Below are 40,927 nucleotides of genomic sequence, written 5' to 3' on the forward strand. Positions count from 1 at the left end.
GGCTGTAGTATAATATATGACTGATTTTTCTAAGATATAGAAATAATGATATAAGTATCACATTTACAAACATCTACAAAAATAATGCAAATAACGCTAATAATTCATTTTTATCAACTTTTGTCTTGACACAAAAGTTGCAAAAAGTCAAGGGCAGGACAATCGGCCCAACGCACAGTCTGCCTAAGAACTTGATTTTCAAACATCATGTCATAAACGCAGATATATGAAAATCAAGTCCTTAGTCAGCCTTTTGGCGGGCGCTGCCCCGCCGTCCTGCCCGACCAGCCGCACCCACCTCGAACAGGCTTTCAACACTTCAGTCAGGACAATCTTTAGAAAGATGGTGAAAAACACGGCATCAACGAAATCAATAAAAAATCAGTCTTTTATTAAACTAGAACCAAAAGAAAAAACAATGTTGCCAAAATGGCTTTTCGATAGAATCATCAGTCTGCTGGGGCTGCTTTGCCTCGGTTGACTCTACCTTGTCATAGCCATCATGATAAAATTCAAGACGGGTGGACCGGTGTTTTATGCACAGGTGCGTGTGGGGCGCAATGGCCGCCTTTTCCGTTGCCATAAGTTCTGCACCATGGAAGGCGAACAAGAAGAGTCGCCCATTGCTGCCTTGGAACAAAAACGCATCACGCCCATAGGCAGGACCTTAAGGCATCTCCACCTCGACGAATTGCCGCAGCTTTGGGATGTCTTCATCGGCAAGATGAGTTTCGTAGGCCCTCGCCCCGATGTGCCAGGCTATGCTGATAAACTGGAAGGGGAGGACAGGGCGATTCTGAAACTCCGTCCGGGCATCTTGCGGGAGCTTGTTTTGGCATCTACTTGTTTCAGCAGTTTATTTTGCAGATTTTATATTACAAAACTTCATTCCCTGTCTTGGTTGGCCCTTATTGGCTACCTTGGTTGGGATTTGCAATAACATTGCCTTTGTCGTATCTGCTTTCTGTTTTGTTGCTGAATACGAAGTGGGGGAAGTTTTTGATTGGATAATATCATGTCAGATAATCTAAATAAGAAAATAGTATCCGCCACGAAGTGGTCGGCCATAACGGAGATTATGGCAAAACTTGTCACGCCAATTACTTCTATGGTGATGGCAAGGTTGCTCACGCCCGAAGCTTTCGGTGTGGTGGCCACTTTCAGTGTCATTATCTCTTTTGCCGAGATTTTTTCCGATGCTGGTTTCCAACGGTACCTGATCCAGCATGAATTTGCCGATGATGAAGAAAGAGACCGCTCAACGAATGTGGCGTTCTGGTCCAATCTGTTTCTGAGTTTCTTTATTTGGGGACTGATTGCTTTATTCAGAAATCCTTTGGCTGAGTTGGTGGGAAGTCCTGGTTTAGGATTGGTGTTGGTTGTTACATGTGCCGGTATTCCGCTGACGGGCTTCTGTAGCATACAGACCGCTCTGTTTAAGCGCAATTTCGATTTCAAGACGCTGTTTTGGCGACGTTTAGTTTCGATTCTTATCCCAATCTTTGTCACCATCCCTTTGGCGTTTTGGCTGAGAAACTACTGGGCTTTGGTTATTGGTACTTTGGCATCGAATGTGGCAAATGCCATTTTGCTTTCGGTAAAATCCATCTGGAAACCTAGACGTTTCTACAGTTTTTCCTTGCTGAAGGAGATTTTCCCATTCTGTGGATGGAGCCTTCTGGATTCGGTTTTAGTGTGGGCGACATGTTATGCCGATATTTTCATCATTAGTCGTGCTTTGAATGTTTATTATTTGGGATTGTATAGAACATCCGTTTTAATGGTTGGTCAAATAGTCTCTTTAATCACGTCAATAGTTCTGCCTGTCATTATGCCGTCTTTGTCGCGTCTGCAGAACGATTTGCCTGAAATGCGCAGGATGCTGCTGAAATTTCAAAAGACTACGGGACTGGTGTTGCTGCCTTTGGGCGTGGGAATTTTTATGTTTAGGGATTTGCTGACAAATGTCATGTTGGGCAGCCAATGGATGGAAGCTGCCGATTTTCTGGGCTTGTGGGGGCTGATGGAAGCTGTGATGGTGGTTTTTGCCCGTTTCTGTTCGCCGGTTTATCCCGCCATTGGCAAACCGAGAGCCTCTGTCATTGTGCAAATATCGCATTTAGTAGTCCTGATACCTGCCATTATCATCTCAGGGCGATTTGGCTTCAAGGCGTTGTATATCACCCGTTCCTTGGTTCGCTTGGAATTGGCTCTGGTGAATCTAATAGCAGTGTATGTTCTGATAAAGCAATCGCCATGGAAGATGTTGATGAATATTCTGCCAGAGTCAATATGTTCCATCTTAATGGCAATTGTGGCGTATTTGCTGTTGATGCTTAATGGTAGCATTGTTATCTCTTTTGTCTGGGTGGCGGTTTGCGTATGTGTTTATTTCTTGTCGCTATACTTCCTGTTCCCTAAGGAAAGAAATGTTGTCAATTCATTGTTACGAATTGCACTGAATGTCGCAAAACGGAAACGTTGATGTTTATCCCATGAATTTGAATAAGAGAAATGCTAAAAATGAAAATCAATCTCATCCATTATTTCAACATTTTTTTCATCGCATTTTGCATCATTTGGCAGCCATTTCAATTGTATGTGTTGCATGTTGATGCTGCGGGAAGGACAATCATGTTGCTGTCGGTTGTCGCTTTCCTGCTGAATTTCAATCGGATTCTGTTTTTGTTCAGGCATACGAAAAGTGTCAGGATATGGTGTGTGTTGGTGCTGTATGCCTTGGTGAACAGTCTGCTTCAAGGTTATGTGTCCGAGTATGGAGCGTTTGGCTTTTTCCCTGTCAACTTCACGAATCCGTTGGTTTTCTTGTTAATCGTGACTTTGGAAATCCAAGACAATTGCGATTCTTGTGTGGCTGTAATGCTGGTGGCCTATTTGGTGTTTCTTTTTTTTGGTGCTTTCCATTTGTCGGGTTCTCCATTTGATAGAGTCATGTCGGAAATGGGAAATATGTTGCCGCTAACGGCCGTTGCCTGTGTCTTTATGGTTGCTGTTCTTTTTGTCTGGAAAAGGGTAAGGTTGCTTTCGCTTTTGTTAGTGGTGGCCTTCTGCCTGTTTGTTGTCATAATTGCCGCCACCCGAAAGGCAATGGGGGCCATTGTCATCCTGCTGTTTGGCGTTTTGCTGGCAAGAAACAGGGAAGGGCTTTGGGTTTTATTCATTAAAATGCTCTGTGCCTTTGCGTTTTTTTATATAGCCATCAACTACGTTTTGGATAACACCTTGATTGGAGAGCGTATCGTAAGCAATGAAGATTATATACCCGTGCAAATGGTGAAGAACGAAAAACTGAATGATTTTCTGATGATAGCATTGGGCGATAGGGCAATCCAATATGTGGGAGGATTTGAAGTGTTCCGTGAGCATCCGGTTTTCGGCATAGGAATAGGCAATTACATGACATACACAGAAACCGATTATCGGCTTCATACCGAATACATGGTGCAATTGTGTGAAAACGGGCTTGTCGGTTTCATCCTTTTATTGCTGTTCTATATCTCCGTGTTTCGTGGGCGCAAAAGAATCCGTGCCTACGATAGGAATTTTTCCATATTGCTGTGTTTCGGGTTGCTTGCCGTCTTGTTCATCGATTTTACTTCTTGGACGTATGATATGAATTACATCATGTCTATTTATGGCGTGATGATTGGTTGCTCAAATATCAATTATTATGAAAATAGCAATTTGTCCTCGGAAGGACTCGTTCAGCGACCGCTGGATTGAGTATTGTGAGAAAAACGAGATTGATTTCAAATTGGTCAATCCTTATGCCAATGATATTGTTGCGCAAGTGTCGGATTGTAATGCCTTCATGTGGCATTTCCATCATGGAGACTATCGTGACATGCAATTCGCCAAAAGCCTTATCTTGTCGTTGGAGACAAAAGGCATAAGGTGTTTCCCCGATTCTCATACCTGCTGGCATTTTGATGACAAGGTGGCGCAGATGTATTTGTTGGAGTCTGTAGATGCTCCTATGGTGCCTTCGTATGTGTTTTATTCGAAAGAGGAAGCCTTGGAATGGGCAGACACTACCACATTCCCCAAGGTGTTCAAACTGAAAGGAGGTGCCGGATCCAGCAACGTAATGCTGGCCCGGACAAAAGCGGAAGCTATCCGTCTCATAAAAAAATCTTTTGGAAAAGGTTTCCGGCAGTATCGCTGGCAAGAAAAGTTTATAGAAGAATGGCGACGGTACACATTGGGTATGAGCACATTCCATGATGTGTTGCGTACTTTGTATTATGCTTTCAAAAAATTCCCCACAGATTTTGACCATTATCATGGAAAGGAAATCGGATACGCTTATTTTCAGGATTTCATTCCCGACAACCCTTACGACATTCGAGTGTGCGTGGTTGGAGGAAAGGCTTTTGCCGTGAAGCGCATGACAAGAAAGAATGATTTTAGGGCATCGGGAAGTGGAAAATCGGTTTTCGACAAGGGACAAATTGATGAAAGATGCGTGATAATAGCGTTTGATGCAGCTGAAAAACTACAGGCACAGAGTGTCTCATTCGATTTCCTGTTTGATGGAAGCAATAATCCCTTGTTGGTGGAAATCAGTTATGGTTTTCCTGTTACATGGTATGGTAAGTTTGACGGCTACTGGACTTCTGATATGCTATGGCACGCAGGCAGCGATTTTGATTTCTGCGGCTGGGTGGTGGAAAATCTGATAAAGTAATGAGAAAGCAGAATGTTTTCCTGTATTGTACGGGGATTGATGACATCGTGTGCGGCTTGCCGAAAGTTGCTGGCATTCAGGTTCAGATGTGGTTTTGGGCCAAGACGTTCGCAAGTCACGGATGGAAGGTGTATAGCTTTTCGGAAAAAGGCATTCGGCTTTCTGACGATAGTGTCAGATTTGTAAAACTAAGGCAGCCAAGAATTCTGCATACGCTTCATTTGCAATTGGTAACGGAACTTTTGGGCTGTCTTAAACTTGGCTTTATACACCCCAATCTGGTCGTGTTGCGTGGGGCGCGAAGGGAGAATTTCTTTGTGGCGATACTATGCAAACTTTTATCCATAAAAACAGTGTTTTTCGGCGCCAGCGACGTTGGTTTTATCCCAGGGAAAGAACAGATAGCAGGTAGTCGTAAAAACACAATTATTTTCAGAAAATCAATAAGATACATCGACTATTTTGTTACGCAAAACGAAATTCAACACGACAGTCTTTTTTTCAATTATTGCAGGAAAAGCATTGTCGTACCCAACATTTGGCTGCCGACAAGTCGCAGCAAATCGCGTGAAAAAGGATACGACGTGCTGTGGATTGCAAATTTGCGGCCTTTGAAACGTGCAGAATGGCTGCTTGGCTTGGCAAACTCCTTGCCGGCGCGTTCTTTCGCCATGGTTGGCGGCCCCAACGACCCAAAGTATTATGATTATATTGAACAAGAGGCAAATAAAATACCTAATATAGACTTCATTGGCGCAAAGCCTTTTAATTATGTAGATAACTTATTGAGCAACAGTAAATTGTTGGTTTGTACATCGGAATTTGAAGGCTTCCCAAACACATTTTTACAGGCTTGGGCAAATTCAATTCCTGTTGTCTCTACGGTGAATCCAAATAAAATATTGACCGAAAAAGGAATAGGCATTTATGTGGAAACTCTGGAAGATTTAATCCAAAAAGTGGATAACTTGTTGTCCGACAAGCAATTGTACAATCTTATGAAAACTAATATAAAAGCGTATTTTGAAGCCAACCATTCAAATGAAGTAGCATACAATAAGATAATCAAATTATTAGACAGTGAATTGCTATGAGAATAGGCACGTATCTATATAAAGTACAATTCGGTGGAGGCGAAAAGCGACTGATTTTCCTATGCAAAGAACTTGCAGGCAAAGGCCATGAAATCGTGATTTTCACCGCCGACGAGGCAATAAAAAACATAAAGTTGCCTTTTACAATAATATTGTTCAAAAAAGACTCCAATAAAATAACGCGTTACAAAATCATCAGGCAAAACATCAGGAGAAAACGACTTGATTGGTTCCTGATGTTTTATCCACAAGATTTTGTCTTGGCTGCGGCCTTGTTGACAAAAACGCCAATACTGTCGTTCTTATGCGTTGATTGTCAATTTTATGCTAAAAACATACTTAGAAAAATGATTCAGTCGTTTTGGCTTGGCTGTAGTAAAAAAGTTGTCTTTCAAACGGAGCGTGTAAGGGAAACGATGCCAAGATACATCAGGCAAAAAAGCGTCGTGATTCCAAATCCAATAATGATTGAATATTGCAAATCTTCTTATACTATTGAAAAAAGACATGTCGTTTCTTCGGTCGGAAGGCTTGCCGATGGCAAGGGCTTTGATTTTTTGATAGACAGCTTTTCCAAGGCCTGCGAGGGAAACGACTACGTTTTGCATATATATGGAGACGGCCCTTTGAAAGGAAAATTGCAACAGCAAATCAACGATTTACACCTTGATTCAAGAGTTTTTTTAGACGGCTATTCAGATAATGTTCCGCAAGCGATTTGCAGTTCGGAGATTTTTGTGCTGGGCTCAAAATCGGAGGGAATGCCAAACGCCTTGATAGAGGCAATGGCTATGGGATTGGCTTGCATTAGCACAAAATTCAATAGTGGAGCCTCGGAATATCTGATTCAAGACGGCCAGAATGGATTGCTGGTCGATTACGGAGATGTAGGACAAATGGCAAATTGTATTCGTTATCTTATTGAAAACAAGGAACAAAGGCGTGACATGCAACAGGCCGCGCTTGAAATTTGGAATAAACTTGGAAAGGAAAAAATTGTGAAAGAGTGGGAAAATAGTTTAAAGTAAAAGTTTAGTGTTAAATAAACGCATCTTTCTCTAAACTCTAAACACTTAACCCTAAACTATCAATAATCATGGCTTTAAAAATATCAATAGTAACCGTGTGTTTCAACATGGTTTCGTTTATAGAACAGACGATAAAGTCGGTTCTTTCACAGGGTTATTCAAACCTTGAGTATATCATCATTGATGGAGGATCAACAGATGGGACTCAGGAAATCATAGAAAAGTATGAAGACAAACTGGCTTATTATGTCAGTGAGGCGGATGACGGAATGTATGATGCTCTGTCGAAGGGCTTTTCTCTCGCAACGGGAGATGTTTTAGCATGGCTTAATGCAGATGATATATATTTCAATCATACTTTCAGGGTTGTGAACGACATTTTTGAAAACAACAGCGATATTGCGTGGATTGGTGGAAAGTATTGCTTTCTGAGTGAGAACGGAGAGAAAACCAAGGCTTTCCCTAAATGCTCAGGAAGGTCTCGGGAAGACATATCAAACGGCTGGTGCAGGTATGGCTTGTTAGGCTATCTGCAACAGGAGAGCATGTTTTGGAGAAAAGAATTATACGAAAGGTGCGGCGGAATCGATATTTCATATAGGTACGCCGGCGATTTCGAACTATGGACCAGATTCGCAGGCCTTTCATCTCTTGCAAGGGTTGATATCCCATTGGCTGCATTCAGAATGCGCAGCGCAAGCCTCTCAAGAAACGGCGCCATGGAGTATCGCGACGAAATACTGAAGTCGTTTGATGCAAACCATCCGCTTAAAACGCCTTTTCTGTGGAGCTTGCTCGGCAAAAACAAGATAGCCAACCAACTGCTGAGGATGCTGCGTTATAGAAAAATAACCTACTTTTATTATTCTGGAAATGACGGTGTTTTGAAACGTAAGGAAAGATTGATGAATGCCAGCAACCACAATTTGGCTTCGTTGTTTTTCAAGTATCCTGACCATACGTGTCGGTTGAAATCCAAACGTTAAGTGTCCGTTCTCTTTGCGTAAGTAGATGACAAAATTAGTTTACATATTAAACACGAGAACGCGAGGTCGCGGGAATACGGGAATACGATATATCTCGAAGTCTCGCAGCCTCGAAATCCCGTGTCCATTTATCATGTAGTTTAATTTTGAACAAATACTTATCAGAATTACCAAACGTTCCTAATTTGATTTTGAAAAATGGAAAAAGTAAGCGATTTTAAGGGCCGTAATGTCAAATGGATGATGTATGTATGTGACATCATCACGCTTATTGCCGTATTCTCCTTCATTGCCATTTATATTGTTCCTGCTTTCGGATGGCGCAACTATGACAGCGATTTCAGGTTCTATCGTGATAGATTCGGACATTTGTTCGTGCTGATAATGTCATACATTCTCGCCTCATTTATATTCAGAATGAAAACAAAGGAGTTGAAATCCAATATTGATACGGTAATGCGTTCTTTGATCATCATAGTGTTCGCTCATGTCTTTTTCAGCATAAGCATCTATATATTATACAGGACTTTCCCGGGACATCTGATTATGTTGAGTGCCGTTTTCTGCTCTGTTTTGATGCCTTCTTTCCATCTGTCGATTCGCGCGGGATTAATAAGACTGAGACATAAAAAATCAAGAACGATTTCGGTTGTGTTTGTTGGAGCCGACAACTCAAATGTAACACTATATTCCCAGATTATTTCTGAATTCAGCATTTTCAGTTATGCGGTGAAGGGGTTCTTTACAACCACGTTGAAAGAAAACATCCCTAATGGAGTAGCATACCTTGGTTCGCTGTCGGATGTTTGCGATTATCTCAAAAACCATGACGTAACGGAAGTCTATTGTTCGCTGAACCCTGCAATGGAGAAGGAAAGGATTGACCGGATAGCCAAAACTTGCGAAGACGGATTCGTCAGGTTCTATTATGTTCCCAACATGGAAGGCTATCCGAAACGGAAAATGACGTTTTTCCGTTATGGTGATGTGAATCTGGTCAATCTCAGGGACGAGCCGCTTAGTAATCCGTATAACAGGTTCATTAAAAGATGCTTTGACATTATTGTTTCCGCTACGTTCTTGATTACGTTGTTCCCGATTGTATGGCTGATTCTCGCAATCATAATAAAAATAACGTCGCCTGGGCCGGTGCTGTTCAAACAGACACGTACCGGATATAACGGAAAACCGTTTACTTGCTTGAAATTCAGGTCGATGAAGGTGAATCTCGATGCGGACAAGATACAAGCTTCCAAAAATGATCCGAGAAAGACCAAGTTCGGAGATTTCCTTCGAAGGACATCCCTTGATGAACTTCCGCAATTCATCAACGTATTCAAAGGTGAGATGTCGGTTGTAGGGCCTCGCCCCCACATGGAGGTTCAGACAAAAATGTATTCCGAACTTATATCGGAATATATGGTCCGACATCAGTGTGTCCCCGGCATTACCGGCTGGGCTCAGATCAACGGATGCCGAGGTGAGACGAAAACCGTGGAAGAAATGGCGGAAAGAGTGAAACACGATATATGGTACATCGAGAATTGGTCCGTCATTCTCGACATCAGGATTATCATTAAAACCGTACTGCAAATACTTTCTAATGATAAACAGGCATATTGAAAAATGTTACGCATACGAGACTTACATTTGCTCAAAGACAAAAACGGACTGAAGGATATCCCTCAAGGAAAAATCCTTATCAACACGATAAATGCCCATAGTTTCAATACGGCTCAGACGGACGGTGTTTTTGCCGAGGCACTCACCAATGGAGACATCCTTATCCCTGACGGGCAAAGCATAGTTTGGGCTTGCAAATTCTGGAACAAGAAAGAGGCTCCAGCCGAAAGATGCTCGGGATGGGATCTTTTTTCTTACGAAATGGAAAAACTGAATTCAAAAGGTGGCAAATGCCTTTTTGTCGGCTCAACGGAAAACACGCTTTCACTCATCACAAGACAAGCGGAAAAAGACTATCCGAATATTGCAATTGACACGTATTCACCACCTTTCGAAAAATGTATTTCGGAAGAATCAAGTAATAAGATTATATCTTATATCAATCAGTCCAATCCTGATTTGTTATGGATTGGCATGACAGCTCCAAAACAGGAAAAATGGGCATATTCTCATTGGAATAGTTTAAGGATTAATTGCCATTGCGGAACTATCGGTGCCGTTTTTGATTTCTTTGCCGGAACAACTAAACGCGCCCCCGTCTGGATGCAGAGGAGCGGCCTCGAATGGTTTTCCCGCTTATGCAGCGAACCTAAAAGGTTGTGGAAGCGGTATTTAATCGGGAATGTGGTTTTCTGCTGGAATGTCATCACAAAAGGTTAGTAGTGGTCAGGTCGTGAAACACAATAAAGGGAAATAATGTAAATTTTCAACTCCAAACTTCTTATGATTATCAATATGAATGAAAATCAGCCCAACGAAAAGATTCAGGAAATACTGCGGCTGATAGAAAACCTTACGCCTGAAGAAAAGGATGAACTGTATGCTATGATTCTTGAGCCTATATTGAAACAGGCCGTCCATGCAATGCAAACAGGAGAGGACTATGCGGAAAATGATGATTTTGAATCATCCGTAGATAGTGATTTTAATGATCCCTTTCCGAAGACCTTGCCCCGCGACAATGTGAAGAAATACACATTGCGTGTCACGCTGAAAGGCTTGAAACCTGCCATATTCCGCAAGTTCGAGGTGCCTTCAAACATCACCTTGCGTAATCTGGGCGAACTGATTATTGACCTCATGGGATGGTTCGGCTATCATTTGCAGCAGTTTAGGGTCTATGATAGGTATTATTCTCCTGAATGGCAGGGCAAGGATAAAGGATGGGATTATTTTTCAGATAGTGAGAAAAATTTCAAAAGTGAGGAATATACTGTCGGTGATGTGCTGTCTGATAAAGGTAAATCCATCATGTTTGAGTACGATTTCGGCGATGGCTGGCAGCATGAAGTGAAACTATCGTCCATTGCGGATTATCAGCAAAATGAAGCCCATGCCGTGCGGCTCATCGATGGCCGACGGGCTTGCCCTATCGAGGATTGTGGCGGCATTTGGGGTTATGAAGCCCTCTGTGCTCACTTCTATGGCGACAAGTCTTTTGATGAAGAATACGAAAAGGAATTCTTCGATTCTTATATTGACGAGGACTTTGATCCTGAGTATTTTGATTTCCAAGATGCTCATGAAATTTGCAAGGTCTATTCGGAGGAGATTTTGAGAGAAGAACTTTAGAAAAGAGCTGCTCCCTGTTTCGATTTCTGAGTCAAATATTCCAAAAGGTCAAATAGTCTAAAGGTTCAAAAGGTCAAAAGGTCAAAAGTCCAATAGGTCAAAAGGTCAAAGGTCAGAAGGTCAAAGGTCAGAAGGTCAAAAGTCCAATAGTTCAAAAGGCTCAAAAGGTCAAAGGTCCAAAAGTCCAAAGGTCAAATAGTCTAAAAGTCAAAACAGTCAAATAGTCAAAATATGTCTAAACGCATCTATTTATGTCTCGCTCACATGAGTGAAGATGGAATCGAACAGAAGTATATCAAGGAGGCTTTCGACACCAACTGGGTGGTGCCTCTGGGGCCGAATGTCAATGCCTTTGAGCAGGACTTGAAGGTTTTTGTCGGACAAGACAAGGAAGTGGTGGCTTTGTCGGCTGGCACGGCTGCGGTGCATCTGGCTCTCATCGCCTGTGGCGTAGGTCCTGGCGACGAAGTCTGCGTGCAGAGTTTCACTTTCTGTGCTTCATCGCATCCTATCAAATATCTTGGCGCAACTCCAGTCTTTATTGACAGCGAACCTGATTCATGGAACATGGATCCTGTTTTACTGGAAGAAGCCATCAAGGATCGCATTGCCAAGACGGGACGTAAGCCGAAAGCCATTATTCCTGTGGCACTTTATGGAATGCCATACCGCATCGATGAAATCATGGAAATCTCTGAACGCTACGATATTCCTGTCATCGAAGATGCCGCCGAAGGCTTTGGGTCGAAATACAACGGACAAGTGCTGGGCACTTTTGGAAAATATGGTGTTCTCTCTTTCAATGGCAATAAGATGATTACAACATCGGGTGGAGGTGCTCTCATTTGCCCTGATGCCGAGGCTAAGAACAAGATTATGTGGTATGCCACACAAGCCCGTGAAGCCTATCCATATTATCAACATGAGGCCATTGGGTATAATTATCGCATGAGTAACATTTGTGCCGGCATAGGCCGTGGCCAGATGACGGTAGCCGAACAACACATAGACCATCATAGGTGCATTCAGAGATTGTATAGGGAATTACTGAAAGATGTTGAAGGCGTAACAATCCATGAAGAACCGGCTTGGTCACAAGGTGAAGCCAAATCCAATTTTTGGCTCTGCACCATCACTCTTGACCCATCATTGAAGGTGAAGGGGCAGGAGCGTGCTTATCAGGCTGCCATTCAAGGCGCTGTGGGTGGGGCTGCAGGTGTGGTGCATCAAAGCGAGAACTTGCACACGGAATGTGAACCAAACGCTAATGTCGAAGCCATGCGTATGGGGCTTGATGCCCTTGGCGTTGAGGCGCGACCGCTTTGGAAGCCTATGCACAAACAACCTGTCTATCAGGATTGTCCGGCATATCTCAATGGTGTCAGCGAAGGACTTTTCAAAGTTGGTCTTTGCTTGCCGTCGGGTCCTTGCGTTACGGATGATGATGTGCATTATATTGTCGAAAGCATCAAGGACCTGATTGTCGCTGACGAATAGATTTTCTGTTATTTCACAAATGAAAAAAAGCCGCTTGAGAATCCCCAAGCGGCTTTTTCCACATAATATTAACAAAATCTATTTCAAAGCATCATTTTGCAAATGAACTGCCAACCTTGTTCATGGCACAGCGGAAACCGATTGTGGCGGCTGACTGGTTCTGATTGAGGTAGCGGCGTGTGCCTGGGCTTAGGTAGTAAGGACCATCGGCCCATGAACCACCTTTGTAGACGCGTGATTCGTCGCTGATGAGCGTGGTACCAGGAGTGTCGTTGGTAGCGGTTTCGTACATTTCTTTTGTGAACACGCTCTGGTCTTCCTGAGCATCGCTCCACTTGTTGCGGATAGCTGACATGTAGTCACCATCGTCGTAGTTGGAGTTGAAGCTGGTGCGGTAGTTCTGACGTTTTGAAGCTTCTTCCTGTGAGATAGGTTCTCTGCGGATACGGCCGAGGGAGTCTTTCTGAACGAGGAAACCGTTTTCGTCAACAGCTTTCTGTGTGAACACGTTACCACGGAATGGGCTGTAGTCGGCTACATCTTCAAATGACAGTGGACGATAGACGTCTTGGCACCATTCGGAAACGTTACCGGCCATGTTGTACAGGCCGTAATCGTTTGGCCAGTAGGAGCCGACAGGAGCTGGCAGGGCGGCACCATCGTTCAGGTTGCCGGCAACACCCATGTAGTCACCAGGGCCTCTCTTGAAGTTTGCCATGAAGCTGCCATAGTATTTCTTGCTATCGGTGCGGAGACCATCGCCGTTCCAAGGATAAACCTTGCGTTCGGCAACGATTTCGTTAGAGGTATTGCCAACCAGACCTACAGCGGCATATTCCCATTCGGCTTCCGTGGGGAGACGATAGGATGGAAGGAGGATACCGTCTTCCATGCGGACGTTGCGCAAACCGTCGCCATCGCCCTTGGAGAGGTCTTTCTTGCCATTCTTCACCTTGCCGGTGTATTGACCTGCAAGGTAAGCGTCGGTGTTGAAGTTTTCTTCATCCTGCTGTGATGGATCCCAATCGAGGATACCGGCTTCGACGAGCATCAACTCGTTGACGCGGTCGGTACGCCATGAGCAGTAGTCGTTGGCCTGAACCCATGAAACACCTACAACAGGATAGTCGTTGTAGGACGGGTGGCGGAAGTAGACTTCAACCATTGGTTCGTTGTATGACAAACGGTCACGCCAAACCAATGTATCTGGGGCGGCATTGCGCACTACTTGTGGGTAGTTCTGACCGTAAACGCGGTTCAGCCAATAGATATATTCCTGATAGTCAACGTTGCTGACTTCAGTGCGGTCCATGAGGAATGATGGAACTGTGACCTTGCGCGGAACGTTGTCCCATGAGCGGGTCAGATTGTCGGTGGTGCCTCCCATGACGAAGGTGCCGCCTTCAATGGCTATCAAGCCGGGACCGATTTGCTGGTCGTTGATTTCTGCGACTTCAAAACCACCGTTGTTGGCGTCGTTGTAAGCCCAACCTGTGGTTCTGGATGCTTTCTTTGAGCAAGAAGTCATAAGAAGACCTCCTAAAACAATAATTGCTAATGCTTTGAATCCTGATTTTTTATACATCGTTGATAAAATTTGTTCCTTTAATAACTCGTTTTGTCTGTCAATATTGCGCCTGAAATGAAATTTTTTCTAAGCGCATAAAATCGGACGCAATTTTACGACATTTTTATGAATTGACGCACATTTTCTTTGAAAAAAAACTTTTTCTGCCAAAAAATGTCAATTTACAATAAAAAGGTTGTATTTTCGTTCCGTGAAAAATAGGCTTTTATTAATATGAGTAATAGGATTTTTCGGATTATTTTGGGCGTTTTGGCTTTGACAGCATTCTTCTCTTCTGCTGCTTTCGCTCAAGGAAATTATGCTAAACAATCCGTTTTGGCTACAGGAAATTGGCATAAAATGGGCTTGAAAGAAACTGGCATTTACAAACTTACCTATTCCGACCTTGCGGCTTTTGGCATCAATGTCGATGGCATTGATCCGCGCAATATCCGCATCTATCATAACGGCGGCGGCGTGTTGCCTGAACTGAACAGCGAGGCGCGTTACGACGATTTGCAGGAATTGCCGGTTTTCGTTTCTGGCGAATCGGACGGCAAGTTCGATAAAAACGATTTCATTCTTTTTTACGGTCGTGGTCCTGTGCGTTGGCAGTACAATCAGTCGCATGCCTGTTACGATCATGTGCAAAACTATTATGATGATTATGCCTACGCATTCATTACCACTGATTTAGGCGCAGGTAAACGTATCGCCGCCGAAAATGCGCCATCATCGGCAGCTGCTGAAACGGTTGCGGAATTTCTCGATTATAAGGTGCATGAAACTGATGAGGTCAACTTGAACCACATGGGCCGCAGTTATTATGGCGATGCCATGGATGGCAATGTCAGCAAGGATTTCGATTTCAGTTTTCCGAATGTCGTAACTTCGCGTCAGTGTTTGCTTCATGTGGAATTGGTGGGCAGAAACTTTTCTCCGGCGAGTTTCAAGGTATTTGTAGATGGTAACCAACATGCCAGTTACAGCCTTTCTCCCGTTGATCCAACTTCAACGGTTGCTGTTGCTGTTACAGCTAGCGGTTATGTCAATGTCTATCCATCAAAGGATGAAGTGAAGGTGACTTTGCAACATGTCGGCAATGCCAACACCACATCTCGCGGCTATGTCGATTACATTGCGGTCAACGCATGGCGAAACCTGAAGTTTTCTGGTCAGCAGATGCTTTTCCGCAATCCTGAAATGACTAATATTAATAAGGTGTATGAATGCCGTGTCAGCAATGCCTCTCAGCAGATGCAGGTTTGGAATGTGAGCAATCCTGTTGCGCCGACTAAAATCAACGGTCAGCTGAACGGCAATGTCTTCTCCTTCAATGTACACGGCTATGCTGAGAATGAATTTGTCGCTTTCGATGGTTCGTCTTATCTTTCGGTGGTGGATTTCGGACAAATTGAAAATCAGAATCTTCATGGTGTGCGCAATGTCGATTACCTTATCGTCACTTATCCTGATTTCATCAGTCAGGCGGAACGCATCAAGGCTATTCATGAGGTGCAAGACCCTGAATTGGCGACTTATATCACCACGCCTCAGCAGATTTACAACGAGTTCGGTTGTGGCGCGATGGATGTTTCGGCCATTCGCGATTTTTGCCGTATGCTTTATCTTGACAGCGACAGAAAATTGAAATACCTGCTGCTTCTGGGCGATGCTTCCTACGATTTCAAGAACCGCGACGGACTGCATTGTTTCGTTCCGGCCTACGAAACCTTGTCATCGGTGAACGGACAATACTGTTTTGTGACTGATGATTATTTCGGCTGCTTTGATAACACTGAAGGCGACATCGCCCATTCTCTTGCCGACATTGGCGTGGGCCGTTTCCCGGTTTCCACCTTGGAGCAAGCCACCCAGATGGTCGATAAAATCGAGCAATATATTGCCTTGAACGAAAGCACCATGCAGCCTTGGCGCAACGTGGTGACTTTTGTCACCGACGATGAAAGGGAATTCGTGGATCATGCCGAGGGTTTTGAACAACAATTGAAAACTGTTGGTGGCGAGAACTTTGTCATCGACAAGATTTACCTTGGTGCCTACGAGCAGGAAGACACGCCAAATGGCGTTTTGGCGCCATCGGTCAACAAGGCTATCAACAGCCGCATGGAAAAGGGTTCGTTGGTGGTGAATTATACGGGACACGGCGGCGAGGTGCAATTTGCTGAAGAGCGCATCTTGCAGCGCAAGGATGTCGATTCGTGGCACAACGGCCCGATGTATCCGCTGATGATTACCGGCACTTGCGAGGTGAGCCGTTATGACGACCACAATCGCACTGCCATTGGCGAATACGCTTTCCTGAACCAATATGGCGGCATGATTGCCATGTTTACGACATCGAGGGTTACGGGTGGCGGTGATAATGAGGCTTTTAACAAGGGAATCTATAACCATCTGTTTGAACTTAAAGATGGTAAATACCCTTGCTTAGGCGATGTTTACCGCATGGCGAAAACACGAGGCAACATAAATGAAAAAAGATATGTGTTTTTCGGCGATCCGGCCTTGCGTATTGCAGCCCCGAAACTGAAGATTGAGACGGAAAGCATCAACGGAATGCGCCCTGAAACATGGCAGGACTCCATTTGGGTCTCCGATACGGTTTGGCAGCATTTTACCGTTTACAGTGATACGGTTAGGGCTTTGCAACCTGTTGAAATAAAAGGTTTTGTGAAAGATTTTAATGGTCAGGTCGCTACAGGATTCAACGGAACGGTTTACGTTACGGTCTATGATAAAGCGGCTGAGCTTGTGGCGCATTGCGACAATGCACTTGTCAGGAATTTCAAATTGCGCAACAGTGTTCTTTTCAAAGGTCAGACGACGGTTGAGAACGGGCGTTTCCAAATCGTTTTCACGGTGCCGCGCGACATCGCCTATTCTTATGGCCAAGGAATGATTAGTTATTACGCAACTGATAATGAGATTGATGCCAGCGGCAAATGTGAAGACTTCATTGTGGGCGGTTTCTATGAAGATGCCACGATGGACACAACACCGCCTACTATTGAGCTTCATATTGATGACATTTATTTCGTTGACGGCAGTTTAGCCAGCGAGAATCCGATTTTGATTGCCTTTGTCGAAGATGAAAGCGGCATCAATACTACGGGTTCGGGCATCGGCCACGACATTATCGCCACTCTGACGGGTGCGGCTGACCTTTCCTATAACCTCAACGATTGTTTTGTCTCCGAATCGGGCAATCCCGGTAAAGGCGCCATTACCTACAAGATGCTTGATTTGCCTGATGGCGACTACACTTTGACTTTGAAGGTCTGGGACATCTATAACAACAGCAACACGGCTGAAATCCATTTCACCGTGGCAAACAGCCTGACGATGCGGATTGATAATCTTTATAACATTCCCAATCCTTTCTCGGAAACAACGGGTTTCGTGTTCGAACACAACCAGATAGGCAACAATATGGATGTGCATATTTATATTTACGACATGATGGGGCGACTTGTCCGCCAGCTTTCAGGGCAGGTTGCGGGCACTTCAACTCGCGTTGAGCCGATTCGTTGGGATGGTTGCAACTCCAATGGCGAGACTTTGTCAAACGGCATATACATTTATCACATTGTGGCCACTAACGACAATGGAGAATCGGCAACGGCAACTTCTAAACTTTTGATTTGCAGATGAAAATGAATGTATTTATTCGGAATATGTGCCGTAGGCTTCTCATTGCGGCTTTTGTCATTGTTCCTTCTGTGTTATCCGCTCAAGACCATGCCGGTCAATCGGTGTTGAGCCAGCATACTTGGCACAAAATGAGTGTGACTCAGGAAGGCATCTATAAGTTGGATTATGCGGCACTCCAATCCATGAATATCGATGTGGAGCATCTCAATCCCAATGAGATACGTATTTTTGGCAATCCGGCCGGAGCTTTGCCTGAAAAAAACTCTGATGCGCGTTATGACGACTTGACTGAAATGGCCGTCTTTGTCAGCGGAGCGGAAGATGGTCGTTTCGATACTGACGATTATGTGCTTTTCTACGGTCAGGAGCCTACCTGCTGGAAAGTTTCGGACGGCCTGAATATGAAATACGAAAGGTTCATGAATCCGTATTCCGACACCACCTATTATTATATTTGTGCTGACAGTGGCGAGGCGGGGCTTCGTGTCGCCTTGCAGCCGTCGGCTGATGTTGTGGGCGCGACGAATGTCGTCACCGATTTCCCTGATTTGGCATGGCATGAGGCGGAATTGTTTTCACCTTATTCATCGGGCAGAAACTGGTATGGCGAGCAGCTGAACTCAACCGATACGGCATTATTTATCCAATTCGTTTTTCCTAATTTGGTCAAAAACAAACCGATAGAATATAAGACGGTTGTCATGGGGCGCAGTTTGAATGGGTCTATCTATTACGATGTCTGGGCGAATGACAATCATCTGATTGCCGATGGAACCATTGGAGCGATTTCGGAAAATGCAAATTCCTATGGCAGAGATGCGACCCGCACGGGACAGATGCAAAGTGAGAGCGACACCGTGAATTTCAGCATGTTGCTCCAGCCGCGTATGAAGAGCCATTTGCTTTATCTCGATTATGTGGAATTCCGTTGTTGGCGCGAACTGAAACGTGCAGGCAACCTTTTTCCATTCCGTTTGCGTCCCGACCAGCTGAGTCATTCTGTTTCGGCTGTCTGGGTGCGTAACATGTCGCGTGAATTTCAGGTTTGGGATGTCAGCAATCCGATGCGTCCGGCCGTTCAGGACGGCATTCTAAGCTCCGACAATTTCGTGTTCGGCATCGAAAACAAGAATGAGCATCGTTATTTCGTTTTCAATCCGTCGGCGGCTTTGCCGGTGGTTTCGGTTAGCCCCGTGGCAAACCAGAATCTTCATGCCTTATCGCAAGCTGATATGCTGATCATTACACCAAAAGTGTTTTGGGAACAGGCCCAGGCATTGGCCGGTTTTCATGAACAAAACGACAATCTGCATAGTGCGGTGGTTGATTTGGATGAGATTTACAATGAGTTTGGCACCGGAACGCCTGATCCTTCAGGCATCCGCGATTTCATCCGCATGGTGTATCTGCGTAGCGAAAAGCAATTGAAATATGTGCTCCTTTTCGGAAAAGGTTCTCACGATTTTCGCAACATCAAGGGATTTGGCAAAAACTATGTGCCGCCCTATCAAGCCGAGACTTCCTTAGGCCAAACGGCAAGTTTCTGCACCGACGATTTTTATGCCATGATGGATGATAATGAAGGCGTTAATAGTGGCGGCCGTGTCGATTTGGGCATTGGCCGTCTGCCGGTCGCATCGGTTGAGGAAGCCGAAACCGTGTTGCAGAAAATCTATCATTATGCTGATTTGTCGGCAACGCACGGCGTGTGGAAGACCAACCATTTGTTCACTGCCGATGATGACAATAATGAATATGCCGAACATGCAGAACTATGCTACGACATCATTGATGAAGAAAGCCATGCGATGAATGCGCAAAAGGTGTATTTGGATGCTTATCAGCAAATCAGCTCACCTTCGGGTGAGATTTCTCCCGAAGCAACCGCCGATTTGATGCGCCGTTTCGAAAAAGGTGTCTTAGTCATGCAGTATCATGGTCATGGTGGCGTTAGAGGCTTGACTTCGGAAAAGTTTTTTACCAATACCGAGATTTCAGGCATGACCAACTACGATTGTCTGCCTTTTGTGCTGACAGCTACTTGCGAGTTCAGTCAGTTTGACGACCCGTCTTTTGCTTCGGCTGGCGAGCTGATGTTCACTTTGCCTACGGGCGGTTCTATCGCCATGCTGACGACGGTGCGCCCGACTCATGGCATCAACAATATTTGTATTGCCAAGGCCTTGATGAGAAAACTTTATTTGCCTGATGGAAGCCAGGCTTCGCGTTTCGGCGATATTGTGAGGGAAGCCAAGGCCGACAACAGCAATTTCAGTTCGACAAATCCCACAAGTAAAAACATCAGCTATGTGTTTTTCGGCGACCCAGCCTTGCGTTTCGCTGCGCCTGTCGAAAAGGTGGTGACGGTTAAGATGAACGGGGAGGATCTTGACCATGAAATTGCACTTCATGCCATGAGCATGGTCAATGTGGAAGGCGAAGTCAGGAAAGCCGATGGCAGCCTCGATGCCGCTTTCAATGGTGAAGTGGAGCTGCGTTTCTTTGATAAGGAATCGGTCTTTACGACTTTGGGCAACAACCCTGTGACGAATCCGGTGCGTAATTTCACGTTTTTCAATGATGTGTTATATCAGGGAAAGGCAACGGTGAAGCAGGGCAAGTTCAGTTTCAGTTTCCAGGTGCCGCGCGACATCAATTTGCAGGATGGCAAGCCGCGTTTCAGCTATTATGCCTACGACTCAATCCGTAAGGTTGACGCTATGGGCGTTTTCGAGGAATTGACCTTGGGCGGCATCGACCCGTCTGTTGTCATCGACAACGAAGGCCCAAAGATTGATTTCTATTGGAATACGCCAAGTTTCAGAAACGGTGATACGGTGGCGAATCGTGGCGTGCTTTATGCCGATTTGTATGATGCCCAAGGCATTTATCATTACGATTTCAGTTTGGGACGCGATATTATCTTGAATGGCAATATGCAGGGATTCAGCAATATGCGGCTTAATGAAATCTATGAACCGGTTCTCGATGATTTCCGCCGTGGCCGTGTCGCCGTGCCGGTTTCGGATTTGGAACCTGGAACGTATACCTTTACCTTGCGTGCATGGGACACGCAGGATAACTCGTCGGAAGCCGAGCTGTGGCTCACGGTTTGCGAAGATAATATTTTCCTTGCCCAAGTGCGCAACTATCCGAATCCTTTCACCGAAGAGACTTGGATAACTTTGACTCATCATGGTGAAGACGGCCCTTTGAAGGTCGAACTGGAGGTCTTCGATGTCTTGGGACGCATGATTTCAAGCTCTAGCCAGACCGTTGAAGTCATTGATAACCAAGTGGAGCCGATTCGCTGGAATGTGAACGAGAACACATCCGGGCAATTGCGTGCCGGCGTGTATTGCTATCGCCTCACTTTGACCGATGCCAAGGGAAGGCATCGTTCCGTAAACCAGAAAATGCTTGTTACACGATAAAATTTTTCAGTGAATACAATATCCAAATTGAAATATCGTTATTTTTGCACGTTTAATAATAAATCTTTGAAAAGAAAATGAAAATCAGAAATTTGTTTTTAGCAGCCTTATTGTTGGGTGGACTTCATTCTTTTGGTCAGGATGGTTGGAACCAGCACAATTTGTCGGGACAGGACAATCACCCGAATGTGATCACAACAGCCGTTCCTTTTGTTTCCATCGCTCCTGATGCCCGTGGCGGTGCTATGGGTGATTGTGGCGTGGCAACCGACCCCGATGTTTATTCCATGCACTACAATCCGGCTAAATATGTCTATATGGAGGACGATTTGAGCATTGGCCTTGGCTATAGCCCTTGGCTGCACAACCTCGTGCCCGACATGCACTTGGCCTATTTGGCTTTCCAGAAAAAGCTGACCGACCGCTCGGCTTTGGCTGCCACTTTGCGCTATTTCGATTGCGGTAGCATCAAGTTCACGGATGACCAAGGTAATGACAAAGGCACTTACGATCCTAACGAATGGGCTATCGACGTCACCTATTCCCGTATGTTGGGCGATTACCTCTCTGGCGCTGTTTCTGGCCGTTTCATCTATTCCAATCTGACACAGGGTCAGAGCGAATATGGCAATGCCCAAGTCGGTTGGTCTGTTGCCGCCGACATCGGCCTTTATTATAAAAGACCTGTCGAATGGTTCTCATCTGTCGATGCCGATTTCTCGTGGGGCGTATCTGTCACGAACATAGGCAGCAAGGTCAGCTATAACGGTGATTCCGACTTGAAGGATTTCATCCCAACCACATTGCGTGCCGGCGCCCAGTTGAAACTTGAACTCGACGAATACAACACCTTGGCTTTCACAGCCGATCTGTCAAAGCTTTTGGTGCCTACACCTCCTGTCAGGGAACAGGGAACAGGCGAAGTCATTCATGGTTACGACGACAATGTTTCTGTTGTCATGGGCATGATTCAGTCATTCTATGATGCTCCGGGCTATGACCGTGAAGATGGTCATAAGATTGGAGTAGCTTACGAAGAGTTATGCGAAATCAATGAAGGCATTGGCATTGAATATTGGTACAACAACACTTTTGCAGTGCGTGGTGGTTTCTTTAACGAACCAGCCATGAAAGGCAACCGTAAGTATGTGACTTTGGGTGCAGCCTTGAAATACAACGTGTTCAGCTTGGATCTTTCCTACCTTATCCCTGTCGCAGCAAAAGCAGGTACCAGCCCGTTGGAAAACACCTTGCGCTTTAACTTGACTTACAACATGGGCAAGAAGACCAGATAAGCATTTTTCTTTGTTCATTTTTTTATATAAGTCAAAGCTCTGTCCAAATGGATGGGGCTTTGTGTTTTAGTAAAGATTATCAGCAAGATTTTGATTTTTTGGAACCGCAGATTACGCGGATTTTTAGATAACTACAGATTATACAGAAATTATAAATGCGCCTTGCGCATAAATGATATAGATGTGCTGACGATAAATTGATAAAAAGATACGCGTGATACGTAGAGTCAAGAAAAACCGCATATTATACTGATTATATTGATTTTCAATAAACTACAGATATTACAGATTATACAGAAATTATAAATGCGCCTTACGCATAAATGATACAGATGGGCTGACGATAAATTGATAAAAAGATACGCGCGATACGTGGAGTCAAGAAAAACCGCAGATTACACGGATATTTGTCCTCAGTGGGAAAAACAACTCACTTTCCATAGAGTTTCTTCACCCGTTCAGCCAAACGTTGTCCAGGTGATGGGGCAGGGGCTTCACCGATTTTGGTGTTTTTCCTGATAAGGATGTATTCAGGGAAAGTCTTTACGTTGTAGGCTTCCAAAAGCAGAATGTCGTTGCCGAGGTTGAGCAGAGGCCAATCATAATGGTGCTCATTGAATTGCTTTTTGTAGGCTTCCATCTTGTCTTTTGTGCTGATGGTGATGATTTGCACCGAGTCCTGCCATTGGCGGTGAAGGTCTTGCAAGTCGCTGAACTGCCGCTCGCTGATGGGCGAAAAACCGTCCACAAATTGCAGCAGCACCAAGTCGTTCTTGTAATCGGACAGCTTCACATTTTTGCCTGTTCGGTCTTTCAGGTTGAAATCGGTGGCATCTGTGCCAGGTGCCAATCGGTTTTGGCGGGCGAATATGTTGCTGATGATGTTGCGGTGCTCGCTCCATTTCGTGTTCTTGCTGATTTGTTCCAGATGCGCCTTGGCATAGCGTCGGGTCTCGCTGTCGGCATTGCAGAGTTGCTGCAAATCGTAAATGGTGATGAGTTCGGCTAGTCGTGGATTGCGTTTCATGAACGGGTCGGTGTTGATGTATTCGCGGAAAGCGGCCGGACCTGTCAGGAAAGCCTCGTTTAAGGCATGATTGTCGTACTGCGACTTGTTGAAGTAGTTGGCGAACAGTTCCTTAAACAAATCCATATAGGCAGGTTGCGTGTAAAGTACGGGTTTGCCGTCGAAATAATCCTTGATGACTTTCTTGCCGCCATCGGTGTTGATGGCCAGACGGATGGAAGCCAACTTATACTGAATGTAATTCCTGACGAAATCGGCCTTGATGTCGGGCATTTCTTGGCTGATGGTGGCTTGAATCGAATCGAGGTAGCGCGTCTGACGGCCACGGTAAATCTGGTTGAAATGCTCTATCAGATAGGCGTTTATGATTTCTTCGGAGAGGTAAACCTGATGTGATACACCTTTGTCGCTTGCTTTTTTGATGCGTATGGTTGGCTGTTCCTTGTCGAAGTAGGAAACATTGTCGTTTTTTTCTGGCACAATCACTTCGATGTCGTAGGTGGCATTGGGCGACAAAATCATGTCGACGCTTTCCAAACCGACGAAAAGGCGTGCCGAAAGTATCTGATTCACATTGCCCTCGATGATGAAAAATCCTTTGCTGTCGGATTGTGCCGTGGCAATCTGTTTGCCTGACGAGGTAATCAGTTCTTCGTAAGTGAAAAGACGAATCAGGGCATCGGTCCGATTGGTGCGGCCTGTAATCGTTACGTTCTGTGCCATTGAAACGATGCAACAGCACATTATAAAAAAGGTGAAAAATATACGTTTCATGCCCAAATAACGCAGAAACTTTGTTTTTATTTCATGGAACTGCGCGTATCTTTTTTCATGGCCAGCCAATCCGTGAAATCCATGCACTGTTCCCTGCGCTCCCTGAGCTTGTCAAAGGGCGCACTCAAAATTTCATCTGTAAAAATCCGTAAAATCTGTAGTTATCTAAAAATCAGCGCAATCTGCGTAATCTGCGGTTTTTAAAATCATGTTCCGCCAAGGCGGGAGAAAGTAAATTTGGAGTAAATTTTAGAGTAAATTATGAGTAAATTTTTATCATGCGCCAGCCAATCCGAGAAATTTATGCGCTCGCGCATTACAATTTATTCTGTGTAAATAATTAAAAATCAGCGCAATCCGCGTAATCAGCGGTTTAAAAAATATAATCCGTTAAATCCACTAAATCAGCGGTTCAAAAACAATCCGAAAGAATCCGTACCTAATCAGAGGCATTATTTCAGCTTGACTTCTTCAGGCACGAAACGCGATACATCGCCGCCATTCTTGAAAATGTCGCGGACAACGCTCGACGAGACGCCTACCAGTTCGCTTTCGGTGAGCAGGAAAATGGTTTCCAGTTCGGGATGAAGACGCTTGTTGGCATGGCCAATCATGTTTTCGTATTCGAAATCGCTGCCGCAACGCAAGCCGCGCACGATGAATTTGGCTCCGACTTTCTTACAGAAATCGGCGGTCAGGCCTTCGTAGGCCTCGACTTTCACCTGAGGATAATCCTTGAAAATGTCCTTAATCCAGTTGATGCGGTCTTCCAATGGGAAGGTGCTGCGTTTTTCGCAGTTGACACCGACGGCAACGTAAAGTTCGTCAAACAGAGGCAAGGCTCTCAGAACGATGGAGCGGTGGCCTAAAGTGATGGGGTCGAATGAACCTGGAAATACTCCAATTCTTTTCATAGATTTGAAATTTGCTGCAAAGGTATCATTTCGTGGCGAGATGGCATAATTCTTTTCCGAGAATTTCACTGATGGAGCGGAATGTTTGGCTCAAAAAGCCTTCAATATCGTCTTTCCCGACCCATTTCACAGCCGTGATGCCTTCTTCGGTCTGTGGTTTGGTGCTGTTCAGGCTGTTGCTGCGCATTTCGTACCAATAGGTTTGTTTCAGTTCCCAAACCTCATTGCGCAGGTAAACGTGCCAAGTCGACGGCAATTCTCTCACGATTTCAAGGTTGCCGATGCCGGTTTCCTCTTCCACCTCGCGCATGGCTGCCGTTTTGGGGCCTTCGTCTGCCTCGATGTGCCCTTTTGGCAAATCGGGAATGCCTTTGCGCTCAATCATCACAAAACGGCCTTCGCTGGTGACGATGCCGCCTGCCGCAGGAGCCAATTTGAACATCTGCTGCAAGGCGGAACTGACATCTTCGGGTGCTATGTCTTGAATGATGGTGTCGGTCTGTTCGCTGTCGCAAAGCCATTCCGATAAAAATTCGCATAAAAGTTGCGCATCGTAAGACTCACATTTATTGTCGTTTGGAGTGAATTTTATTTGATTTGCATCGATTTTTGGGAAAATCAATGCCCTGTTTTCTTGAAAAATTATGTACATTTGCAATCGTTTTAACGCACAAAAATACACTTTTATGGTTTACGATGAATCAGCATTGACATTGGCTCAGCATCTTTTGCAGGTCAAAGCCGTGAAACTCAGTCCGAAAGCGCCTTTCACATGGGCATCGGGACTGAAAAGCCCTATCTATTGCGACAACCGCGTGACTTTGTCATATCCGGCCGTCAGAACTTATATCCGTCAGCAGTTTGTCGAGCTGATTCTGAAGCAGTACGGCAAGCCTGATGTCATTGCAGGCGTGGCTACGGGTGGCATTCCTCAGGGCGCTTTGGTGGCTCAGGAATTGGGCATTCCATTCGTTTATGTCCGTTCCGAAAAGAAGTCGCATGGCATGAACAACCAGATTGAGGGTGTCATCGAACCTGGCCAGTCGGTCATCGTGGTCGAAGACCTCGTTTCGACGGGCAAGTCAAGCCTTTTGGCTGTCGATGCTTTGCGTGAAGCCGGTGCCGATGTCAAAGGCATGGTGGCCATTTTCACCTACCAGATGCAGGTGGCGGCCGATAATTTCGCTGCAAAGAACTGCACGCTCTTCACTTTGTCGAATTACGAAACCTTGATTGCAAAGGCTGTTGAAGAAGGTTATGTCACCGAAGACGACCTCAAGTCGTTGAAGGAATGGCGTCTCGACCAGCAAGCCTGGAGCGACAAATTTGGTGAATGATTATCTGGTTATGGATTATGGGTTTCTGATTTTTACCCATCATCCATAACCCAACCCTACATTAGTATGTTGTTTCAAAGTACATATAAGCCTGTTGCGCTATCGGTGGAACAGGCTTTTCTTTTTTACGCTGAACCCGACAACTTGAAAAGCCTGATGCCGGAGCAAATCACGGATTGGGAATCGGGTGAGGACTGGTGCTGTTTCCTTATCAAAGGCATGGGGCATGTGAAACTGAAAATAGGGGAGAAATCGCCTTATTCAAAACTGACTTATTTGCCCGATGGCAAAATGCCTTTCGATTTTGGCTTGCAGTTTCTGTTTGTCTCGAAAAATGAAAATGCCTGTGAGATTCAGATTGCCATCGATGCCGATTTGAGCAACCCAATGATGGCCATGCTTGCGAAAAAGCCATTGCAAAATCTTGTGAATGAGATGATGCAAAGATTGTGATTTTTATCTTGTTTTCTTATCTCCAACCGCAATTTTGCTATTTTTGCAGTCTGAAAAACAGAAAAAGTCATGGGCCTCTATTTGAATCCGAACAACGCGCTGCTACAGCGAGCCAGAAAATCAGAAATCTTTATCGATAAATCGATGATGATTGCCGAACTGAACAAACTTGTTGATACAGAGAACTGTTTCCTATGCATTTCCCGTCCGCGCCGTTTCGGAAAAAGCATGGCTGGCAACATGATTTCGGCATATTATTCAAAAGGCTGCGATTCAAGGGGTTTGTTCAAGGATCTGAAAATCGCGCAAGACAGGAGCTTTGAGGATTATCTCAACAAGCTGAACGTGATAAAGATAGACATGAATGCAGAGTATATGTCGAACCATGACGACTTCCTTCAGGTGATGCAGAAGAAGGTTATGAAGGATTTCTTCAAGGCTTTTCCAAATATTGACTTTTCCGATTGCCGCTCGTTTGCCGACTGTATGCTGGAAGTTTATGCTGAGGAAGCGGAGACTTTTGTCGTCATCATCGATGAATACGATGTTCTTGTCCGCGAAAAGGTGCCGCAGGACTTGTTTGACAAATACCTGCAATTCTTGAACGCCATGTTCAAGAACTCGACGCTAAGTCCTGCCATATCGCTGGCTTACCTGACGGGCATCCTGCCCATTGTGCGCGACAAGATACAGTCGAAGCTCAACCTTTTTGACGAATATTCGATGACGAACCCAATGAATCTAGCGGAGTTTGTGGGCTTCACGGCTGAAGAGACGAAAGGCCTTTGCGAACAGTACGGCATGGACTATGAGGAATGCCGCCGTTGGTACGATGGCTACGACCTGAAGACGGTGAAGGAGGTCTTCAGTCCGCGCTCGGTGGTGAGTGCTATGATGAACCGCGAATACGGCAGCTATTGGACACAGACTGGCTCCTACGAGGCCTTGAAACTCTATATTTTGATGAATTTCAGCGGTATGAGGGACGATGTGGTGAAGATGATGGGCGGAGGGAAAGTCTATGTCGAGGTGGATTCCTATCTGAACACGATGACGGACTTCCATGGCAAGGATGACGTGTTCACCTATTTGATTCATTTGGGTTATCTGGCCTATGACAGAGAAAATCAGTTTTGTTATATACCCAATGAGGAAATCCGCAAGCAGTGGTTAATTTCTGTCCAGTACGAGCAGGATTATCAGCCAATCATCAAGCTGGTGAATGATTCAAAAGCACTTTTGGAGGCTACGATTAATAAAGATGAGGCAGCCGTTGCCGCCGCTTTGACTGAAGCCCATATCCGCGCCACCAATCCGCTGACTTACAACAATGAAGCATCATTCCAGAGTGCCATCGGACTGGCCTATTTCTATGCCAACTTGAAATACACGGTCATCAAGGAGCTGCCGACTGGCAAAGGCTATGCCGACCTCGCCTTGATTCCATACGTTCCGAACATTCCGGCGATAATCATCGAATTGAAAAACAATAAGTCGGCAGAATCGGCCATTAAGCAGATCAAGGAAAAGAAATACGACGACCTGCTGGAACACTATCGAGGCGACCTGCTCTTTGTTGGCATCAACTATGATGCTGACACCAAGGAGCATCAATGCCGTATCGAGGAATGTGTGATTGAGTGAGTGATGGGGCTTGCTCGTCAGATTATGAACTTGATTTCCTTAATGTCGAAAACAGAGATTTCCCCGTTTTCGTTGGAAAGCTGAAGTCGTCCGAAATTGTCTATGCCTTCCATGAAAAGTTGTTTTCGGTTGCCTGCTGTTTCATATTCCGCCCAAGTGTGGTAACGGAAAAGGTGGTTTAGATAATCTTCGTTTATCGTAGAGAAATCGTTTACTTCGCAACAGTGTCTTATTCTTTTCCTTTCTTCTTCCAAATGCTGGCAAATGGAAAGAAGCATAGGCTCCAAATCGTATGTTTTTCCTGTCAAATTGCGTAGCGAGGCGGGATTTGTCGGCCAATCCTGAAATTCCAATTGGTTGACGTTTAGTCCAATGCCGATAATGGAGACATCCATCATCGTGCCTTTAATGGTGCTGTTGATGAGAATGCCGCCGATTTTACGGTTCTCGCAATAAATGTCGTTAGGCCATTTGATTTCAAATGTTTTTTCGGGTACTGCTTCTTTCAAAGCCTTGAGGATGCCGAGCGGCACGGCTTTGGAAAGCTGAAACTGCATGGCAGCCGGCAGGAAACTCATGTCGAAGGCAATGGAAAAGGTAAGGTTCTGGCCTTCGGCACTTTCCCAGGTGTTGCTGCCCATGCCTTTGCCCACAGTTTGTCTGTAGGCGACGACCGCGCATCCGCTGATGTCGGTCGTCGCCTGCAAACGCTGCAAATAGGCGTTGGTAGAGTCGGTTCGCTCTATGTGCATGATTTTTAGTGTCATTCGACAACTACGCGCTGTGCTTTTTCACCAATCATAATGGCGTAGACACCTTTGCCGAAGTTGCTCATGTCGATTTTGCCATAACCGTTGATGACGGTTTCGTAGATGCATTGTCCGGCCATGTTGAAGACGTGGACTGTGTTTTCGCCCGATTCAACGATGTTGATTGTTCCGCTTGTCGGGTTTGGATAGATGCTTGTTACCTCCTGATTTTCATTCACATCGGCTGTGACTTCATAACTGAATTCATTGCTTTCGCTGTAAGCGAAATCACTCCCTGAGAAAAGCGTGGTGCTACCGGCTTTCATGCCGTAAAGTCCGGTGCCATCGGTGAGACCGTCGCCGCCGGCATCGTAAATGGTGAAATCGTAGCAGCCATCACTAGGGATGATGAGGGTCTCGGTGATCATTTTGTTAGGTTCTTCGTAAGGACCGCCTTCCAAAACTACTTCATCGGAGTCTAAGTTTGTGATTTTCCAAGTGGTTTCCTGTGGGTTGTTGTCGGTGCGGATGGTGAGTTTTATGGTCTTTCCCGTGTTGTCCGGTGAACCGTCGAAACTGAAGGTGGCTGCATTGTTGCCTTCGCCTTCGTCTTCGTTGCCGTTGATGTTGGTGACTTGGATTTTGAGAACGTTATCCGATTCGACAGGGAATGTGATTTCATCCATGTTGATGGTGGCTGATGCAAAACTTGTCAGGTTGCCTTCCCATGTCAAAGTCTTGACAATCTCGTCGTTGACCAGCACTTCGATGTCGGCGGTGGTGATGGTGTTGGTGCCAAAGTTAGTGATGACGGCCTTAGGTTCGGCTATGCCGCTGCAAATCATGTCTTTCACATTGCTGACATTGGTCATTGCAGCATCGTTATTATAAAAAGGAGTGAAACTGTCGGTCGACTTGCAGGCTTGGAACACTTCCTTTGTCGTGCCGTCCTGAATCCATGCTACGGCTGAGAGTTGGTCAATGCTGTAGACGTTTGCCAAAGCCCATTTGAATGAGAAACTGACATAGTCGCCGGCAGTCATATTGCCCAGACTGGTTCCTGAAGATGATGGCAAAAGTTTCTTCATTACGCTGTAGAAATCGCGCTCGCCGTTGCTGCCAGGTGCGCTGGTGAAATGGATTTCCTTTTCAATCACGCCAACCATGAGTTTCAGACTGCCGCTGACATCGGCTGATGCTTTTGCCATGACAAAAACCGTGATGGTGTCTTGCGTGGCATTCAGCTGGTGGGTCATGCGCATTTCAAAAGGCGACTCAATGGCAAGCCATTGGTTCACCATGTTTTGGTTAAGTCCGCTTGGAACGTTGGCGAAACGTGTGCCGTCGACAACGGTGTGAGGAACGGCATTTACACTGTAAAAGCTTTTGCGTGAGTCGTTGTCTTGTGTGTTGTGCAGATACATGGGGTCGTTGGCACCCGGCCAGCTCATGTGGTATTTGATGGCAACCACGCGGTCGCCATTGGCGTCGATGAGAGCATCCAAGGCTGGATTTTGCGATGCGCAAGGCGCGCAACCCGTGTTGGTGAAACATTCAAACATCAAGGCTCTCTGGTTTTGTGCGCTGACATTCAGCGCGATGAGCATCAAAAGCGATGCGAAAACATAGTGCAGATTTTTCATTGTATTAAAGTGTTTAGTTGTGTTTTCTATCGCCAAAAATACAATTTTTTGCAAAATGATTGATTTTGTATTGCAAATTGGCAAAATTTTTGCATTTTTGCAGTCAGATAATTAACAATTAAAACACTAATACTATGATTAGAAAATCTTTACTTACCTTGGTGCTGCTTGCCATATTTGGCTTTGTATCAGCACAATCGCTTCAGTTTGAACTTAATGGTCATGTTTATGCTGATGGCGATGAAGTCCTTTGCAACGAACCAAATCTTGTTTTCGATGAAATGATTCAGCATTTCCAGATCCGCAACAATTCGAGCGAAGCCATCAATGTTGTTGTCAAGAAAGAGGAAGTGGAGGTTCTTGAAGGCACAATGAATTATTTCTGCTGGGGTCTTTGCCTTTCTCCAGAAGTTTATGTTAGCCAGCCTGTGCCAATGGAAGCAGGTGCTGTTTCAGGTGAAGAAGATTTCGCCATCCATGTCAGTTTCGATCCAGAATGGACTATGGATCCTGCTCAGTGGTTGCAAGGCGTTGTGGTCATAAAATATACGGCATACAATGAAAGAAATGAAGACGACAAGGTCAGCATTATTGTCAAGTTTGAATCGGATATTACATCAGTTGCTGAAAATCAGGTGAGCATGAGCCAAGCCTATCCAAACCCGGCTTCATCGGTCGTCCGTTTCAATGTCAACTGCGAAGGCCTTGCTTCTGTCGCCCTTTACAATCTCCTTGGTCAGGAAGTTCTGACTCAGGATGTTGAAAACGACCAAGTCGTTCTTTCAGTCGCTGACTTGAACGAAGGCATTTATTTCTGCAACCTCAAGGTCAATGGTCAGGTTGTCAGAACAGAAAAGTTCATCGTAAAGAAATAAAAGAGTTTTTTCATATTTTTGCATTTTTCATGGGCGTGGCTGAAAGCCGCGCCTTTTTTGTGCCAATCAAAGACACTTCAATGCTTTGTCAATTACCTCAATTTGCTGGCGCAGAAAATCATCTTCATCATCGTTTTCGTGATAAATGATGAAATCGGCGAGGCGTCGCTTTTTGTCCTCGTTCCATTGCGTTTCCATGCGGATATGAGCATCTTCGGGCGTGCAATGGTCGCGTGCCACAACGCGGCGAAGGCGTGTGTTTTCGGAGGCCGAAGCCATGATGACGGCATCGAAAAGCTGTTCAATGTGTTTCTCGAAAATGATGGCGGATTCATACAAGACGTAAGGAGCCTCTTGTTGTTCCGCCCATTCTGCAAAATATTGGTTTAAAGTGGGATATAAGGTTCTTTCAACGAAAAGGCGCGATTCCTTATCGTTGAAAATGAGCTTTGAAAGTCGGGCTTTGTCGAGGATTCCGTCGGGAAGGTAGATTTCTTTTCCGAAACGGGCTTTCATAATGGCTCTGATTTCGTTGCGATAGTAAAGCTGCTTCGCCTCGTAATCGGAATAAAACACGGGAATGCCTTTTGCTTCAAACAAGGCGCAAATCCACGATTTCCCGCAGCCAATGTTACCGGTTATTCCAATCTTTTTCATTGCTGATGATGATGTATTCAACACGGTCAGGCGCAAAGCCAAGCACTTGCAGGTTGCTTGGTGATTGAAGCGACACATGCAACAGAGGGTTGCGGTTGGCGAAATCGGCTGAATCTATGATGGCTGAAAACGCTTCGGCGTTTGTCTTCGCGTAGTCTTTAATGGCTACAAGGCATTTCACTTGAACCGATGAAGGAATGAAACGGATTTCAAGGCTGTCAATCGGCTTGATGGGAACGTCAAGGTCGATTTCGGTGTATTTCTCAATATCAATCTTGACTTCAACTTCTTCGACATTGCATTGGATGTTTCCGCCAAGAAGGTTAAGCGGTACCATTTCTGAAAAGCTTTGGCTGAGATTGTCTTTCGTAAGAAGCTGTGTTTCAATGCTGTGAATATCAGCCAAGGTTTCTTCTGTTCCGTAAATCGTTACACTTGCCGGCGTAATGATAGGCAATCCGTAACGGTCGTATTGCCTTTGCAGGTGCAAGTCGTCTTTCAAAGTGACAGGGACGACTTTCGATTTCAGGTTTTCCATGTTGAAATAGACAGTCGCATCGTTCATGGTGATGTCTGTGACGCCGATGCCTAAACGCTCGGCAAGACGCTCGGCAACATAATTGCTGCTGAATGAAAAAGTTATGTCACTTTCTTGCCGATAGGGGACATCATTGAGTGAAATGCTGACTGCGCGTTTCTGTTCCCTGATGAGGTTGTGCGCCAAGGTGATGAAGCCATCGGCTTCAAAGGCGAATTTCACATTTTGCGTAGGCGTTGAAATCCACTTGTCGCATGGAACGTCCTCGATTTGCAAAGAGAAAGACGATTGCGTAGTGTAATCTTGCGACAACTTGATGAGCAACCACAAAGCCGTTGAAATGGCGAGAAACACAAAGAATGTCAGTGATTTCCGCTTGACCTTAGCATTCATTTCCGTAATAAATTAAAAACTGCCAGCCACGAAGATTCATGGCCGACAGTTGTTCCACATGTAATGGTTTTATGCTTGGCCGACGCGGCTGCTGTCCTTTACGATGGCACTCTTTTCGATTTCAACTTCGGTGTCTGGAGCCAATGAAAGAACCACGGTGTGTTCTTTCACTTCAGCGATTTTTCCGTGGAAACCACCGATGGTGACAACCTTGTCGCCTTTTTTCAGTTCATCGCGGAATTTCTGTTCTTCCTTGGCCTTTTTCGACTGTGGACGGATGAAGAACAGCCAGAAAACGACGATGAGTAAAAGTAATGGCAGTAATGTGCCCAATGTTCCACCTTTTGGCTGTTGTGCTGCTTGTAACAAAATTGTGATAAGATTCATGATTGATTTGATATTTAAGGATTTAAGATTTAAGATTTAAAATTTAAAGATTTAAAGATTTGAACTTTTGAAAACTGTAAACCGATAACTGATAACTGAAAACCGAAAACTGATAACCCAAAAAATTAAAACTCATCCGGTGTCATCACGTCTGCTTTGAAACGGAGAACGGTTACCGACGGGTTGGTGTTTGTATTTACAGATAAAGTCCTTGACTGGAATCCGTGGTGGCCTTTGCTGTCGTAAGTGGCTTTGATGAATCCGTCTTGGCCAGGTTTGATAGGTTCGCGAGGAAAATCACCGACGGTGCAACCGCAGCTCGTATTGACATTTGTTATGAGTAATGGGGCGTTACCCGTGTTGGTGAAATGGAACGAATAAGTGACCACTTCGCCTTGAAGGATTCTGCCAAATTCGTGCTCCATCTTGTCGAAGGTGATGACAGCTTCTTTGCCTGAATGCTGTTCGGCCGACTTTGGGTTGTTGACCAGCTCGGTTGAAAGTTTGTCGCTGTTGTTGCCGCCGCAACTGGTCATCATACCTAATGCTAGTAATACGATAGGAAATAGGTGTTTCATTTTCTTGTAGTTTCTGTTTATTTACTGCCTCTGAAAATCATTATCGAGCCTTGGTATTTGGCATCCTGTTTCAGGCCATGGCATTTCAGCACATAGAAATAGGTGGCATCAGGAAGGTTGCCGCCGTCCCAATCGTTCTGATAATCTTTTGATTGATAGACGATGCGTCCCCAACGGTTGAAAATGACCAGTTCCGATGATTCGTAATAACTGCTCAAAGGCTCGTAGTTTTCGTACTCGTATTGGGTTTCGGGTTCAGTGTCGCCTCTTGTTCCGCTGCCCGAACCGCCATTGTCGATGTTGCCGCCAGCTTCGTCAATGGAAATGATGAAGTAGTCGTTGATGCCGTCGCCGTTTGGCGTGAAGACGCTTGGCACTTTCAGTTTCACGGGGTTCACCTTGATGGTCTTATAATAAGAGGTGTCGCAGCCTTGCGGATTATAGACTTTCAGCTCCGTAGTGAAATCGCCAGCTTCAACGTAGGTGAAACGCGGCTCTTCTTCGTGGGAATTGAGGCCATATTGCGCGTTCAGAATCCAATAGAAATTGGAAATGGCGATGGAATCAATCGATTTGTTTTCAAAGGAATAGGTGACGTGAGGGTTTTGTATGTAAACCGTGTCGCCTGGGTCAGCCGTGATTTCGACAATCGGGTTCGGGTAGGCTTTGGTGAGGGTGCTGTCGGTTTGCGGGCAGCCGCGTCCATCCGTGACTTTGATTTTGTAATATTTGTAAGCCTCCAGGCCGATGGCCAGCGAATCGCAGCCTGGGGCGATGTGTAACGGGCTGATGTTTTGCCATTCGTAGGTGTAAGGCGCAACCGAACCATCGGCATACGCAAGCACTTGGGCTGTCCGTCCGTTGTCTTCCTCGGCATTGCTGCAGGTTTTCAGGATTTGACTGAAATGTATCTGGAAACGAGGCTTCACCTCAACCGTGAAAGGTTCCGATTCGCAAATCAGTTCCAGCGTATGCTTGTTGCGTATTTCAACGCTATAAGTCGTAGTTTCAAAAGGCCTTACGGTGATTGTTGCAACGGTCTCGCCTCCGGGAGTCCAATAATATGCGTATGTGGTATCCTGCATCACGCTGAGCGTAACGGGCGTTTCGCTGCAAATCGGCATTTCGGCGTTGCACGTTATGGTGCATGGGTCTTGAGCCTTCAGGCTTGCCGAAAACACTAAGGCAACCCAAAGGAGACCGAATCTTGTTATGATGTCTTTCACTTTCATTCTTCTACGGAAACAAATTGCAAAAATAGGAAATTTTATGAAGTGAAACGAAATATGATGGTGTTTATTGTTAAGTAGGTGATCAAAATTAGTTTACATATTGAAAACGAGGCATAGAGGTCGCGGGAATGCGAGATTACGAGGCATTCCGGCATCCCGAAGCCTCGTAGTCTCGAAATCCCTTGTCCTTTATAATGTGGTTTAATTTTGAATAGTTACTTAAAAACTGATTTTTTGGAAAGAGAAATGTATACCGAAAAACTTTCATCTTAGAAAAATGTGAGATTTTGCACATAACATGTTGGAAAAATGTGTATTTTTGCACAAAATTAGTTGGAAAAATGTGATATGGAACTGACGAGATCTGTTTTTGAAGATTTCCTAAAATGGAAAAACAGTGCTGACAGGAAGCCCTTAATCGTAGAAGGGGCGCGTCAGATAGGGAAGACTTGGGCAATGAAAAGATTCGGAGAATTGCATTACAGGCATACAGCCTATTTTAATTTTGAGTCTTCCGAAGATTTGGGACGTGAATTTGAAAAAACGAAAGACCCTCGCCGTATTTTGGATGTGTTGCAACTTTATGCCAATCAGGAAATTGTGCCGGGTGACACCCTTGTTATATTTGATGAAATTCAGCAGTGTAATAAGGCCTTGAACAGTTTGAAGTATTTTTGCGAAACTGCTCCTGAATATCATATCATGGCGGCAGGCTCCTTGTTGGGCGTTTCTTTGTCGAAGGGCGATTCGTTTCCCGTCGGAAAGGTTCAGTTCCTGCCCATGCATCCTTTGACATTCAGGGAGTTTCTGCTTGCCGATAATCCTTCTGCTTGCCGTTATCTTGATGCTTTGGAGAGTTTTGATCCGCTTCCTGAATTTATTGTGACCCGTGTCGGTGAGTCGTTCCGGCGCTTTCAGGTGTGTGGTGGTATGCCGGCCGTAGCGTCTGCTTTGTTGGAAGGTCGCGGCATGAACGAAATCGAAGGTTTGCTGAATGACATTTTGTCGTCATATTTGCTTGATTTTGCAAGACATGCGCCTGGAAAAGACATTCCTCGCATCACCGATTTGTGGCATTCCATTCCGTCGCAATTGGCAAAAGAAAACCGCAAGTTCCTCTATAAAGTGGTGAAAGAAGGAGCGCGAGCACGAGAGTATGAAGACGGATTGCTTTGGCTGCAACAGGCAGGTTTGATTCACAAGATTTTCTGTTCTTCAACGCCATCTCTGCCCTTGAGTGCGTATGACGACTTGTCGGCATTCAAAATCTATCTTTGCGATGTGGGGCTGCTTAGGAGTTTGGCTAAATTGCCGCCTGATATTTTCTGGACTGATAATATGCTTTACAAGGAATTTAAAGGCGCATTGACTGAGAACATCATTTTGCAATCTTTGGTCGCAAACTTCAGGGTCTTACCTCGTTATTGGACTTCAAACGGAACAGCGGAAGTCGATTTCCTGTTGCAAGAGGGCTTGAATGTCATTCCGATAGAAGTCAAGGCGTCGGTCAACACTTCTGGAAAAAGCCTCAGCGTATATGCGAAGCATTTCAGCCCGCCGTTGTCCATCATATTTTCGATGCAAAACCTTCGCTATGAAAAAGGTGTGCTTCATGTACCTTTGTTCCTTTCGGACTGGACACCGCAACTGCTGTCAATGATTTCAAAAATATCTTCAAATGAATGAGGAAAAAATGTAATTTTGCAATTCAAACCCGATTTCAAATCATTAAATTTTGAATTTTTTAATCTTTAAATCTTTGAATATTAAATCATTAAATAATACAATATGAACGCACTCAACGATTTTCAAAAAGAGATTCTGGCTGGTATCCCCGATGAACTGCCGGAAGTGAAAGAATACGACAAGAATATCAATCATGCCCCGAAACGCAAGGACATCCTGACCAAGGAAGAAAAGAAGCTCGCCATCCGCAACGCCTTGCGCTATTTTCCTGCCAAGCACCACGCTGTGCTGGCCCCCGAATTTGCCGAAGAATTGGAAAAATACGGCCGCATCTACATGTACCGTTTCCGCCCTTCCTATAAGATGTATGCCCGTCCTATTGACGAATATCCTTGCAAATGCAAGCAAGCCGCAGCTATCATGCTGATGATTCAGAACAACTTGGATCCTGCCGTGGCTCAACATCCGCGCGAGCTGATCATCTACGGTGGCAATGGCGCCATCTTCCAAAACTGGGCTCAGTATCGCCTTGTGATGCAGTATCTCGCCAACATGGAAGACGACCAGACTTTGGTCATGTATAGCGGTCATCCGATGGGATTGTTCCCAAGCCACAAGGATGCGCCTCGCGTTGTCGTTACCAACGGCATGATGATTCCAAACTACAGCAAACCAGACGATTGGGAACGTTTCAATGCTCTCGGGGTGACACAATACGGACAGATGACGGCTGGCTCCTATATGTACATCGGACCACAAGGCATCGTTCACGGCACCACCATCACGGTGCTCAATGCAGCCCGTAAACTCGGTGGCGGCACTGCCGGTAAACTGTTCATCACTGCTGGTTTGGGTGGCATGAGTGGCGCTCAGCCCAAGGCTGGCAACATCGCTGGCGTGGTGAGCATCACCGCCGAAATCAACCCTGCTGCTACCATGAAGCGTTACGAACAAGGCTGGGTCGATGAAGTGCACGAGAACATAGAAGAACTCTTCAAGCGCGTCAACGAAAGCATCGCCAAGAAGGAAGCCCGCAGCTATGCTTACCAAGGCAATGTGGTTGACCTTTGGGAATATGCTGCCGAACACGACATCCACGTCGATTTAGGTTCCGACCAGACCTCATTGCACAATCCTTGGGCTGGCGGTTACTACCCTGTCGGCCAGTCGTTTGAAGAATCGAAGACCATGATGGCCGATAATCCAGAGCTGTTCAAGGAAAAGGTTCAGGCTTCGTTGCGTCGTCATGTGGCTGCCATCAACAAGCTGACTGCCAAGGGCATGTATTTCTTCGACTACGGCAACGCTTTCCTGCTGCAAAGCAGCCGTGCTGGTGCCGACATTATGAAAGCCGACGGCACTTTCCGTTATCCTTCTTACGTTCAGGACATCATGGGGCCGATGTGCTTCGACTATGGTTTTGGTCCATTCCGTTGGGTCTGCGCTTCGGGCAAGCCTGAAGATTTGGCTGTCACCGACGACATCGCTTGCCAAGTGCTGGAAGAGATTGCCAAGACCGCTCCAGAAGAAATTCGCCAACAGATGCGCGACAACATCCAGTGGATTCGTGGCGCACAAGAAAACCATTTGGTTGTCGGTTCGCAAGCCCGTATCCTCTACGCTGACTGCGAAGGCCGCACCAAGATTGCTGCCGAATTCAACAAAGCCATCGCTGATGGACGTTTGAGCGGACCTGTAGTCCTTGGCCGTGACCACCACGACGTTTCGGGCACCGACTCGCCATTCCGTGAGACTTCCAACATCTACGACGGATCGAACCGCACTGCTGACATGGCCATCCAAAACGTCATCGGCGACGGATTCCGTGGCGCTACCTGGGTGAGCATCCACAATGGCGGTGGCGTTGGCTGGGGCGAAGTCATCAATGGCGGTTTCGGCATGGTGCTCGATGGCACTGCCGATGCCGACCGCCGTTTGCGCAACATGCTGCATTGGGATGTCAACAACGGCATCGCACGCCGCAACTGGGCTCGCAACGAAGGCGCCACCTTCGCCATCAAGCGTGCTATGGAAGCCGAACCAAAACTGAAAGTCACACTGCCTAATTTGGTGGATGATAAGGTTTTGGAAAACCTGTTCTGATTCATGTAGAGACGCGCCATGGCGCGTCTCTACATTTTTATTTACATTATAACCAAATTATGGTTATTATTAGGGAATTGTTTATCTTTGCAGCCCGAAAGAATCAAAAAATAATGAACACAGACACCTATTTGAATATGTCATCAGTGCCCGCAGGAGCCATTCTTTACCGAATCGCGCAACAGGAACACATATCTCAAACCACCTTGGCTCAGAAAACCAAAATGATTCCACAGAGAATCAATGACTTAATCATGGGTCGTCGCCGCTTCACGCCTCAAAATTCTTTCATGCTAGAACAAGCCTTAGGTATCGTTTCGCAGGGTTTTTTCTATAAGATTCAGGCCAATCACGACATTTATCAAGCTCAATTGGCCGACAACCAACCAAAACCTGACTTAAACATTCTCACCACAACCACCTTTTGGGATGTCGATCTGTCCAAACTGGAATGGATGAAATGTCAGGATCGGGCTATTCGCCGCGTGTTGGAATACGGCAGCAAGGAAGAAATAGAAGAACTATATCGTTTCTATGGCCGTGATGCCTTTGAAAGAATCAAGGAGAACAACAAAGGTTTCATGCTTTATGAGGTCGCTTTGGAAAACCTAAAATCCATCGGACTATGAGAAAGGATATTCGTTGCCGGAAATGATACAATGGGCCTTGCAAAGAGACCCATATTCTTTTACCAAAGACGATATCATCAAAGGTCTTCAACAGGTAAATCAAGTGGAAGAATCACCAATGGGAATTGTCAGCCTCAAGCCTTTGGCCTATTGGGAATTAAAGGTGCTGGACTTGATGGAAGAAGTGAAAGCCATTACTGAAACTGGCAATTTGGAGGGATTGTCTTGATGGGATGAAAAGGTGTAGAGACGCGCCATGGCGCGTCTCTACAAAGTAAAACGAACAAAAGCAGGACGCAACACGTTCTGCTTTTGTATTTTTGAATTGGAAATGCTGATAGTCACGGCTTTCAGATTGCAAATCCGAAAGAACTGAGAGGACACATCGGTTTTTGTTAGAAATTCATATTAAAAGTTAATCCCAATCCGTAATTGCCTTGCGATTGTGGCGTTTCGCATCTCATCAATGATGGGGAAATGTTGAGCGAATAGGCATTGCTATGATTTTTGTTGTATTCTTCTGCAACTTTTCCGATTTTCTCTTCTCCTGTTAATCCAATCATTAATCCTGAACCAAATGTAACACCACCAACAATTCCGAACGCTATATATGTTTTATAAGCTGGAGCTAAGTACATGACAAAATTTGAAAGATGTCGAATTTAGGTATATGATTAGGGTTCATTATGCACTCGGCGATGTAGTCCAGGCCGTACTTGAAGAATGACACGGCCTTTCTCCCATTCTTGAGTATTCTGATTTTCTTGAC

Annotated in this window: 35 protein-coding genes; 23 read left to right on the forward strand and 12 right to left on the reverse strand. The window is 45.3% G+C overall.

Going from position 1 to position 40,927, the window contains the following annotated elements:
• The first annotated feature begins 226 nt into the window (after nt 1–226).
• The 12 genes from AC06MN_RS07740 to AC06MN_RS07795 all read left to right on the forward strand — a co-directional run bounded on the left by AC06MN_RS07740 (nt 227) and on the right by AC06MN_RS07795 (nt 12,568).
• Nucleotides 227–481, forward strand: a complete 255-nt coding sequence (locus AC06MN_RS07740) for a hypothetical protein (RefSeq protein WP_475671787.1) — start codon at nt 227–229, stop codon at nt 479–481.
• Between the two features lie 12 nt (nt 482–493).
• The gene (locus AC06MN_RS07745) at nt 494–940 is read left to right on the forward strand and encodes a sugar transferase (protein WP_475671821.1); all 447 of its coding nucleotides are present in this window, start codon (nt 494–496) and stop codon (nt 938–940) included.
• A gap of 75 nt (nt 941–1,015) precedes the next feature.
• On the forward strand, nt 1,016–2,485 hold the full coding sequence (locus tag AC06MN_RS07750) for a lipopolysaccharide biosynthesis protein (RefSeq protein ID WP_475671788.1): 1,470 nt from the start codon (nt 1,016–1,018) through the stop codon (nt 2,483–2,485).
• A 38-nt stretch (nt 2,486–2,523) separates the two neighbouring features.
• Nucleotides 2,524–3,744 (forward strand): O-antigen ligase family protein, encoded by a 1,221-nt coding sequence (locus AC06MN_RS07755; RefSeq protein ID WP_475671789.1) that lies wholly within the window; start codon nt 2,524–2,526, stop codon nt 3,742–3,744.
• Nucleotides 3,692–4,708 carry an ATP-grasp domain-containing protein gene (locus tag AC06MN_RS07760; RefSeq protein WP_475671790.1) on the forward strand — a complete coding sequence of 339 codons (1,017 nt, stop codon included), beginning with the start codon at nt 3,692–3,694 and terminating at the stop codon, nt 4,706–4,708. Before AC06MN_RS07755 ends, AC06MN_RS07760 begins: the two co-directional genes overlap by 53 nt.
• A gap of 56 nt (nt 4,709–4,764) precedes the next feature.
• Nucleotides 4,765–5,802: a glycosyltransferase family 4 protein gene (locus tag AC06MN_RS07765; RefSeq protein ID WP_475671791.1), complete on the forward strand. Its 1,038-nt coding sequence runs from the start codon at nt 4,765–4,767 to the stop codon at nt 5,800–5,802.
• Nucleotides 5,799–6,830 carry a glycosyltransferase gene (locus tag AC06MN_RS07770; RefSeq protein WP_475671792.1) on the forward strand — a complete coding sequence of 344 codons (1,032 nt, stop codon included), beginning with the start codon at nt 5,799–5,801 and terminating at the stop codon, nt 6,828–6,830. The genes AC06MN_RS07765 and AC06MN_RS07770 overlap by 4 nt, the downstream gene beginning before the upstream one ends.
• Nucleotides 6,831–6,898: 68 nt before the next feature.
• On the forward strand, nt 6,899–7,816 hold the full coding sequence (locus AC06MN_RS07775; RefSeq protein ID WP_475671793.1) for a glycosyltransferase family 2 protein: 918 nt from the start codon (nt 6,899–6,901) through the stop codon (nt 7,814–7,816).
• Between the two features lie 198 nt (nt 7,817–8,014).
• The gene (locus tag AC06MN_RS07780; RefSeq protein ID WP_475671794.1) at nt 8,015–9,439 is read left to right on the forward strand and encodes an undecaprenyl-phosphate glucose phosphotransferase; all 1,425 of its coding nucleotides are present in this window, start codon (nt 8,015–8,017) and stop codon (nt 9,437–9,439) included.
• Nucleotides 9,440–9,442: 3 nt separating this feature from the next.
• Nucleotides 9,443–10,159, forward strand: a complete 717-nt coding sequence (locus AC06MN_RS07785) for a WecB/TagA/CpsF family glycosyltransferase (RefSeq protein WP_475671795.1) — start codon at nt 9,443–9,445, stop codon at nt 10,157–10,159.
• A 63-nt stretch (nt 10,160–10,222) separates the two neighbouring features.
• Nucleotides 10,223–11,071 carry a plasmid pRiA4b ORF-3 family protein gene (locus tag AC06MN_RS07790; RefSeq protein ID WP_475671796.1) on the forward strand — a complete coding sequence of 283 codons (849 nt, stop codon included), beginning with the start codon at nt 10,223–10,225 and terminating at the stop codon, nt 11,069–11,071.
• Nucleotides 11,072–11,302: 231 nt separating this feature from the next.
• Nucleotides 11,303–12,568: an aminotransferase class I/II-fold pyridoxal phosphate-dependent enzyme gene (locus AC06MN_RS07795; RefSeq protein ID WP_475671797.1), complete on the forward strand. Its 1,266-nt coding sequence runs from the start codon at nt 11,303–11,305 to the stop codon at nt 12,566–12,568.
• A gap of 91 nt (nt 12,569–12,659) precedes the next feature.
• Here the strand turns inward: AC06MN_RS07795 and AC06MN_RS07800 are convergent, their stop codons facing one another.
• Nucleotides 12,660–14,153 carry an SUMF1/EgtB/PvdO family nonheme iron enzyme gene (locus AC06MN_RS07800; protein ID WP_475671798.1) on the reverse strand — a complete coding sequence of 498 codons (1,494 nt, stop codon included), beginning with the start codon at nt 14,151–14,153 and terminating at the stop codon, nt 12,660–12,662.
• 216 nt (nt 14,154–14,369) lie between these two features.
• On the opposite strand from AC06MN_RS07800, the gene porU (AC06MN_RS07805) reads away from it, so the two are divergent.
• The 3 genes from porU (AC06MN_RS07805) (at nt 14,370) to porV (ending at nt 22,539) form a co-directional block, all read left to right on the forward strand.
• Nucleotides 14,370–17,810, forward strand: a complete 3,441-nt coding sequence (porU, locus tag AC06MN_RS07805; protein ID WP_475671799.1) for a type IX secretion system sortase PorU — start codon at nt 14,370–14,372, stop codon at nt 17,808–17,810.
• Between the two features lie 2 nt (nt 17,811–17,812).
• Nucleotides 17,813–21,244: a type IX secretion system sortase PorU gene (gene porU / locus AC06MN_RS07810; RefSeq protein ID WP_475671800.1), complete on the forward strand. Its 3,432-nt coding sequence runs from the start codon at nt 17,813–17,815 to the stop codon at nt 21,242–21,244.
• 77 nt (nt 21,245–21,321) lie between these two features.
• Entirely contained in the window at nt 21,322–22,539 is a 1,218-nt protein-coding gene (gene porV, locus AC06MN_RS07815) for a type IX secretion system outer membrane channel protein PorV (RefSeq protein ID WP_475671801.1), read from the forward strand.
• A 430-nt stretch (nt 22,540–22,969) separates the two neighbouring features.
• Here porV and AC06MN_RS07820 read toward each other — a convergent pair whose 3' ends face one another.
• From AC06MN_RS07820 to AC06MN_RS07830, 3 genes are all read right to left on the reverse strand, one after another.
• A complete protein-coding gene (locus AC06MN_RS07820) occupies nt 22,970–24,289 on the reverse strand; it encodes a peroxiredoxin family protein (RefSeq protein ID WP_475671802.1) in 1,320 nt (439 codons plus the stop codon).
• A 503-nt stretch (nt 24,290–24,792) separates the two neighbouring features.
• On the reverse strand, nt 24,793–25,254 hold the full coding sequence (gene coaD / locus AC06MN_RS07825) for a pantetheine-phosphate adenylyltransferase (protein WP_475671803.1): 462 nt from the start codon (nt 25,252–25,254) through the stop codon (nt 24,793–24,795).
• Between the two features lie 25 nt (nt 25,255–25,279).
• Nucleotides 25,280–25,906 carry an NUDIX hydrolase gene (locus AC06MN_RS07830; RefSeq protein WP_475671804.1) on the reverse strand — a complete coding sequence of 209 codons (627 nt, stop codon included), beginning with the start codon at nt 25,904–25,906 and terminating at the stop codon, nt 25,280–25,282.
• Nucleotides 25,907–25,940: 34 nt separating this feature from the next.
• Between AC06MN_RS07830 and pyrE the strand changes: the two genes are divergently transcribed.
• The 3 genes from pyrE to AC06MN_RS07845 all read left to right on the forward strand — a co-directional run bounded on the left by pyrE (nt 25,941) and on the right by AC06MN_RS07845 (nt 28,688).
• Nucleotides 25,941–26,591 (forward strand): orotate phosphoribosyltransferase, encoded by a 651-nt coding sequence (gene pyrE / locus AC06MN_RS07835; protein WP_475671805.1) that lies wholly within the window; start codon nt 25,941–25,943, stop codon nt 26,589–26,591.
• A gap of 66 nt (nt 26,592–26,657) precedes the next feature.
• Nucleotides 26,658–27,044, forward strand: coding sequence for a hypothetical protein (locus AC06MN_RS07840; RefSeq protein ID WP_475671806.1), 387 nt, complete (start codon nt 26,658–26,660; stop codon nt 27,042–27,044).
• Nucleotides 27,045–27,113: 69 nt separating this feature from the next.
• On the forward strand, nt 27,114–28,688 hold the full coding sequence (locus tag AC06MN_RS07845; RefSeq protein ID WP_475671807.1) for an AAA family ATPase: 1,575 nt from the start codon (nt 27,114–27,116) through the stop codon (nt 28,686–28,688).
• 17 nt (nt 28,689–28,705) lie between these two features.
• On the opposite strand, the gene AC06MN_RS07850 is transcribed toward AC06MN_RS07845, so the two are convergent.
• Nucleotides 28,706–29,440, reverse strand: a complete 735-nt coding sequence (locus tag AC06MN_RS07850) for a biotin--[acetyl-CoA-carboxylase] ligase (protein WP_475671808.1) — start codon at nt 29,438–29,440, stop codon at nt 28,706–28,708.
• An 11-nt stretch (nt 29,441–29,451) separates the two neighbouring features.
• Entirely contained in the window at nt 29,452–31,080 is a 1,629-nt protein-coding gene (locus tag AC06MN_RS07855; protein ID WP_475671809.1) for a T9SS type A sorting domain-containing protein, read from the reverse strand.
• Nucleotides 31,081–31,214: 134 nt separating this feature from the next.
• Here AC06MN_RS07855 and AC06MN_RS07860 point away from each other — a divergent pair, with 134 nt between their 5' ends.
• Nucleotides 31,215–31,955 (forward strand): T9SS type A sorting domain-containing protein, encoded by a 741-nt coding sequence (locus AC06MN_RS07860; protein ID WP_475671810.1) that lies wholly within the window; start codon nt 31,215–31,217, stop codon nt 31,953–31,955.
• Between the two features lie 66 nt (nt 31,956–32,021).
• On the opposite strand, the gene coaE is transcribed toward AC06MN_RS07860, so the two are convergent.
• From coaE to AC06MN_RS07885, 5 genes are all read right to left on the reverse strand, one after another.
• Nucleotides 32,022–32,612 carry a dephospho-CoA kinase gene (gene coaE / locus AC06MN_RS07865; RefSeq protein ID WP_475671811.1) on the reverse strand — a complete coding sequence of 197 codons (591 nt, stop codon included), beginning with the start codon at nt 32,610–32,612 and terminating at the stop codon, nt 32,022–32,024.
• A complete protein-coding gene (locus AC06MN_RS07870) occupies nt 32,587–33,543 on the reverse strand; it encodes a CdaR family protein (RefSeq protein ID WP_475671812.1) in 957 nt (318 codons plus the stop codon). Before AC06MN_RS07870 ends, coaE begins: the two co-directional genes overlap by 26 nt.
• A gap of 69 nt (nt 33,544–33,612) precedes the next feature.
• Nucleotides 33,613–33,930, reverse strand: coding sequence for a preprotein translocase subunit YajC (yajC, locus tag AC06MN_RS07875; RefSeq protein WP_475671813.1), 318 nt, complete (start codon nt 33,928–33,930; stop codon nt 33,613–33,615).
• Between the two features lie 125 nt (nt 33,931–34,055).
• On the reverse strand, nt 34,056–34,508 hold the full coding sequence (locus AC06MN_RS07880) for a DUF1573 domain-containing protein (RefSeq protein WP_475671814.1): 453 nt from the start codon (nt 34,506–34,508) through the stop codon (nt 34,056–34,058).
• Nucleotides 34,509–34,525: 17 nt separating this feature from the next.
• Entirely contained in the window at nt 34,526–35,734 is a 1,209-nt protein-coding gene (locus AC06MN_RS07885; RefSeq protein ID WP_475671815.1) for a gliding motility-associated C-terminal domain-containing protein, read from the reverse strand.
• A gap of 354 nt (nt 35,735–36,088) precedes the next feature.
• On the opposite strand from AC06MN_RS07885, the gene AC06MN_RS07890 reads away from it, so the two are divergent.
• From AC06MN_RS07890 to AC06MN_RS07905, 4 genes are all read left to right on the forward strand, one after another.
• On the forward strand, nt 36,089–37,426 hold the full coding sequence (locus AC06MN_RS07890; RefSeq protein ID WP_475671816.1) for an ATP-binding protein: 1,338 nt from the start codon (nt 36,089–36,091) through the stop codon (nt 37,424–37,426).
• Between the two features lie 102 nt (nt 37,427–37,528).
• Nucleotides 37,529–39,529, forward strand: a complete 2,001-nt coding sequence (locus AC06MN_RS07895) for a urocanate hydratase (protein WP_475671817.1) — start codon at nt 37,529–37,531, stop codon at nt 39,527–39,529.
• A gap of 113 nt (nt 39,530–39,642) precedes the next feature.
• Entirely contained in the window at nt 39,643–40,158 is a 516-nt protein-coding gene (locus AC06MN_RS07900) for a helix-turn-helix transcriptional regulator (RefSeq protein ID WP_475671818.1), read from the forward strand.
• A 103-nt stretch (nt 40,159–40,261) separates the two neighbouring features.
• Nucleotides 40,262–40,387 carry a hypothetical protein gene (locus AC06MN_RS07905; RefSeq protein WP_475671819.1) on the forward strand — a complete coding sequence of 42 codons (126 nt, stop codon included), beginning with the start codon at nt 40,262–40,264 and terminating at the stop codon, nt 40,385–40,387.
• A 166-nt stretch (nt 40,388–40,553) separates the two neighbouring features.
• On the opposite strand, the gene AC06MN_RS07910 is transcribed toward AC06MN_RS07905, so the two are convergent.
• Nucleotides 40,554–40,796, reverse strand: coding sequence for a hypothetical protein (locus tag AC06MN_RS07910; RefSeq protein ID WP_475671820.1), 243 nt, complete (start codon nt 40,794–40,796; stop codon nt 40,554–40,556).
• Nucleotides 40,797–40,927: the final 131 nt, after the last annotated feature.

This window comes from Candidatus Limimorpha sp. (assembly GCF_056203535.1).

Excerpts from the sequence above, each read along its gene's own strand:
- AC06MN_RS07740 (WP_475671787.1), top strand. The coding sequence starts at position 227 with ATGAAAATCAAGTCCTTAGTCAGCCTTTTGGCGGGCGCTGCCCCGCCG.
- AC06MN_RS07750 (WP_475671788.1), top strand. The coding sequence starts at position 1,016 with ATGTCAGATAATCTAAATAAGAAAATAGTATCCGCCACGAAGTGGTCG.
- AC06MN_RS07755 (WP_475671789.1), top strand. The coding sequence starts at position 2,524 with ATGAAAATCAATCTCATCCATTATTTCAACATTTTTTTCATCGCATTT.
- AC06MN_RS07760 (WP_475671790.1), top strand. The coding sequence starts at position 3,692 with ATGAAAATAGCAATTTGTCCTCGGAAGGACTCGTTCAGCGACCGCTGG.
- AC06MN_RS07770 (WP_475671792.1), top strand. The coding sequence starts at position 5,799 with ATGAGAATAGGCACGTATCTATATAAAGTACAATTCGGTGGAGGCGAA.
- AC06MN_RS07775 (WP_475671793.1), top strand. The coding sequence starts at position 6,899 with ATGGCTTTAAAAATATCAATAGTAACCGTGTGTTTCAACATGGTTTCG.
- AC06MN_RS07780 (WP_475671794.1), top strand. The coding sequence starts at position 8,015 with ATGGAAAAAGTAAGCGATTTTAAGGGCCGTAATGTCAAATGGATGATG.
- AC06MN_RS07785 (WP_475671795.1), top strand. The coding sequence starts at position 9,443 with ATGTTACGCATACGAGACTTACATTTGCTCAAAGACAAAAACGGACTG.
- AC06MN_RS07790 (WP_475671796.1), top strand. The coding sequence starts at position 10,223 with ATGATTATCAATATGAATGAAAATCAGCCCAACGAAAAGATTCAGGAA.
- AC06MN_RS07795 (WP_475671797.1), top strand. The coding sequence starts at position 11,303 with ATGTCTAAACGCATCTATTTATGTCTCGCTCACATGAGTGAAGATGGA.
- AC06MN_RS07800 (WP_475671798.1), bottom strand. The coding sequence starts at position 14,153 with ATGTATAAAAAATCAGGATTCAAAGCATTAGCAATTATTGTTTTAGGA.
- porU (WP_475671799.1), top strand. The coding sequence starts at position 14,370 with ATGAGTAATAGGATTTTTCGGATTATTTTGGGCGTTTTGGCTTTGACA.
- porU (WP_475671800.1), top strand. The coding sequence starts at position 17,813 with ATGAATGTATTTATTCGGAATATGTGCCGTAGGCTTCTCATTGCGGCT.
- porV (WP_475671801.1), top strand. The coding sequence starts at position 21,322 with ATGAAAATCAGAAATTTGTTTTTAGCAGCCTTATTGTTGGGTGGACTT.
- AC06MN_RS07820 (WP_475671802.1), bottom strand. The coding sequence starts at position 24,289 with ATGGCACAGAACGTAACGATTACAGGCCGCACCAATCGGACCGATGCC.
- coaD (WP_475671803.1), bottom strand. The coding sequence starts at position 25,254 with ATGAAAAGAATTGGAGTATTTCCAGGTTCATTCGACCCCATCACTTTA.
- AC06MN_RS07830 (WP_475671804.1), bottom strand. The coding sequence starts at position 25,906 with ATGTACATAATTTTTCAAGAAAACAGGGCATTGATTTTCCCAAAAATC.
- pyrE (WP_475671805.1), top strand. The coding sequence starts at position 25,941 with ATGGTTTACGATGAATCAGCATTGACATTGGCTCAGCATCTTTTGCAG.
- AC06MN_RS07840 (WP_475671806.1), top strand. The coding sequence starts at position 26,658 with ATGTTGTTTCAAAGTACATATAAGCCTGTTGCGCTATCGGTGGAACAG.
- AC06MN_RS07845 (WP_475671807.1), top strand. The coding sequence starts at position 27,114 with ATGGGCCTCTATTTGAATCCGAACAACGCGCTGCTACAGCGAGCCAGA.
- AC06MN_RS07850 (WP_475671808.1), bottom strand. The coding sequence starts at position 29,440 with ATGCACATAGAGCGAACCGACTCTACCAACGCCTATTTGCAGCGTTTG.
- AC06MN_RS07855 (WP_475671809.1), bottom strand. The coding sequence starts at position 31,080 with ATGAAAAATCTGCACTATGTTTTCGCATCGCTTTTGATGCTCATCGCG.
- AC06MN_RS07860 (WP_475671810.1), top strand. The coding sequence starts at position 31,215 with ATGATTAGAAAATCTTTACTTACCTTGGTGCTGCTTGCCATATTTGGC.
- coaE (WP_475671811.1), bottom strand. The coding sequence starts at position 32,612 with ATGAAAAAGATTGGAATAACCGGTAACATTGGCTGCGGGAAATCGTGG.
- AC06MN_RS07870 (WP_475671812.1), bottom strand. The coding sequence starts at position 33,543 with ATGAATGCTAAGGTCAAGCGGAAATCACTGACATTCTTTGTGTTTCTC.
- yajC (WP_475671813.1), bottom strand. The coding sequence starts at position 33,930 with ATGAATCTTATCACAATTTTGTTACAAGCAGCACAACAGCCAAAAGGT.
- AC06MN_RS07880 (WP_475671814.1), bottom strand. The coding sequence starts at position 34,508 with ATGAAACACCTATTTCCTATCGTATTACTAGCATTAGGTATGATGACC.
- AC06MN_RS07890 (WP_475671816.1), top strand. The coding sequence starts at position 36,089 with ATGGAACTGACGAGATCTGTTTTTGAAGATTTCCTAAAATGGAAAAAC.
- AC06MN_RS07895 (WP_475671817.1), top strand. The coding sequence starts at position 37,529 with ATGAACGCACTCAACGATTTTCAAAAAGAGATTCTGGCTGGTATCCCC.
- AC06MN_RS07900 (WP_475671818.1), top strand. The coding sequence starts at position 39,643 with ATGAACACAGACACCTATTTGAATATGTCATCAGTGCCCGCAGGAGCC.
- AC06MN_RS07910 (WP_475671820.1), bottom strand. The coding sequence starts at position 40,796 with ATGTACTTAGCTCCAGCTTATAAAACATATATAGCGTTCGGAATTGTT.